The sequence below is a fragment of the Chryseobacterium sp. WLY505 genome (assembly GCF_030846215.1).
Taxonomy (GTDB): domain Bacteria; phylum Bacteroidota; class Bacteroidia; order Flavobacteriales; family Weeksellaceae; genus Chryseobacterium.
The window spans coordinates 57672-115342 of sequence record NZ_JAVCWI010000007.1 but is presented as its reverse complement, the minus strand read 5'-3'; the positions used below and the strand labels follow the sequence as shown (position 1 = coordinate 115342).

Annotated in this window: 49 protein-coding genes and 1 riboswitch (1 of these 50 only partly in view); of the genes, 18 read left to right on the top strand and 31 right to left on the bottom strand. The window is 37.5% G+C overall.

Translation table 11 applies throughout. The features are described from left to right. Nucleotides 1–855 carry the 3' portion of an AI-2E family transporter gene (locus RAH34_RS15295; RefSeq protein WP_114821632.1) on the top strand. It extends 258 nt beyond the left edge of the window, so 855 of the gene's 1113 nt are visible here — the last part of the coding sequence; its start codon lies off the left edge, out of view; the stop codon is at nucleotides 853–855. Between the two features lie 134 nt (nucleotides 856–989). Here the strand turns inward: RAH34_RS15295 and RAH34_RS15290 are convergent, their stop codons facing one another. Continuing rightward, complete coding sequence (locus RAH34_RS15290) at nucleotides 990–1238, bottom strand: hypothetical protein (RefSeq protein ID WP_306596684.1); 249 nt, start codon at nucleotides 1236–1238, stop codon at nucleotides 990–992. Nucleotides 1239–1391: 153 nt separating this feature from the next. Between RAH34_RS15290 and RAH34_RS15285 the strand changes: the two genes are divergently transcribed. Further along, entirely contained in the window at nucleotides 1392–1769 is a 378-nt protein-coding gene (locus RAH34_RS15285; protein ID WP_034692651.1) for a DoxX family protein, read from the top strand. Nucleotides 1770–1836: 67 nt separating this feature from the next. On the opposite strand, the gene RAH34_RS15280 is transcribed toward RAH34_RS15285, so the two are convergent. After that, nucleotides 1837–3195: an acyl-CoA dehydrogenase family protein gene (locus tag RAH34_RS15280; RefSeq protein WP_306596683.1), complete on the bottom strand. Its 1359-nt coding sequence runs from the start codon at nucleotides 3193–3195 to the stop codon at nucleotides 1837–1839. Nucleotides 3196–3403: 208 nt separating this feature from the next. Here RAH34_RS15280 and RAH34_RS15275 point away from each other — a divergent pair, with 208 nt between their 5' ends. The 11 genes from RAH34_RS15275 (at nucleotide 3404) to RAH34_RS15225 (ending at nucleotide 13574) form a co-directional block, all read left to right on the top strand. Further along, complete coding sequence (locus RAH34_RS15275) at nucleotides 3404–4315, top strand: DUF4349 domain-containing protein (protein ID WP_306596682.1); 912 nt, start codon at nucleotides 3404–3406, stop codon at nucleotides 4313–4315. A 159-nt stretch (nucleotides 4316–4474) separates the two neighbouring features. Next, nucleotides 4475–5350, top strand: a complete 876-nt coding sequence (locus RAH34_RS15270) for a TraB/GumN family protein (protein WP_306596681.1) — start codon at nucleotides 4475–4477, stop codon at nucleotides 5348–5350. 99 nt (nucleotides 5351–5449) lie between these two features. After that, a complete protein-coding gene (locus tag RAH34_RS15265) occupies nucleotides 5450–5884 on the top strand; it encodes an RNA polymerase sigma factor (protein WP_373427989.1) in 435 nt (144 codons plus the stop codon). Next, nucleotides 5874–6479, top strand: coding sequence for a hypothetical protein (locus RAH34_RS15260; RefSeq protein ID WP_306596679.1), 606 nt, complete (start codon nucleotides 5874–5876; stop codon nucleotides 6477–6479). The genes RAH34_RS15265 and RAH34_RS15260 overlap by 11 nt, the downstream gene beginning before the upstream one ends. Nucleotides 6480–6684: 205 nt before the next feature. Next, entirely contained in the window at nucleotides 6685–8325 is a 1641-nt protein-coding gene (gene pgi, locus RAH34_RS15255) for a glucose-6-phosphate isomerase (protein WP_306596678.1), read from the top strand. Nucleotides 8326–8372: 47 nt separating this feature from the next. Then, a complete protein-coding gene (locus RAH34_RS15250; RefSeq protein ID WP_034692667.1) occupies nucleotides 8373–9257 on the top strand; it encodes a bifunctional 5,10-methylenetetrahydrofolate dehydrogenase/5,10-methenyltetrahydrofolate cyclohydrolase in 885 nt (294 codons plus the stop codon). Between the two features lie 7 nt (nucleotides 9258–9264). Beyond that, complete coding sequence (locus RAH34_RS15245; RefSeq protein WP_114822109.1) at nucleotides 9265–9894, top strand: 7-carboxy-7-deazaguanine synthase QueE; 630 nt, start codon at nucleotides 9265–9267, stop codon at nucleotides 9892–9894. Between the two features lie 43 nt (nucleotides 9895–9937). Further along, the gene (locus RAH34_RS15240; protein WP_373427988.1) at nucleotides 9938–11308 is read left to right on the top strand and encodes an exopolysaccharide biosynthesis polyprenyl glycosylphosphotransferase; all 1371 of its coding nucleotides are present in this window, start codon (nucleotides 9938–9940) and stop codon (nucleotides 11306–11308) included. 103 nt (nucleotides 11309–11411) lie between these two features. Continuing rightward, the gene (locus RAH34_RS15235) at nucleotides 11412–12164 is read left to right on the top strand and encodes an ABC transporter permease (protein ID WP_062676038.1); all 753 of its coding nucleotides are present in this window, start codon (nucleotides 11412–11414) and stop codon (nucleotides 12162–12164) included. Further along, the gene (locus tag RAH34_RS15230) at nucleotides 12164–12979 is read left to right on the top strand and encodes an ABC transporter ATP-binding protein (protein ID WP_034692677.1); all 816 of its coding nucleotides are present in this window, start codon (nucleotides 12164–12166) and stop codon (nucleotides 12977–12979) included. Before RAH34_RS15235 ends, RAH34_RS15230 begins: the two co-directional genes overlap by 1 nt. After that, on the top strand, nucleotides 12963–13574 hold the full coding sequence (locus tag RAH34_RS15225; protein WP_114822107.1) for an outer membrane beta-barrel protein: 612 nt from the start codon (nucleotides 12963–12965) through the stop codon (nucleotides 13572–13574). The genes RAH34_RS15230 and RAH34_RS15225 overlap by 17 nt, the downstream gene beginning before the upstream one ends. Before the next feature lie 36 nt (nucleotides 13575–13610). On the opposite strand, the gene RAH34_RS15220 is transcribed toward RAH34_RS15225, so the two are convergent. Beyond that, nucleotides 13611–13922 carry a hypothetical protein gene (locus RAH34_RS15220; RefSeq protein WP_114822106.1) on the bottom strand — a complete coding sequence of 104 codons (312 nt, stop codon included), beginning with the start codon at nucleotides 13920–13922 and terminating at the stop codon, nucleotides 13611–13613. A gap of 86 nt (nucleotides 13923–14008) precedes the next feature. After that, nucleotides 14009–14815 (bottom strand): M48 family metallopeptidase, encoded by an 807-nt coding sequence (locus RAH34_RS15215; protein WP_114822105.1) that lies wholly within the window; start codon nucleotides 14813–14815, stop codon nucleotides 14009–14011. A gap of 105 nt (nucleotides 14816–14920) precedes the next feature. Between RAH34_RS15215 and RAH34_RS15210 the strand changes: the two genes are divergently transcribed. Beyond that, nucleotides 14921–15469, top strand: coding sequence for a DUF4251 domain-containing protein (locus tag RAH34_RS15210; protein WP_114822104.1), 549 nt, complete (start codon nucleotides 14921–14923; stop codon nucleotides 15467–15469). On the opposite strand, the gene meaB is transcribed toward RAH34_RS15210, so the two are convergent. Then, a complete protein-coding gene (gene meaB / locus RAH34_RS15205) occupies nucleotides 15466–16458 on the bottom strand; it encodes a methylmalonyl Co-A mutase-associated GTPase MeaB (protein ID WP_114822103.1) in 993 nt (330 codons plus the stop codon). The genes RAH34_RS15210 and meaB overlap by 4 nt on opposite strands. Before the next feature lie 198 nt (nucleotides 16459–16656). On the opposite strand from meaB, the gene RAH34_RS15200 reads away from it, so the two are divergent. Beyond that, nucleotides 16657–16950, top strand: coding sequence for a cytochrome c (locus RAH34_RS15200; RefSeq protein WP_114822102.1), 294 nt, complete (start codon nucleotides 16657–16659; stop codon nucleotides 16948–16950). A 22-nt stretch (nucleotides 16951–16972) separates the two neighbouring features. Then, nucleotides 16973–17260 (top strand): c-type cytochrome, encoded by a 288-nt coding sequence (locus tag RAH34_RS15195; protein ID WP_034692685.1) that lies wholly within the window; start codon nucleotides 16973–16975, stop codon nucleotides 17258–17260. A 57-nt stretch (nucleotides 17261–17317) separates the two neighbouring features. Here RAH34_RS15195 and RAH34_RS15190 read toward each other — a convergent pair whose 3' ends face one another. The 16 genes from RAH34_RS15190 to RAH34_RS15115 form a co-directional block, all read right to left on the bottom strand. Then, nucleotides 17318–19897 carry a T9SS-dependent M36 family metallopeptidase gene (locus tag RAH34_RS15190; RefSeq protein ID WP_306596676.1) on the bottom strand — a complete coding sequence of 860 codons (2580 nt, stop codon included), beginning with the start codon at nucleotides 19895–19897 and terminating at the stop codon, nucleotides 17318–17320. Nucleotides 19898–20113: 216 nt separating this feature from the next. Then, entirely contained in the window at nucleotides 20114–20626 is a 513-nt protein-coding gene (locus RAH34_RS15185) for a hypothetical protein (protein WP_114822099.1), read from the bottom strand. Further along, entirely contained in the window at nucleotides 20613–21311 is a 699-nt protein-coding gene (gene prfH / locus RAH34_RS15180) for a peptide chain release factor H (protein WP_114822098.1), read from the bottom strand. Before prfH ends, RAH34_RS15185 begins: the two co-directional genes overlap by 14 nt. 3 nt (nucleotides 21312–21314) lie before the next feature. Then, nucleotides 21315–21860, bottom strand: a complete 546-nt coding sequence (locus tag RAH34_RS15175) for a nucleotidyltransferase domain-containing protein (protein ID WP_306596675.1) — start codon at nucleotides 21858–21860, stop codon at nucleotides 21315–21317. A 77-nt stretch (nucleotides 21861–21937) separates the two neighbouring features. Next, the gene (locus RAH34_RS15170) at nucleotides 21938–23329 is read right to left on the bottom strand and encodes an RtcB family protein (RefSeq protein WP_114822096.1); all 1392 of its coding nucleotides are present in this window, start codon (nucleotides 23327–23329) and stop codon (nucleotides 21938–21940) included. A 27-nt stretch (nucleotides 23330–23356) separates the two neighbouring features. After that, nucleotides 23357–24091, bottom strand: a complete 735-nt coding sequence (locus RAH34_RS15165) for a hypothetical protein (protein WP_306596674.1) — start codon at nucleotides 24089–24091, stop codon at nucleotides 23357–23359. Nucleotides 24092–24548: 457 nt separating this feature from the next. After that, nucleotides 24549–25049, bottom strand: coding sequence for a hypothetical protein (locus RAH34_RS15160; RefSeq protein ID WP_306596673.1), 501 nt, complete (start codon nucleotides 25047–25049; stop codon nucleotides 24549–24551). Between the two features lie 57 nt (nucleotides 25050–25106). After that, nucleotides 25107–27224 (bottom strand): methylmalonyl-CoA mutase, encoded by a 2118-nt coding sequence (gene scpA / locus RAH34_RS15155; protein ID WP_306596672.1) that lies wholly within the window; start codon nucleotides 27222–27224, stop codon nucleotides 25107–25109. A gap of 138 nt (nucleotides 27225–27362) precedes the next feature. Beyond that, nucleotides 27363–30377 carry a reprolysin-like metallopeptidase gene (locus RAH34_RS15150; RefSeq protein ID WP_306596670.1) on the bottom strand — a complete coding sequence of 1005 codons (3015 nt, stop codon included), beginning with the start codon at nucleotides 30375–30377 and terminating at the stop codon, nucleotides 27363–27365. A gap of 137 nt (nucleotides 30378–30514) precedes the next feature. Next, nucleotides 30515–32617 (bottom strand): prolyl oligopeptidase family protein, encoded by a 2103-nt coding sequence (locus tag RAH34_RS15145; RefSeq protein ID WP_306596669.1) that lies wholly within the window; start codon nucleotides 32615–32617, stop codon nucleotides 30515–30517. Between the two features lie 96 nt (nucleotides 32618–32713). Next, the gene (locus RAH34_RS15140) at nucleotides 32714–33391 is read right to left on the bottom strand and encodes a hypothetical protein (RefSeq protein ID WP_306596668.1); all 678 of its coding nucleotides are present in this window, start codon (nucleotides 33389–33391) and stop codon (nucleotides 32714–32716) included. A gap of 77 nt (nucleotides 33392–33468) precedes the next feature. Further along, nucleotides 33469–34554, bottom strand: a complete 1086-nt coding sequence (gene prfA, locus RAH34_RS15135) for a peptide chain release factor 1 (protein WP_114822089.1) — start codon at nucleotides 34552–34554, stop codon at nucleotides 33469–33471. A gap of 147 nt (nucleotides 34555–34701) precedes the next feature. After that, entirely contained in the window at nucleotides 34702–36012 is a 1311-nt protein-coding gene (locus tag RAH34_RS15130; RefSeq protein ID WP_306596667.1) for an APC family permease, read from the bottom strand. A 7-nt stretch (nucleotides 36013–36019) separates the two neighbouring features. Beyond that, on the bottom strand, nucleotides 36020–38473 hold the full coding sequence (locus tag RAH34_RS15125; protein WP_306596666.1) for a TonB-dependent siderophore receptor: 2454 nt from the start codon (nucleotides 38471–38473) through the stop codon (nucleotides 36020–36022). Nucleotides 38474–38566: 93 nt separating this feature from the next. Next, nucleotides 38567–38672, bottom strand: a riboswitch (SAM riboswitch). Between the two features lie 259 nt (nucleotides 38673–38931). Continuing rightward, entirely contained in the window at nucleotides 38932–41769 is a 2838-nt protein-coding gene (locus RAH34_RS15120; protein WP_306596665.1) for an alpha-amylase family glycosyl hydrolase, read from the bottom strand. 191 nt (nucleotides 41770–41960) lie between these two features. After that, on the bottom strand, nucleotides 41961–44039 hold the full coding sequence (locus RAH34_RS15115; RefSeq protein WP_306596664.1) for a T9SS type A sorting domain-containing protein: 2079 nt from the start codon (nucleotides 44037–44039) through the stop codon (nucleotides 41961–41963). Nucleotides 44040–44193: 154 nt separating this feature from the next. Here RAH34_RS15115 and RAH34_RS15110 point away from each other — a divergent pair, with 154 nt between their 5' ends. Further along, entirely contained in the window at nucleotides 44194–45066 is an 873-nt protein-coding gene (locus tag RAH34_RS15110) for a helix-turn-helix transcriptional regulator (protein WP_306596663.1), read from the top strand. A 92-nt stretch (nucleotides 45067–45158) separates the two neighbouring features. Here the strand turns inward: RAH34_RS15110 and RAH34_RS15105 are convergent, their stop codons facing one another. Both RAH34_RS15105 and RAH34_RS15100 read right to left on the bottom strand, forming a co-directional pair. After that, nucleotides 45159–45443 carry a hypothetical protein gene (locus RAH34_RS15105; protein WP_170872059.1) on the bottom strand — a complete coding sequence of 95 codons (285 nt, stop codon included), beginning with the start codon at nucleotides 45441–45443 and terminating at the stop codon, nucleotides 45159–45161. A 93-nt stretch (nucleotides 45444–45536) separates the two neighbouring features. Next, nucleotides 45537–47144, bottom strand: a complete 1608-nt coding sequence (locus tag RAH34_RS15100) for a fumarate hydratase (protein ID WP_114822084.1) — start codon at nucleotides 47142–47144, stop codon at nucleotides 45537–45539. Nucleotides 47145–47370: 226 nt separating this feature from the next. Between RAH34_RS15100 and fumC the strand changes: the two genes are divergently transcribed. Next, entirely contained in the window at nucleotides 47371–48765 is a 1395-nt protein-coding gene (gene fumC / locus RAH34_RS15095; protein ID WP_306596662.1) for a class II fumarate hydratase, read from the top strand. A 75-nt stretch (nucleotides 48766–48840) separates the two neighbouring features. Here the strand turns inward: fumC and RAH34_RS15090 are convergent, their stop codons facing one another. The 8 genes from RAH34_RS15090 to RAH34_RS15055 form a co-directional block, all read right to left on the bottom strand. Then, nucleotides 48841–49881 carry a porin family protein gene (locus RAH34_RS15090; RefSeq protein ID WP_306596661.1) on the bottom strand — a complete coding sequence of 347 codons (1041 nt, stop codon included), beginning with the start codon at nucleotides 49879–49881 and terminating at the stop codon, nucleotides 48841–48843. A 30-nt stretch (nucleotides 49882–49911) separates the two neighbouring features. Then, entirely contained in the window at nucleotides 49912–50526 is a 615-nt protein-coding gene (locus tag RAH34_RS15085; protein WP_114822082.1) for a hypothetical protein, read from the bottom strand. After that, entirely contained in the window at nucleotides 50513–51073 is a 561-nt protein-coding gene (locus tag RAH34_RS15080) for an RNA polymerase sigma factor (RefSeq protein WP_306596660.1), read from the bottom strand. The genes RAH34_RS15085 and RAH34_RS15080 overlap by 14 nt, the downstream gene beginning before the upstream one ends. 440 nt (nucleotides 51074–51513) lie before the next feature. Further along, entirely contained in the window at nucleotides 51514–52452 is a 939-nt protein-coding gene (locus RAH34_RS15075) for a Dyp-type peroxidase (protein ID WP_306596659.1), read from the bottom strand. A gap of 19 nt (nucleotides 52453–52471) precedes the next feature. Further along, on the bottom strand, nucleotides 52472–53188 hold the full coding sequence (locus RAH34_RS15070; protein ID WP_114822079.1) for an ABC transporter ATP-binding protein: 717 nt from the start codon (nucleotides 53186–53188) through the stop codon (nucleotides 52472–52474). 3 nt (nucleotides 53189–53191) lie between these two features. After that, the gene (locus RAH34_RS15065) at nucleotides 53192–54658 is read right to left on the bottom strand and encodes a DUF5687 family protein (RefSeq protein ID WP_306596658.1); all 1467 of its coding nucleotides are present in this window, start codon (nucleotides 54656–54658) and stop codon (nucleotides 53192–53194) included. A 75-nt stretch (nucleotides 54659–54733) separates the two neighbouring features. Then, nucleotides 54734–56383, bottom strand: a complete 1650-nt coding sequence (locus tag RAH34_RS15060; protein WP_306596657.1) for a DNA repair protein RecN — start codon at nucleotides 56381–56383, stop codon at nucleotides 54734–54736. Nucleotides 56384–56762: 379 nt separating this feature from the next. Beyond that, on the bottom strand, nucleotides 56763–57668 hold the full coding sequence (locus RAH34_RS15055; protein ID WP_114822076.1) for a DUF4835 family protein: 906 nt from the start codon (nucleotides 57666–57668) through the stop codon (nucleotides 56763–56765). Nucleotides 57669–57671 lie beyond the last annotated feature (3 nt).

Below are 57671 nucleotides of genomic sequence, written 5' to 3'. Positions count from 1 at the left end.
CTGTCTGATTTCAGCAAGGATCTTCCACACCTCAAGGAACAGTTTACCACTGTTTTTAACAGCCTTCAGCATTGGGTTTCCAGAACATTCAATGTGAAAGTGGATGAACAGGTGGATTATATTAACCAGGGATTAACCAAACTGTTGTCTTCTTCGGGAGTCATTTTAGGGTTTACATTCGGAATTTTTTCAACGGGCTTCGGCTTCATTATATTTTTCACCCTGTTTTTTATCTTTATTTTAAATTACAGAAGACTTTTAAATAATTTTATTGTTACGGTTTTCAACGAAAGACATAAAGCGAGTGTACAGGAAGCCGTGAACGAGATCCGGATTATGACAAAGAAATACATCTTCGGACTCTTTCTTCAGGTGATTATCGTTTCCATTTTAACATCCACTCTTCTTACCATTCTGGGAGTAAAATATGCTATTCTTCTGGGAGTTCTGACAGGATTGTTAAACGTTATTCCATATCTGGGAATTTTCATTTCCCTTTTGATTTCCTGTTTTATAGCGTTTGCCACTTCTACGCCTTCAACCTGTATTTATGTTGCTTTGGGGTATATTGCCATTCATGCTGTAGATGGAAATATTGTCCTACCATTTGTGGTGGGGTCTAAAGTAAAGATCAACGCTTTATTTTCTTTTATTGGAATCCTTTTAGGAGAACATCTTTGGGGAATTGCGGGAATGTTCCTGTGTATTCCGGCCATTGCAATTATAAAAATCATCTGTGAAAGAGTGGATGATCTCAAACCTTGGGGAAGACTACTCGGAGAAGAGCCCAAACCTCACAAGAAGAAAAAAAGCTACAAAATTTCCAAGAATATCACTTTGAAGGAAATGGACTAGAATATGAGTAATGAGTAATAAGTAATGAGTAATAAGCATTGGGTAATAATGGACATATTTCTAACTTTGAATGCTTACATATTAAACTTTAAATAAAAAGACTGCCTTTTTCGAGACAGTCTTTTTTATTTTATTTATGGAAGAGCACACAAAGGGCTCATTCCATTTGGACAAGTTTCCGTACAAAGAATATAAGACTGGCTGTCAGGACAATATCCATAAGAAGGTCCGCCAGGATCTCCACTCGGACCACCTAAGCAAGGATCACCTGGTGGAATTTTACATGGGCAGCCAATGGGGCCTATATCACATTTTCCAATTCCTCCGCCTCCCTGGATTTCTCTCAAATCCGTACGGTTTAATTTTCTAAGATTTTTCAACATAATAGTATGAGTTTAGTTTGAATTTCAAATATAAAAAATGAAATTATCCAAAACACAACATTAACCTATCATTAACGTTAATTACATATTTTTTATAAAAATACAATCAACGAATCCTATTTTTATTTTACATTTGATATAAAATCATCAATCATGAAAATAGTAAAATTCATTTTATGTTTACTTTTCGGGCTTATGTTTATTAATGCCGGATTAAACAAGTTTTTCAATTATATGCCGATGGAGAAACCTACGCCTGAACAGATGAAACTTTTCGCTGCTTTTGGAGAAATCAGCTGGCTGATGCCTTTAGTGGGCATTGTAGAAGTTATTGGCGGATTATTATTTATTTTTCCAAAAACAAGAGCATTAGGTGCCATTGTTATTTTACCTGTCATGGTAGGAATTGTCACCCATGTTTTCACGATGGATAAATCTCCTATGGGAATGGGTATTGCCGGAGTGATGTTTCTGATCAACCTATGGATGATTATTGACAACAAGGAAAAATATAAACATTTAGTTTCATAAGGCGGCAGATGATAGGTTGCAGGTTGCAGCACCTACAACCTATTACCTGCCATCTGCTACCTGTCACCTATACGAAAGCACTGAAACCTGTAATCGATCGTCCTACGATGAGCGAGTTGATTTCTTTTGTTCCTTCGTAAGAATAAATGGCTTCTGCATCGGCCACAAACCGGGCCACATCGTACTCGAGCAGAATTCCATTCCCTCCCATTACTTCTCTTGCTCTGGAAACAATGTCTCTTGTTCTGAGGGTACAGAAAACTTTGGCTAAAGAAGCGTGTTCATCTTTTAAAATTCCTTCATCCTGCATTTCAGACAGTCTGAAAACCATCGTCTGCATAGCAGTAAGATTGGACAACATTTCCACCAGATGTCCCTGAATCATTTGGAATGAGGCAATAGGTCTTCCAAACTGTTCTCTTTTTCGGGTATAATCTAAAGCACTTTCGTAAGCTCCGCGTGCACAACCTGTGGCCATCCATGCTACTCCAGCTCTTGTCATTCTCAGTACTTTTCCTGTATCTTTAAAGGAATTGGCATTCTGCAGACGGTTTTCTTCGGTAACGAGACAGTCTTTTAAGGTAATCAATCCGTTCTGAACAATTCTTAACGCCATTTTTCCTTTGATCTTTTCTACAGAATATCCCGGATTATCTTTTTCTACAATAAATCCTTTTACTTCTCCGCTATCCAGATCTCTTGCCCAGATAATGATCAGATCAGCGAAAGTAGCATTTCCGATCCATTTTTTCTGGCCATTAAGAATCCAGCCTTCCGGTGTTTTTTTACAGGTTACCGTAAGTCCGCCCGCTGCTCCGGATCCAACTTCCGGCTCCGTAAGCCCAAAGGCACCAATTTTTTCAAATTTCTGCATCTGCGGAAGCCATTTTTGCTTCTGTTCTTCAGATCCGCAAATATAAATAGAACCCATTGCCAATCCGGATTGTACTCCGAAAAAAGTGGCAATAGAAGCATCTACTCTTGCCATCTCCATGGCAATAACACCTTCCATCAGAAAAGGCATTCCCGGACATCCATAGCCTTCATAAGTAACTCCGCAGATATCCAGTTTTTGAAATTTTGGGATCAGCTCAAAAGGGAATTCATCTCTGAGCCAGTAGTGATTGACCAGAGGTTTAACTTCTTTTTCCATGAATGCTCTGACTTTCAGTTGAATTTCACGCTGTTCCGGAGTAAGAGTATGGTAGATATCATAAAAATCTCCGTCAATAGGTGGAAGTTCTTTCTTTTTCTTTTCGGGATCAAGCATTTTCATAAGCCCGGAAAGCTGTTTATCATCCAGTTTTGAGAAATTCTGCATCAGTTTTGGCAAATCTACCTTTTGAGAGATAGAGCTCAACTGATCGAAATCTATGGATCTAAATAATTCTAATGCGTTTCTGATTTTGGAAAAAGTATTTGACATAGTGATAGATTGTAGTTTTGGTTTGTAAAAGATAAGCAAAAATTGCTCCGAAAGCAATGATTAAGACTCTAGCCTATTTTACAAAACACTAAATTTCAACTCATTACAAGTAAAAATTTTATTTACAAGCTTTTTACTTTTGATTTTCAAGTGTTACAAAAGATCCTGCCTGAACTTTGACTCAAGCAAAACAATAAAAATCAACGCTATGAAAACTACTTACATTACATTATCTCTATCTGCTGCTCTTTTATTAGGAATTTATTCGTGTAAAAAGGGAGAAGTTTCCTCTAAAGACCTTGAAGCTTATGCTACTACCGATTCTGCTGCTGTTGTGGTTTCGGACAGTATTTCATCTGTTGCAGATATGAAAGTAAAAGACAAGCAGTTTATCAAGACTGCCGATGTGAATATGGAAGTAAAAGACGTGTATAATGCGACAATTGCTATTGAAAAATCTGTACAGGAGCTTGGTGGTTTTGTTACCAATAGTAATCTTCAAAGTAACGTGATTTCTGAAAACACCTACAACACTTCCAATGAAGAGGCGATGCTGGTTAAAAAATATCAGACAGAAAACAGAATGCAGGTACGTATTCCTACGGAAAAGCTTGGAGAACTGTTGACAGCGATCAATACAAACAAGCTATTTCTTAATTCAAGAGCTATCAATGCAGAAGATGTAACAGCTAACATCAAGTATTCTGAACTGGAAGGAAAGAGAAATCAAAAGACTTCAGAGAACATCAGTAAGCTGAAAACCAATAAAGATAAAGTGACGCTGGATGACGAGAATATGTCTGAAGGAAATCTTCAAAAGCTCTCCAGCATGAACATGACGGATGATCTGAAATACAGCACGATTGACATTTACATCAAAGAGCCTCAGTTGCGTATTGCAGAAATTGCTGTTACCAACACTACAAGTATTGATAATAAGTATAAATACAATTTCATCTATGATGCTAAAGATGGCTTTGTGTATGGATTTTACCTGATTCAGAGAATTATCGTTGCTCTTATCAATGTATGGCCTCTTGTATTAATTGCTGCTGCAATCCTCTATTTTTTAAGAAGAAGAAAAATTTCAAAACCTGAGTATTCAAAAAGCCAGGAATAAAAAAAACTATCCTAACCAATTGGTTATCATCATAATTTTAGATTTTACAGCCTCCTGTTTTCAGGAGGTTTTTATTTTTTTTGAAAAAAAACTGTAACGATTGTAATCCGTGCTTTACCTACTGTTTAAAAGAACAAAAAAATCAAAAAAATTAATACAATGAAAAATTTAATAAAACTTGGATTCGCAGCATTATTATCACTGAATTCCATAACAGCCAACGCACAAAGTAAAAGTAACAACAAAGACAACAGCCTGCTTTGGGAAATATCCGGCAACGGACTTTCGAAGCCTTCTTATATTACCGGAACTTTTCATATCTTATGCAGTAAAGATTTTGAGATCAAACCTAAGGTATTGAAAGCGCTTGAGAAATCTGACAACTTTGTTATGGAAATCAATTATACAGATCCTGCTGAAATGATGTCATTACAGAAAATGTTTAAAGCAGATAAAAAAATATCGGATCAGCTTTCTCCCGAAGAAGCTAAAGAACTGAATACTGTTCTTGCCAATTATGGAACAGATCTGAAAAGTATAGATTCTTCAAGCCCTCAGGCGCTGTATGCACTGCTTTCTACCAAAGCGATCCCCTGCCCACAGACCGAAGTAAAACTTTACGAAATGGAACTTCTTCAGAAAGCAATGAAAGATAAAAAAAACATCAAAGGACTTGAAAAAGTAGAAGATCAAATGAAATCAATCAATGAAGCATATGATCTGAAAAGCACGATCTCTCAGCTTAAAATGGACAAGGAATATCAAATATTGTTCAGACAGATGATTGAAGCTTTTAAAAATGAAAATGTACAATCTTTATACAGTCTTTTTAAGGATGAAAGATTCATGAATGCCCAGCAGGAAAAGGCTATGCTTACCAACAGAAATCGAAACTGGGTACAAATAATGCCGGACATGATGAAAAAAGAAAGTTCTTTATTTGCTGTCGGAGGATCTCATCTTATGGGTGAAAACGGAATTATTCCTCTTCTACAGGCAAAAGGCTACACAGTAAAACCTGTATCAAGCTTATAATAATAACCAAACCATGAAACGATTGTGAGCAATCCAACTGAAACCGCTTTTTTAAAGCTCGTCAACCAGCACAAGGGCATTTTATATAAAGCTTCAAGGATCTATGCAGATTCTGTAGAAGACCGCGAAGACCTGCAGCAGGAGATTCTCATCCAGCTTTGGAAGTCCTACCAGAATTTCAAAGGGAACAGTGAGTTTTCCACGTGGATGTATCGGGTTGCGATCAATACTGCGATTACCTATTTAAAAAAGGAAAAGCAAAGATCCAATAACCATACGGATGCTCCTTCTCATTTTGAAGTACAGCAGGAGGATTACAATCCTGCCAAGGACAGGCAGCTGGAAATTTTCTACAGGGCCGTTCAGGAGCTGAACTCTCTGGAAAAAGCGGTCATATTTTATTTCATGGAAGGGATGTCTCACAAAGAAATAGGAAACAATTTAGGACTTAGTGAAGGCAACGCCCGCGTAAAACTCAATAGAACAAAAGAAAAAATACAGCAAATCATAAAAAAATCAGGTTATGAATTTTGATCAATTAAAAGAACAGTGGAATAAGGAAGACAGCGACGTCCATATTCCTGACACGATAGAACAATTAAGGGAAAGCAAGCATCCTATAGAAAAAATCCAGAAAAACATGAAGAAAGAATTTCCTATGCAGATTCTGGCCATCATTCTGATTGCTTTTTTTCCTCTTCAATTTAAATTTCCCTCTTCACAATACATTATTTATTATGTTTCCTATACCATGATGGTCGTTATCTCATCATACTATCTGCTAGGGTTTTATAAATTCTACAAACAGACGGAACTTTATACCGGAAACACCAAAAATAGTCTTTGGAAAATATACCATGAACTTCGGCTGAATATGGAAAGATACCAGTCTTTCGGATTTCTGTTACTGCCTCATTTCCTTGTAACGATAGGTATGGTGATTTATAATACGATGAAAGAACATGGAAAATCTTTAACCGAACTTACCACTGCTCATCAACAAGGTTTAATCATCGCCGTGCTTATCGGAACTTTAGGACTGATAACGAGCATCGTTCTATGGACAAAATACGTCTATGGAAGAAGTGCCAGACAACTGGAAAACATCCTGAACGAAATGGAAGAATAACAGTAAAATTCCTTTCACAAAATATTTTTTATAAAACCTCAGGCCTGTTCTGAGGTTTTGTTTTTTAAAAAATCGTTATTTATCATCTTCAAATTTATCTGAGGTTTTATTTTTCCGTAAATTTGCAAATCAGAAATAAATCATTATGGATTATGAGCGATTCTCATCCAATACATGATCTTCTGAGCAATAAAAATTCTGTAATATGCTATCAAAAATAAATCCAACACAAACTAGCAGCTGGAAAGCACTTGATGAACACTTCGGTGGAAATGACTTTGATCTTAGAACTCTTTTCCAGTATAACCCGAATCGTTTCAATGAATTTTCTCTACAAAAGGATAACTATCTTTTTGATTATTCTAAAAACCTGATTGATTCAAGAACCAAGGATCTTTTATTGCAATTGGCTGAGGAAAGCCAGTTAAAAGATGCTATTTCCAGAATGTTCTCCGGGGATAAAATCAATGAAACTGAAGGAAGAGCTGTTCTTCATACCGCATTAAGGGATTTCTCCGACCGTGAAATTATCGTAGATGGAGAAAATATCAAACCACAGATCAAGAGAGTTCTTGAACATATGAAATCTTTTTCTGAAAAGATTATTTCAGGAGAACATAAAGGTTTCAGCGGAAAGGAGATCACAGATGTAGTCAACATCGGAATCGGAGGATCAGACTTAGGTCCTGTAATGGTTTGTTCAGCTTTAAAGCATTTTAAAACAAGATTAAACGCTCACTTTGTTTCCAATGTGGACGGAAATCATATTGCAGAAGTAGTAAAAGATTTAAATCCTGAAACCACTTTATTCATTATTGCTTCCAAGACATTTACGACTCAGGAAACAATGACGAATGCCAATTCAGCTAAAGACTGGTTCCTGAAAGCGGGAAAACAGGAAGATGTAGCGAAGCATTTTGTGGCTTTATCTACTAATATTGAAGAAGTTAAGAAGTTCGGAATCGCAGAAGAAAATATTTTTGAGTTCTGGGACTGGGTAGGTGGAAGATATTCTCTTTGGAGCGCAATCGGATTAAGTATTGTACTTTCTGTAGGATATGAAAACTTTGAGCAGCTCTTAAGGGGTGCTTTTGATACAGACCAGCACTTCCAGACAGCAGAATTCTCTGAAAATGTTCCTGTACTAATGGGACTTTTGGGAATCTGGTACCGTAATTTCTATGCAGCAACCACTTATGCGATCTTACCTTATTCTCAATATCTGGACAGATTTGCAGCGTATCTTCAGCAGGGAGATATGGAAAGTAACGGAAAGTGCGTAGACAGAAACGGTGAATTCGTAGAATATGAAACGGGACCGATCATCTGGGGAGAACCTGGAACAAACGGCCAGCACGCATTTTATCAGTTAATCCACCAGGGAACAGAATTGATTCCTGCAGATTTTATTGCCTATGCAAAAAGCCCTAACCATGTTTCTGATCACCAGGATAAATTATTAGCTAACTTTTTCGCTCAGACTGAAGCGCTTGCTTTCGGAAAACTGGAAGAAGAAGTGGAAGAAGAGCTTAGAAATTCCGGAAAATCTGATGAAGAAATAGACAGACTGATCAATTTCAAAGTCTTCCATGGAAACACCCCAACTAACTCTATATTATTTAAGGAATTAACTCCTTTTTCACTAGGTCAGTTGATTGCTCTTTACGAACACAAAATTTTCGTTCAGGGAGTAATCTGGAATATTTTCAGTTTTGACCAGTTTGGAGTGGAATTAGGAAAAGTATTAGCCAATAAAATCCTTCCTGAGCTTGAAAACAATGAAGCAATAAGCTCTCATGACAGCTCTACCAACGGATTGATCAATTACTATAAAGAAAATAAATAGTAAGTAAAAAGAAAGTAAAAGTAAATCTATAAAGTAAAAAAGTAAAAATGGCAGAAATTCTTGACGGACTTAAAGTATCCAAGGAAATTAAAGCAGAGATCAAGGTTGAAGTAGAAAAGATTCTCGCGAGCAAAAGAAGAGCTCCGCATTTGGTGGCTATTCTTGTAGGAAATAATGGAGCTAGCAAGGCCTATGTAAACTCTAAAGTGAAAGACTGTGAGGAAGTAGGATTTCAATCCAGCTTAATTAAATTTCCAAGCACTGTTTCTGAATCTGAACTATTGGAAAAAATTGACGAGCTTAATAAGTCTAAAGCAGTAGACGGATTTATCGTTCAGCTTCCTTTGCCAGATCAGATTGATCAGGAAAAAATCATCAATGCTATTGACCCTAGAAAAGACGTGGATGGTTTCCACCCAGAAAACTTCGGAAAAATGGCTCTTGAAATGGATACTTTCTTACCGGCAACGCCTTTCGGAATTTTAACATTATTGGAAAGATATAATATTGAAACGAAAGGAAAAGACTGTGTAATTATCGGAAGAAGTAAAATTGTAGGAAGACCAATGAGTATTTTGATGGGAAGAAAAGATTTCCCTGGAAACTCTACTGTTACCCTTACACACTCATACACAAAAGACATCGAAGAATACACAAGAAAAGCAGACATCGTTATTACCGCTTTGGGAGATCCTCATTTCTTAAAAGGAGATATGATCAAGGAAGGAGCAGTAATCGTAGACGTGGGTATTACAAGAGTAGATAATGACTCTCCAAAAGGATATTACCTTGCAGGTGATGTAGATTTTGACAGCTGTGCTGCAAAAGCAAGCTGGATCACTCCGGTACCTGGAGGAGTAGGCCCAATGACAAGAGCGATGTTGATGAAAAACACCATCATTGCTTATAAAACTTCGGTCTATAACGACTAATTTTAAAATGAATAAAGAAGAAGATATTTTATTAAAAGAAGGTAAAATGCTCCCTGTGATGGAGCATTTTTACACTTTACAGGGAGAAGGAGCACACACCGGAAAAGCCGCATACTTTATCAGGCTGGGAGGTTGTGATGTAGGGTGTCACTGGTGTGATGTAAAGGAAAGCTGGGATCCGGAACTTCATCCCCTGATGAATGCTGAGGAAATTGCAGAAACTGCAGCCAAACACTGTAAAACAATAGTGCTGACTGGCGGTGAACCTTTAATGTGGAATTTAGATATCCTGACATCCAAACTAAAAGAATTAGGGTGTACAGTACATATCGAAACTTCCGGAGCCTATCCCATGAGCGGTCAACTGGACTGGATAACCCTTTCTCCAAAGAAAACAGGGCTTCCTAAAGAAGAGATTTATCAAAAGGCCAATGAGCTTAAAGTGATTATCTTCAACCAGCATGATTTTACGTTTGCTCAGGAACAGGCAGCAAAAGTTTCTGAAAATTGTAAGCTTTATCTTCAGAGTGAATGGAGCAAAAGAAACGACATGTATCCTAAGATCACGGATTTTATTCTGGAAAACCCTGAGTGGCAGGCATCTGTTCAGACTCACAAATATCTGAATATCCCGTAAAAAAGTGTAAATTAGCCGTGCTTATCCGCTATAATACCGATAGATGCAGAGAATTCGATACTCTAGATACCTGAAATCAATCATTATGTTGCTTGACCTCATGGTTATTGCATCTATCTTCATATTCTTTTTTATAAGCAGAAACGAAAGTTTAAAATACAATAAAGAAACCTGGTATCAGAATAGCTTTTCTCTGGTTCTGTTGTTTTTGTTCTGGGTACTGTTAAGTGGTAGGACAAAAATATACAATATTCCGAGGAACCTTACCTATACTCTGTTTCTTGAACGCCTTCTGATCCATTTCCTGTTTTTTATACTGGGAGTACTGCTTATAGGAAAGGTAAGTAAGAATGTATTTTTCAATTCGGATATTTACTGGCTTTCCCTTTACCTTTTTATTTCTATCTTTCTGGCGAAATCATTGGTATATTTTGCGATTAAGTATTTGCGGTCCCTGGGAGCGAATTACAGAAATGTAATGTTTTTAGGGGACATCCATTCTACAGAAATTCTTAAGAATATCTTTACAGAACGTAAAGACTATGGATACAGGATATTTGAATATGAAAATACCGAAGTAAAGATCAATGAACTGGTGGCTTTCTGGAAAAAAAACGGAATTCACACCTTGTTTTTATCGATGGAAAACTCTTATGATGAGGCCATGAAAAATGAAATTTTCAGCCTGGCCGAAGATCATAAGATTCATATTTCACTGATTCCAAGCATTACCCAAAGTGATTTTTTCCTTTATGACCTTGGATATATACAAACCCAGCCGGTACTTAATCAGGCCAGGTATCCATTAGATTATTATTCTAATTTCCTTATGAAAAGGACATTTGATATTTTCTTTTCTGTCTTTATATTGGTCTTCATCTGTTCATGGGTATTTCCAATCATTGCCATTTTAATCAAAACTACCTCTAAAGGTCCTGTTTTTTTCCTTCAGAAGAGATATGGTTTTCATGAAGAGGTTTTTAGTTGTATTAAATTCAGAACAATGGTGGTGAATGATGAATCCACAACCAAAACAACATCTATAAATGACTCCAGAATTACCAAAGTAGGTAAATTTTTAAGAAAAACAAGCCTTGATGAGCTTCCGCAGTTTATTAATGTACTGAGAGGGGAAATGTCTGTAGTGGGTCCGCGCCCTCATATGCTGTCTGTTGACAATTATTACAAACCAAAGATCGGAAGATACAGCCTGAGAAGTATGGTTAGTCCGGGAATTACCGGATTGGCACAGGTGAATGGACTTCGTGGCGACTTCGGAGATGTGGAAGTAGAAATGAAAAAAAGAGTTCTGGCAGATGCTTTCTATGTAAGAAACTGGAGTTTCGTACTTGATCTGGTTATTATTTTAAAAACCGTTTTATTGGTGATTGGAGGAGATAAAAATGCAAAATAAAGAACGGAATAACATAAATATTGAAATAATTTTAACACAAAACCAGGCTTTGGTCTTATTCTTGACCCTAGCCCAATTAAATAAAAAAGTCTAATTTAGCAGTATGTTAAAAAAGTTTTTCACAGCGATAGGGGAATACATTATCCTCTTGGGAAAATCCCTGCAGAAACCTCAGAAAATGAGAGTGTTCTGGAAGCTGTTCATGAGAGAAATTAATGATTTGGGAGTAAATTCTTTCGGGCTTGTAGTCTTCACATCAATCTTTGTGGGGGCTGTAGTTGCTATTCAGATGTTCAACAACTTTGACGCCTCTTCCTTTCCTATTCCTCCATCATTCGTAGGATACGCTACAAAAGCAGTATTGGTATTGGAATTTGCCCCTACCATCATCAGCCTTATTCTGGCCGGTAAAGTAGGATCATATATTGCTTCCAGTATCGGAACGATGAGGGTGTCAGAACAAATTGATGCATTGGACATTATGGGAGTAAATTCACCCAACTTCCTCATATTTCCGAAAATTATCGCTTGTATGATTTTTAATCCTCTGCTTATCGCCATCAGTATTGTATTTGGTATTCTCGGAGGATATATTGCCGGAATTTTAACAGGAAACTGGACAGAAAACGACTATATTGTTGGTATTCAAATGTATATGCCGAATTTATTCATTTACTATGCATTTACCAAAACAACTGTTTTCGCTTTCATTATTGCTACAGTTCCTTCTTATTTCGGATATAATGTAAAAGGAGGATCATTGGAGGTTGGTAGAGCCAGTACACAGGCCGTGGTATGGACAATGGTGTTCATTATTATCTCCGAATTAATTTTAACCCAATTAATATTAAGCTGATGATTGAGGTAAAAGATCTTAAGAAAAGTTTTGATGATGTTGAAGTGCTTAAGGGAATTTCAACTTCATTTGATAAAGGAAAAGTAAACTTAATCATTGGACAGAGTGGTTCCGGAAAAACCGTTTTTCTAAAAAGTTTATTGAATGTTTATATGCCTTCATCAGGAGAAATTCTGTTTGACGGGAAAGATATCAATACCATGACCAGAGATGAAAAACAGCATCTTCGTTCAGAAATCGGAACTGTTTTCCAGGGAAGTGCCTTATTTGACTCTCTTACTGTGGAAGAAAATATCATGTTCCCTCTTGACATGTTTACCAATCTTACCTACAGAGAAAAAAAGAAAAGGGTTTTTGAAGTAATCGGAAGAGTACATCTTGATAAAGCAGAAAAAAAATATCCTTCCGAAATTTCAGGAGGTATGCAGAAAAGGGTGGCTATTGCAAGAGCCATTGTCAACAATCCAAAGTATCTGTTCTGTGATGAGCCCAATTCCGGACTGGATCCCTATACTTCTAAGATTATTGATGATCTTCTCTACGAAATCACAAAAGAATATAATACGACCACCATCATCAATACCCATGATATGAACTCTGTAATGACGATTGGCGAGAAAATTGTATATCTGAGACTGGGAATTAAAGAATGGGAAGGTAACAAAGACATTCTGATTACAGCAGGCAATAAAAATCTGATTGACTTCGTTTATTCTTCAGAACTGTTTAAAGAGCTCAGAGAATATTTACTTGAGAATAATAAAACGATTGAAACGACAAATACAAAAATAGACGATAATGAAAAAGGCACTTAGTATAGCGTTATTAGGATTTTCAATGTGGGCTTCTGCACAGATTTCACTGGCAGGTAAAGCTAACTTAATTTTTCCGACAGGCTCACCTTCATGGTCCAATATTAAAGGAACAGTGAATGATGCCATTGCAGGAACAGGTAAAAATAATGTAGGTTTCAATGTTGGGCTTTCACTAAAAGTGGGTCTTCCTACTTCTTTGTTTGTGATGCCGGAAATCTATTATACTCACTTCAAAAATGAGTTTACTACAGAGAACACTACTTTTGATGTAAAAAGCAACCGTATTGATGTTCCGGTTCTTTTAGGATATAATCTTTTAGGGAATATGCTGGGCGTTTTTGTAGGTCCTGTAGGAAGTTTTAACTTAAATAAAGACAATACTTACAACGATTTCAAAGAAAATGCGAAAAATGATTTTACAGTAGGATACCAGTTTGGGGCACAGCTTGAAATTAAAAAGCTTATTGTAAATGCAAGATATGAAGGCGCTTTCAGCAAAGACGAAAGAAATTTTATCAACAGGGTTTCCGGCTCGGAAATCAGATATGATAACAGACCTAATCTGTTTATGGTAGGTTTAGGATATAAATTCTAATGAATTATCGAAAATAACAACTTGAAACCCTCAAATTTAAATTTGAGGGTTTTTATTTTGTGCTTCAAGCTCAGCCTGGCGTTTTGCGATTTCTGCTGCCTGTTTTTCAAGATCTTCTTTGTCTTTTTGTAACTGCTTGAATTCTTTTTTCTTCTGTTCTTCCTTTATAGCACTTCCTTTGCTTACATAGCCCACCATTCCTCCAATGATAAGTCCTATTCCAACGCCTGCCATGATTCCCATAATGTGAGAGATTTTTATTTGTTCTACGGCAAAATCGGTTGTTAAATAGAAAAGTAATGCAGATACAGCTAAAAGGATAAGTCCGGTAATTGATAAACTCTTCATAATATTGTGTTTAGGTGATTATATAAAAAAGCCTTACCAAATTTACTAAAAATTTAATAAGGCTATATTCAAGATTAAAATTCTAATTATAATTTTCCTCCCGCAGCCTTATAATATTCTAAAGCTTTCGGAAGATCTTTGTTGATATCTGAAATTCTTGTTTCCGGATTCGGGTGGGTAGATAAGAACTCAGGTTGTCTTGCTCCAGTAGATGCCGCTTCCATTCTGTTCCAGAAAGGAATTGCCGCTCTCGGGTCATATCCTGCCATAGACATCAGGTAAAGTCCCATTTCATCTGCCTCAGATTCCTGACCTCTTCCATATTTCAATAAAGCAACCTGTGAACCGATAGGGTAAACCTTCTGGAAAACACTTGCCCATTGCGAATTTGAGATTGTTCCTCCCAGAATAGCACCTCCATACTGAGCTACCATTGCCTGAGAAATTCTTTCATTTCCATGGCCTGCCAATGCGTGGGAAACTTCATGTCCCATTACAACGGCAAGTCCGTTATCGTCTTTGGTTACCGGCAATATTCCGGTATAGACTGCCACTTTTCCGCCAGGCATACACCATGCGTTCAGCTCATTGCTCTGCAAAAGATTAAATTCCCAGCTGTAGCTTGCAAGATCTGCAGATCTTCCAATACTCTGATAATATCTTTCTGCTGCATTTTTAATTCTGTTTCCTACATTTACCACTCTCTTTGCATCTGCCGTACCGGTAATCACTTTACCTTTAGACAATGTCGTTCTATATTCCTGTGAAGACATTGTTAAAATTTCCGAATTGTTGGCCAGCTGTAAAGAAGACCTCCCCGTAATCGGGTTTGTAGTACAGGCAGCAGCCGACAGAGCAATAGCTCCCATTCCTAATAGATGTGTAACTTTCATAGTTTGAGTGTTAATAATTCAACCTTAACAATTTTTATTCCAAAATATTTCTTAAAGAATATATTTGCATACATTTTGCTATCTAAATTTAATAATTATCCCGTTATGAAAAAGTATATTTCTTTACTGATGATTTTTGGATTCCTGTTCTTCTTTCAGAGTTGCGCATCTCAGGGGTCATCAGATCCTAAAACAGTGAATACTTTGGTAGATTCTCAGGAGTTTACTTTTTATGCCCAAAGAGCTAATCCTACCAATTATGATGTTATTAATGTCATGAATTCTATGCCTAACGCTACTGCCACAAGAATACTTAACCTGAATGGGGATTATACCATTGATGTAAGTAAAAATACACTGGATGTAGTGCTGCCTTATTTTGGAAGACTTTTCAATCCAACATATGGAAATACTAGTGATAACAGCTACAGATTTACTTCAAAAGATTTTACCGTAAATAAAACTCAGAATAAAAAAGGAACCTGGACTTTAAAATTCAAACCTAAAGATGTAAGAAATGTAGACGAAGTGAATATTGAGATTTTTAAAAACGGAAAAGCTTTCGTTTCTATGAGAAGCAATGACAGACAGCCAATTACCTATGACGGATATATTTCTAAAACTGAGGTGAAACAGGAAAAAGAAAAACCTTAGTCCCTGTTTCCATTAGATAAAAATTTTTCAACAAATAATTTTGCTTCAGTACTTGGATTGGAAACCATGGCTGAAGCATTTTTTTTGTGCATATGATAAGCTTCTTCCACAACATTACTCTTTTTCATGAGGGATAAAATATATTCCTGAACCCAATATTCAAATCGTTTTTCGGCCTGCTGAACGCGGATTTCGTCAAAGCGGCCACTTTTCTTTTTCAGATCAATAAATTCGGATATTGAATCATAGACTTCCTGTAATCCTTGATTATGAAGTGCAGAACCTAGTAAAACAGGAATCTTCCATCCTTTTTCTTTAGGTGGAATAAAGTCCAAAGCTCTTTTTAATTCAAGCCTGGTATTTTTTGCTTTCTGAAGGTTATCCTGATCTACTTTATTGATAAAAATAACGTCAACCATTTCCATGATCCCTCTTTTGATACCCTGAAGTTCATCTCCTCCTCCAATGATTTTAAGAAACAAAAAAACATCGGTAATGTCAGCCACAAGAACCTCTGACTGCCCTACTCCTACAGTTTCAATTAAAATATAGTCATAGCCTGCAGCTTCGCAGATCATCATGGTCTCAAAAGTAGTATTGGCTACTCCTCCCAGAAAACCTGAGCTGGGGGAAGGCCGTATGAATGCGTTTTCTTCTTTGGCCAGTTCTTCCATTCTGGTTTTATCCCCTAAAATACTTCCTTTATTGATAGCTGAACTGGGATCAATTGCCAAAACAGCAACCTTTTTTCCCTGAGCAATAACCAGCCGGCCAAAGTTTTCTATAAAAGTGGATTTTCCTGCTCCGGGAACTCCCGTTACTCCTACCCTCACAGAGTTTCCGGTAAGAGGCATAATCTTCTTCAAAAGTTCTTCTGCCTGTACTCTGTGCTCTGCTTTCTTACTTTCAACCAATGTAATAGCTTTTGCAATCAGGCGTTTGTTTCCTGACTGTATTCCCTCTATTAGCTCTTCTGTAGAAAATTTCATTAATCCAAAATTAATAATTAAAATGGGAATGGTCAATAGACAATTTATAAAGGTGAAACAAAAAGCACAATTGATTTCATTTTTGAATACTCAATTTTGCATGAACTTAATTTTATTTCTTCTAAATTAAAACTAGAAAGCCTTGTATCAACGGCTTAAGGAATTTATTACATTTGTTATATTTCAAAAAGAAGAAACATGAAAAAACTCATCGCTGCGGCTTCGTTTACTGCTATTTTGCTGGTATCCTGTACGCCGAAAGCTGCTACATCTACTGCTACTGCAGGAACATCTACTTCTACTGCAGAACAGATTGCTCAGGGGAAAACCATTTTTGAAAACTCTTGCGGAAGATGTCATAAATTACCTGATCCTGCTTCACACAATCCTGTACAATGGGTGGGAATCATGAATTCTATGGCTCCAAAAGCAAAACTGACGGATGAACAGCACCAATGGGTTTATGATTATATTGTTTCTGTGAAGAAGTAATCATCAAACAAAAATATAGGATATGAAAAAATTCATTTTAACAGGTATTGCAGCATCGGCATTTCTGGTATCCTGCGGACCGAAAAGTGTGGCTGTTACCGGGCCAAAGTACACCTCATCTGAGCAGTTGGCGCAGGGAAAAACCATTTTTGAAAATTCCTGTGCAAAATGCCATAAGCTTCCGGAGCCAACCAAGCATGACAATCAGGGATGGATCAATACTTTAAGCAGAATGGCTCCAAAGGCCAAACTTACTGATGACCAGCATCAAATGGTATATGATTATCTGATTTCCGTAAATAAGAAATAAAAGAAGGCCTCATTTCTGAGGCCTTCTTTTTTGACTCAAAAATATTACTTAACCCTTTTATCTTAGAATCAGTTTTTCAACCTGCACTTTATCTCCCTGCTGAATATGAACCATATACACTCCTTTCTGAAGTCCTTTTGTAGAAACAGCCTTCTTCGATCCTGATTCTCTGGAATCAGTCAATACTAATTTACCGGACATGTCAAACATTATAATTTTAACCTCTTTTGGAGATTTATCGATATTTCCTACGAAAAATTCATCATAAGCAGGATTAGGGAAAACAATAAACCTGGACTCTGTTTTTCTATTTTCCTGAGTCGCCAAAGCTGTACTGCACTCCGCAGGTACCGTAAAGTCTTCTACCTGATCCGTAGCAACCGTTTTGGAACCGGCAGATGCGTTCACACCAAGTCCTCTTCTTGCAAACACATTCCAGATCAGACATTTATCAATTCCTCCATTTCCTATTACATCAGCTTGCAGAATGGCATCCCTTCCATCAATAAAAGTAGGGCTGCAGGGCTGCAGTTTCAGTCCGTCAATGACGAGCTGAAAAACTTTTGCATTTCCTGAAGTACTGCTTGCCAGTACATCATTATTATATCCATATTTTTCGATGTACTTCCACGCCAGATCCCAAAGCATTGTTGCCCATATGAAACCTATCTGATGAACTTCTGTATTGGTATTTGTTTTTCCGTAAGTATAATTATTGATGCTGAAGTCAGGGGAGTATTTAGCCAGTCTGTTGCCATTCCCAGTTGTAGGTTCACTTTTCGTATAGGTTGAATGTCCTCTGGGAACATCTGCAGTATCTCCGGGTCTGGCTGTCACCATAAGTCCAAAGAAGTCTGACCAGCCTTCTCCCATCTGTTCTGTACTGTTGGTAGATGATAGACAACTGTATCCCTGCGCGGTAAGCCTGTTGGATATTCCGTGTCCGTACTCATGAGCCATAGTACCATTATCAAAACATGCATTCTTGAAACCACTATAATCAAAATTTAGGGTTGTATTGATTGTATTTCCGCTATTCAATTGTCCAGTCAGAAATAAGCCTTCCGATTGCCCCATACTCATGACAGGAATGGTCACCTGTGCTCCATACGTACCTGCCCCCAATGAGGATGGTATATCGGAAGAAGGTTTATACATAATTACCCCTATAGCTCCTGCATTCTGTGCGTTGAGCGCTTTAAGACTAAATTCACAATTAGCAGTGGTTATGACTGCAATTTTATTAGTCAGGCTTCCAGCTGCAGGTGCGGTACATGCATCGGCTGGCACGGGAACTGCCAGGTCCGCTGTTACAGGAGCTCCATACAACGGTCCAAAAGACGCTCCTGCTGTCATTACTTTTGGTCTGCTAGCAACAGAAGCAGGAGAATTGTACTGATACCTTACTACCGGGTCATCTGCTGTTTGCAGCCTGTCATATAGATACATCTGCATTCTACCCTCCTTCACCTGTGGCTGCCCGTTGACAATTTTTTCATATCCAGGGCTAAAATTGGCATTATTAAGACCGCTTCCGTCAAAAGCTTCTGCATTAACAGCATCTCCTCCCATACCGCCATTTCCAAAATTATTGGTCTGAAGATTTCTGGCAGTTTCTGTAAATCCGAATTTATAAAACAGATCATGCATTTTATTATTCATATAAAATAAACTCGTGATTGCGGCATCTTTATACGAGAAGGGATTATCATATCTTCCGTCGGCAAAAGGAAAATCAAAAATACGTGAGCTTCCGCCATCCGGAGAATATCCCGGTGTATTGGTATTATTCTGATCAGAATAAGCATAAACATTATTTCCCCGTGTTATGGTATAGCTATTGGTTCCATCAGAATGCCAGCCTTCTGGAGATGCAGTAAGATCCCAGGGATTACTGATTATGGAGCGGGATCCAAATGTAGGTGCTTCTACCGGTAACGGAAATACGTTATAGGATGCATTGGCCGGGGTCAGCTTCCCCGGTATATTTATTTTTGTTTTTCTTTCGTCGGGTTTTGCATATGCCAGGCTGGACATTTCCGGTTCTTTAGAATCATTGTTGTCGTATCCGGTATCCTCATAACTACAGCTGATGGTCATATTATCTTTGGTAAGTATTTCACCTGTATCTGCATCAGCTATTACATGCCATATATCAGAAGAATTCCTGTCAGAAACAAATAATTCTTTTGCAAGTCTATATACTTTATTATGCTCAAAGTAAACATCATCAGAATAATTGATTTCAGCAATATCTTTTAGCCCAAGCTTATTTTTGATAAGATCATCTGACAGTTTTGCAGTACTATTTTTATGGTCATCCACAACAATATCTCTTTTAAAATCATTTTTCTCAGAAATAATTTTATTGTCTCTGATAACAACTTTTCCCAGGGCATTATAGACTCTAAGACCATTATAGGTTTGTTGCACATCCACAATTCTGGCTGCAAGACTTCTGGAAAGGTCTTCGTTGAGAATAATAATTCCTGATGCATCATTTTTACTCTTTTGTGCTATCTGCCCGTTCTTGTGATAGTAGTCGTGAATAAGTTCCGCAGAATTTTGAGCACAAACATTTTCGAAAGCAAAAAATGCTGCTATCGAAAACGGCACTAGAAAAAATTTTTTATTCATATTGTTTTTTTAGGTAGATAAATATATAAAAGACTACCTGCTAGCAACTTAAAAAAAAATTAAAATCAAAAAAACCACTGATATCTCTATATTTTTGATTTATTTTAGTCATATTATTTATTCTTTTAAAGTTTTTGTTTTACAATTTTAACTTTCACAGAGGATCATTTTTTGATAAATGTATGCAGAACTGCCTTTTTCAAAAAAAAAGGAGACTTATTGGGTCTCCACTTTCTTTTTAATTCTTGTTACCGGCATTTTACCTTTAATCATTTTTTCTCTGTCTTCAATAATTTCGAGGGCTGCACGGTTGTAAGCAAATTTTTTAGCTTCTTTCAGGGTCGCCAAAGCCTGTTTGTACTCAAAGTTTTTCTCCTGCAGAAGAGAAAGACAGGTGAGGATTTCCGACTTATCAATTCCTTTGAGTTTCAAGGCAAATTCAATCAGTTTTTCTGCTTCTTTGTAATCTTCATTACTCAGTAGACATTCAATATAATATTTGGGAGTATTAATATTCCCGATATTACTCTGCATGGCTTCATCGAAGTATTTTTTTGCGGTTTCATAATCTTTCAGTTCTTCTGAATATATTCTTCCCATGAGACAAAGACTGTCTGCATCTTCCGGTTCATAGGACAGAGCGTAGTTCAATGCATCCATGCACTCGGCAAGGTTGAACGGAAAGTAGTCCAGCGCTTCAAAATAATATTTACTTTTAGTTAAGGTCATTTCTGTAGTTTTTTAAGTCATTTTTCAAGGCATTCCTTTGTTTTTTGAATGTCTTGTCTTCGTAATTCTTTTTAAAATCCGTCCCCGAGAATGTACGAACCGGACTTCCGCGTTCTACCTGCATCTGGAGAGACCAGGTTTCTTTCAATTTTCTTTCCAGTTGTTGGATATAAACTGCCATCACCTTTTCTTTGAGTCTGGTTACAGACAGTTTTTTATTCTCCAGCTGCGAACGGGAATCCTGTACAAAAACAGTTTCATTGGTGGGAATATGAATGGCACGGACAGCTGTATTCACCTTATTTACATTTTGTCCTCCGCTTCCCTGACTTCTTGTAGTCTGAAACCGGATATCTTTTTCGTGGAAATCAATCATTTTTACATTTTCCAATTCGAAAATTCCGATGAACCAATTGCTTCTTTTATGGAGCTTTCTGAATGTACTTTTTCCTATCCAGCAAATACTTCCCAGCCAGCTTTTTAAAAACAAGCTTAGATCTTTTCCTTTCAAAAGCAGGGTTACTGATTTTAATGTCAGGTTTTCATCCCCGTTTTCACGATGAATGATTTCATATTCTATTGTATTGTGTTTTGCCTCTTCAAGAAAGGTCTTCAGAACCTTGGCTACTACCCACTGGCATTCTAAAGGACCTCTTCCCGAAGTGATCTGTATTAATTTTTCCATTTTTTATATTGGCATTTTGCTTAATAAAGGGTTTCCTACCGGATTTATTCCCTTTTGTAATAATTCTTTTGCGGCCATCACTGCCCAGCATTTGTCACTGGAATGAATATTTCTGTAAAAGGAAAGTAAAACATCAGGTTTCACAACAGTAAAACCATTAGTTTCAATTGTTTCAAGATCATCTCTTTCAAAGAAATCTATGGTAACTCTGTGAAATTTTTCATTTTCCAGCTCGACGGTTTTTTCATACCTGCGAAAGTTTTCTTCACTTGGCAGATGGTCATATCGGGTCCAGACTTTCCGGAATCCTTCCTGCTGAAGAATAATAACTACTTCTGCTACATTTTCTTTTTTTACAAAAACATCAATATCCTTGTGGTCATGGGCATGCTTGTATTCGGTATGTCCTGTTTCAGACATGAAATGCCATGCCCAGCCGCCTGATATAATCACTTTATGTTTTAATTTGTCTAAAATTTCGAGTCCTGACTGAATTTTGAATTCCGGCCAGACTTCACCGTATCTTTTTATATTGTGTGGGGCTCCCATTTCTTTAATTTTAAAATAATTCTTTATTAAACCTTATAGGTTTTTGAAACCTATAAGGTTGTAAAGTATGAGATTAATTATTTGTCCATTCTTACAATTCTCGGCTGGAATGTTCCCAGAATATCTACCAGTTCACTCTGTGCATTCATCACCTCATTGATGTCTTTGTAGGCCATTGGTGCTTCTTCTGCATTTCCGCCCATCAATGTGACATTTTTCAGTTTGAGTTCTTTTTTGATATCATGCTGAGTGAAAAGACTTCTGCATTCTCCTCTTGAATGGGCTCTTCCTGCACCATGTGATGCTGAATTCAAAGATTCCGGATTTCCTTTTCCGCGAACGATAAATCCTTTTGCAGTCATGGATCCCGGGATCATCCCCAATTCGTTTTCATTGGCAGGTGTAGCTCCTTTTCGGTGAACAATCACTTCTTTACCGTTATGAATTTCCTTCCATGCAAAGTTGTGATGGTTCTCAATTCTGGCTTTTACCCTTCCACCGACTGCTTTTACCAGCCTTCTGTGAATATCATCGTGACAGGCTGAAGCGTAATCTCCGGCAAGATTCATGGCCGTCCAGTATTCCAGTCCAAGATGGGTACTCAAATCCAGCCATGCGAAGTTTTGTGCTTCTTTCGGTAACGGACACTGTTCTGTGGCCATTCTTGAATAATACTGTGCGATTTCTGCTCCCAACCCTCTGGAACCGCTGTGAGAAAGTATTCCCAGATATTTTCCTTTTGGCAGACCAATTTGTTCGTCTTCTTCAGTGATTTCCACTTCTCCGAATTCTACAAAGTGATTTCCTCCGCCTGAGGATCCCATCTGTTTGATGGCTTTTCCCTTTAATCTTCTTAAGATCGGGATCATATCAAATGTATCTCTGTCAAAAATCTCATGATCTATGTGAGATTTATGCGTTTCATACATTCCAAATTTTGTATGTTCAGCAAGGGCTTTTTCATATTTATCTCTTGCTCCTTCAAGATATGAAACGGGTGTATCCAAAATACTGAGGCTCATTCTACAGCCAATATCCATGCCTACTCCGTAAGGAATTACCGCATTTTCTACTGCCAGAACTCCTCCTATGGGAAGTCCGTACCCGCTGTGGGCATCTGGCATTAATGCTCCCTGAGTAGAAACAGGCAGTTTCAAAGCAGTGTATAACTGATTTTTTGCCTCTTCTGAAATATTGTTTCCAAAAATCTGAAAGGAAGCCCGCTGTGAATTCAGCATTCTTTTTTCTGTTTTTTTGGATGAAAGCAGGGTTTCTGCGATTTGTCCGAAAGTCAGATCTTTTTCAAATTCTTCCGGATTCAGCAGGATTTCCTTTAAAAGAGATTTTACGTGGTGAATATTCTTTGTTGCAAAATTTCTTTTCATGACTTCCAATGCTACGTTTACACTTTGGTTATTGGGATAGCCTAGTTTTAATATATCTTTTCCTTTTAGTTTTAAATTTCCCATTGTTTTTGTTTTAAATAACAGCCGGACTTATTCGTCCAGTAAGCTTTCTGCAATCTCTGTTGCAGACATTGTGCAGGTAACATATTTCCTGCTTTTGATAAGTTTTCTTTCATACTTTTCTTTCCATGGATTCGATTTACATAAAATAGTCTTGTTCATAATCCCTATCACCTTATACTCTCCCAAATAGGAATCCAGTGCTGCATATTCTTTTTCCAGCTCCAAATCCAGGGGTTTGTAATGGGTAATCATATTGGGTTTTACCCTTAGAGCAAATCTCCACGGCTCAGTAAATTGGTAGTAGATTCCGAATATCTTACGGACAGGGCAATAATCTTCTTTCTTTTCAAAGTATTGTCTTTCTCTGTCGGTAAGTTCCCATTTTGGATAATTCCAGGAAAATGACGTAATATACCTGAGCTTCTGCTCTCTTTCTACATATATCTTTCTTCCGAACTTTCTTTTCTTTTTTAAAAATTTTCGGTTATCAGAATACATATAGGTATTTATCTTCTTTAAAATTCCTTCGAAAAAATCTCCGTCTTTGGATTGTTTTACATCCTCTCTTACAACAAAGAATCTTACAAATCCTTTTTGATAGGGTTTATCCAATGGTATCAACGGAAGATTTCTTCTTATTTTCCAGAGTTCTCTACTACATTTGTATTTTGTTCTTATCTGCTTTTCTACATCTTTTCTAATTGCTCTTTTTCTGCTTCTCACACTTCTCAGCCGGGAATGCAGAAGGTTATCATTTTCCATTGTGAACAGAAGTCTGATGTGAGATGTTGAAAACTTTAATGTTTTTTTATCTCACACAGCTTTAATCAACTAAAACACTAGTTGAATGGATTAATAATAGACGAAATAGTTCTGAGGAATATACCTCATCCTATTTGCCCTTGATGACACTAAAAAAGATTTCGGGAAAACTTGAAGTTTGAAATATTGCGCAATAAAAAACCCGAAATCTCTACGACTTCGGGTTCTGATATTTCATTGTACTGTTATTCTAAGAATGTACCAAACCGCGAAGCCTTACCACCATAAGTGGCAATCCAACTGTAGAATTCTGTTTAGTTCTGAACATTGCTTCGTTGTTTTTTATTGGTTAAACTTGATTTTCAGGTGCAAATATATACATTTTTCTGAAAATCAAAATATTTTTTAATAAAAAAGACTGGTAAAAAAAATAACCAGTCTTTTATTTATTGTGAAATTAATCTTTTGAACCCAGACTATCCATTTCGTCATCCATTCCTTTTACCTGATTGGAATGATAGACTCTTTCTGAGCCGAGAAAGTAAAGATTATGTCTTGCTTTGGCGATGATACCATTATATTCATCCTCAGTCATACCCTCCGGAATAGGGTCTCTTTTTTCTGAAGGTTTTCGGTAGACTTCAAGAGCTCCATATTCATTTAATACTTCTTTGGCAGCTTTTGCCTGTTCGAGATTATCGGTATAAACGATAACATTGCTTCTTCCTATGCTGTGTTTGCGGTAAGCATCCAACATTTCTGCATCGTGAGCAAAAACATAGTCGAAAAAATCCTGCGTCTGTTTATCTTCCTGATACTGATCAGCAGACATACCACTTTCTACTCTGGACTTTGAAATAATGATGTTTGCTTCGTCAAAGCCTTTTTCTTTTAATCCTTTTTTAATTTCCTCTGTATTTACAGTCACCGGAAATACTGAAACTACTGTATAAGCCATAATGAAATTTTTTCATTAAACTATACAAAAGCCATGCAAGTTAATCTCTACAAAGAATTAATTTAGAAATTTTTCCAGAATTTCGACGGCACATTTCGGAAGATTGGTTCCGGGTCCGAAAATAAAATCGGCACCGTTGGCATACAGGAATTCATAATCCTGTTGAGGAATTACTCCTCCTACAACGATAGTGATATCATCTGCTCCCAGCTTGGATAATTCTTCCACTACCTGCGGAACTAATGTTTTGTGTCCTGCAGCCAATGAAGAAACTCCTAAGATGTGAATATCATTTTCTACCGCTTGCTTGGCTACTTCTTCCGGTGTCTGGAACAATGGAGCAACGTCTACGTCAAATCCCATATCGGCAAATGCTGTGGCTACTACTTTTGCGCCTCTGTCGTGCCCATCCTGTCCCATTTTAGCAACCATTAGCCTTGGGCGTCGTCCTTCTTCTTCTTCAAATTTCTGAGTCAGATTAAGGGCTTTTTCAAAGTATTCGTTTTTACCGGCATTCATTGCGTATACACCAGAGATTGTTTTAATATTTGCTTTATATCTTCCAAAGGTTTCTTCCATCGCATCACTCATTTCGCCGAGTGTAACTCTTCTTCTTGCTGCTTCAATACATAATGCAAGAAGGTTTCCTTTTCCGGTCTGAGCGCTTTGGCGGATGTCATTCAGGATTTGCTCGACAGCTTCTGTATTTCTTTCTGCTTTGATGGTATTCAGTCTTTCAATCTGTTTTCTACGAACTTCGGTATTGTCAATGTCCAGGATTTCTATCTGATCCTGTTTCAATGAGGATTTGAATGAATTAACTCCGATAATGAATTCCTCACCACTATCGATCTTAGCTTGCTTTTTTGCCGCTGCTTCTTCAATTCTCATCTTTGGAATTCCGGCTTCGATAGCTTTGGTCATTCCTCCTTCCTGCTCTACCTCATCAATATACCTCATCGCTTCTTCAATCATCTGCTGAGTAAGGCTTTCCACAAGATTGCTTCCTCCCATCGGATCTACCACATCACATATTCCGCTTTCCTGCTGAAGGATGATCTGTGTATTTCTTGCAATTTTTGCGGAATAGTCGGTGGGAAGGGCGATGGCTTCATCCAGTGCATTGGTATGAAGGGACTGTGTTCCTCCTAATGCTGAAGATAATGCTTCAATAGCTGTTCTTGTGATATTATTGAAAGGTTCCTGTTCCGTTAAAGACCAACCTGAAGTTTGCGAATGGGTTCTTAGCGCCAGAGATTTTGGATTCTGAGGATTAAACTGTTTTAAAAGGGTTGCCCAGATATATCTTGCGGCACGCATTTTCGCAATTTCCATGAAATGATTCATTCCGATTGCCCAGAAGAAAGAGAGTCTTGGTGCAAAATCGTCTACGTTCATTCCTGCTTTGATTCCTGTTCTTACATATTCAAGACCATCTGCCAGTGTGTAAGCCATTTCAAGTACGGGTGTTGCACCAGCTTCCTGCATATGGTATCCGGAAATGGAAATGGAATTGAATTTCGGAATGTTTTGCGAAGTATATTCAAAAATATCTGCGATAATCTTCATGGAGGGTGCCGGCGGATAGATGTATGTATTTCTAACCATGAACTCTTTCAAAATATCATTCTGAATAGTTCCGGAAAGCAAATCCTGTTTTACACCCTGTTCTTCTGCCGCTACGATGTAGAAAGACAAAATTGGAAGTACCGCTCCGTTCATTGTCATGGAAACTGAAATCTGATCTAATGGAATTTCATTGAAAAGGATTTTCATGTCTTCCACAGAGTCTATGGCAACTCCTGCTTTTCCTACGTCTCCTACTACTCTTGAGTGGTCAGAATCATAACCTCTGTGTGTTGCAAGGTCAAATGCTACGGAAAGTCCTTTCTGACCTGCGGCAAGATTTCTTCTGTAGAAAGCATTGGATTCTTCAGCGGTAGAAAACCCGGCATACTGGCGGATTGTCCACGGTTTCTGAACATACATGGTGGAATACGGTCCTCTCAGATAGGGCGCAATTCCTGGAGAAGTCTGCGTTAATGATTCATCTTTTACATCTTTTTTTTCATAAGATGATTTAAGTTCAAGGCCGTCTTTTTCAAAATTGTAAATCTCTCTTTCCTGAGATGATACACTAAAATCCGGTTTTTTCACAGAAATTGTCTTTCGCATTCCAATTATTTTTGTCCCCGTAAAGTTAATTTTTTTGAGCGAAACATGAAACTTCTGTTAATATTCTGTTTTTCTTGATTTTAGTAAAAGAAAATGACCGGACAAATGTCCGGTCATTCTTATGGGTATATGGTCTGCTTATTTTTTGATAAGCTTCGTATTGTACGTATTTTTATCATCTTTAATAGTGATGACATACATCCCTTTAATCAATGAAGCTACATTGATTCGTTGTCCGTCAATCTGACCTTCCTGAGCTAATCTTCCGTCCGCAGTATAGATTTTGTAATCTGCTTTACCTTTAAGATTTTTCACTTCTACAAAAGTATCTGCAGGGTTAGGATAAATTGAAATTTCAGTTGATTTTACATCTTTGGTTTCATTTACCGCAAGGGTTTCTGAAATTTTCACAGAAAAGTCTTTGAATGAACCTTGTGAAATAACTCCTCCTCCCTGTACCGGAACCGATGGGCTTCCACATGGTCCTGTAGCAGCATTAAAGAATGTATTTGCCACTCTCATTCTCAGGAGTTTATCCCCAGCGTATGCAGTAGCTGGCACAGTGAATACCATAGTTCCTGTATATTGTCCATTAGCAGGAGGAACAGTTGTTTTAGTACCTACTTTTTCTGAAGCTTCAAAAACTCCGTTTCTGTTAAAGTCAATCCACACTTCCATTTTGTCATTATAACCTGCTGTGTTACCAACATTGAAATAAGACAATGTATATTGTGTTCCTTTGGTTAAATTAATTTGTTTAGTTGCATCTTCAGTAAAGTCCTGATAAGTACTGAAAATAGTTTTGTAAGTTAACTGAGAGTAAGCCAGATTCGCTAAGTTTAATTGAGCTAAACCACTGTTAAAGCTAAAGCTTGCAAAGCTGTTTCCACCTGTTGTCATTAAACAGTAATCTGAACCTGTTCTTAATCCTTTTGTTTTGAATGCATACGTAGAAGAGAACGCTCCAGGAACTGTATTCACTACTGCAGCTACCTGAGCTTCATAATTTGTTTCATCTTCAAGGGAGTTCAATACTACAAAATTGGTAGTGCTGGTAGCATTTGTCCAGTTAGATTCTCCCAATTTTCTATATTTAATGGCATATGTCGCTCCCGGAACGGCATTCCACCCAATAGTAGCAGACGTTTTCAAGATTTCTGTAGCTATTGATCCTACCCCTGTAGGAGCATCCGTTGTTGAAGTAGGAGCAGTTCCAACGATAATCTTAGGAGAAACAGCATAAAATACATTTCCGATGGCAGAAATTCTCAATTTGATAGCTCCTGTCAAACCAGAAGGCATTTGAGCGGTATAGCTTCCTGTGTTCGGGGTAGAAGCTACAAGTTCTGTCCATGTTGATCCGTTAACCAGATCAGTGGTATATTCAATTTTAACATTAGCAGCATTATATGGTGCACCGTTGGTATTAGCTACATCCCATGAAATTGTATTGGCTGCGTTATTGTATAATGTTGTATTATCAATAAGACCGGTAAATTTGAAAGGTCCGTCATTGGTAACTGTTACGGTAGTTTCCGCAGATACCAGCATTGGTCTAGAAGCATTCTCATCTCTTACAGTTACCGCATATTTAAGTGTTCTTGGAATATAAGAAACTGTTTCCCATTTCGTTTTATCCGTTAAAGATCCTCCCATTACAATAGGAAGGCTTGGTAAATATCTTCTTCCGCTTGCTACTCCAAAATAAGATCTTGTTATAGCTCCTTGTGCATTGTATCCCCAACCACTGTCTCCTGAGATTGAGTTGTAAGAATCTACACTATCATACTGTTCCCATGTATATTTAATAGGATCACTATCTGTAGCTGTAGCATCCAGATAATATGCGGTTCCTTTTGGAATACTGTAAGCAGGAAGCGCTGAAATTACCGGAGCTGTATTTGTTGTTATATTTTCTGATGTTCCACATCCGGGCTTACTGTCCAAACTGTTAAGAACCTGATTAATGGAAGAATAATGGAAATAAGCATCAGTAAAATTCTGAACATTATCTCCTGTAATTCCTGCATACCCCATAATAGTAGTTCCTCCTCCTGGTTCTATATTTACTCCGGAACCTTCAGAAACATGAGAGAATGTATGGTTACCTCCCAGCTGATGTCCCATTTCATGAGCAACATAGTCTATATCGAAAGAATCTCCTACCGGGTTTGTATTCTGTGTAAATGCGGATCCTTTTGCCAGTGAAGTATTTGTTGCAGGGTCAACGCATGTAGATCCTATAGACCCGGCGTTTCCGTTACCTCCGGAAGCATTGAAGACATGCCCCATATCATAATTAGCATTCCCTACTTGAGCTGTTAAAGTTTGCTGAAGTTGTAAATTTAAATTGCCGGTATAAGGATCTGCTGCAGGATCTGTAAAAATGATATTTGGAAGATCCTGAATAATAAGTTTAATAGCAAAATCTTTCTCGAAAATACCATTTACACGGGTCATCGTAGCATTCATCTGAGTAACCGTATTGGTTATTCCTCCGGAAGGATCAAATTTCTTTGTATATTCTCCTGTTGTTGAAAGTGCTAATCTGTACGTTCTGTATTTTGTACTTGCCGGTCTGTTTGTAATCCCTATATTAGAAAGATTTTTTTTTCCGTTGGATTCCAATACCTTGATATCTTTAAGGTTCTTTTCTTCCGTAGTACATTCAAAACCATGGTCTCCCTCAGCTCTTTTCGTTTTATAGAAAACCCCATAAACCTGCTTATCTGTAGTAATAGGCTCTATAAACTGGAATTTTCCGTCTTTGATAATCATCGACTGCATTTCAGTAGGTGCAGTACTGAATCTTACATATTTGCTAGGATCATCAACCCCTACTCCTACATAAGATCCCAGCTGATATCTTTCTGCCATGGATTTTTCCATCACAGGATCACTATAAACAGCAAATTTTTCAATTTTCCCTTCTGCTGTAGGCAGAGATACGATCACCGCCTGAGCTCCTTTACCTGTTTCTACAGCATCTTTCAGAATATTCCTAAGAGACTGCAAATCAAATTTGTAAGCATACTGAACTTCTACTTCTTTTCTGATCTCTGATGTTCTTTGTGAGGCCGGTTCCCACCTCTGTGCATGAAAGCTGGATAGCCCAGCAGCCAACGCACAAACTAGTAAAATTCTTTTTTTCATAATTACCTAAATAGTTTAGAATTAATAAACTTTAAATATCCGCCCTAAAAATAAGAATTATAAACATAACAACATAAAAAAAACAGTCAATTTTAAATAAAATCGACTGTTTGTTTAAATATTTTGCTTTTTTAGAGTTATTTCTTTATTCCCATCTCAAACAAAGCAAATGATATAAGATCTGCATTTTCACTGATCACCTGATCTGTTGACCTTCCTGCTCCGTGGCCTGCATTCTTCTCAATTCTTAAAAGAATAGGATTTTTACATGCTTGTTTTTCCTGAAGTTCTGCTCCAAATTTGAATGAATGTGCCGGAACCACTCTATCATCATGATCGCTGGTAATGATCATGGTAGATGGGTAGCAAGTTCCTGCTTTTACATTATGTACCGGAGAATAGGATTTCAGGTATTCGAACATTTCTTTGCTGTCTTCGGCAGTCCCATAATCGTAAGACCATCCTGCTCCGGCAGTAAATTTATTATACCTCAGCATATCAAGAACTCCAACTCCAGGGAAAGCTACTCTCGCAAGGTCTGGCCTCATTGTCATTGTTGCTCCTACCAGTAATCCTCCGTTTGATCTTCCTGACAGTGCCATGTATTCTTTTGAAGTATATCCTTTACTTTGAAGGTATTCTCCGGCGGCGATAAAGTCTTCAAAAACATTTTTCTTCTGCTGCTTAGTCCCGGCATCATGCCACTTTTTACCGTACTCACCTCCTCCACGGATATTTGGAACAGCGTAAATACCGCCATTTTCCATCCAGATGGCATTTACTACAGAGAATGATGGCTGCAGGCTGATGTTGAAACCTCCGTAAGAATACAGAATAGTAGGATTTTTACCGTCCAGTTTAGTTCCTTTCTTATAGTTGATCATCATAGGAACTTTTGTGCCGTCTTTTGAAGTATAGAATACCTGTTCCGAAACATAATCATCCGGATTAAACTTCACTTTAGGTTTCTGATAGACTTCAGACCTTCCTGAGTCTACATTGAATTTATACGTAGTTCCCGGCGTAATATAATTGCTGAAAGAGAAGTAAACATCTTTCTCCTTTTCTTTTCCTCCGAATCCTGAGATATTTCCTTTGCCAGGAAGCGTAATTTCTCTTACCAGTTTTCCGGTTTTATCAAACTGTTTTACCTGGTCTATGGCATCAATCATATAGGTTGCAAAGAAATATCCTCCTCCTGAAGAGATTGCCAATACGTTTTCAGTTTGTGGAATAACATCTTTCCATGTTGCAGGAGCCGGATTAGCGATGGTAGTTTTTACAAGACGCATATTCGGGGCATCTTTATCGGTAAAAATGAAAAGATCATCACCTTGTGTATCTACGATGCTGGCATTGATGTCAAATCCGCTCATAATTTGTACAAAGTCTCCTCCTTTTTTAAGGTCTTTTATATACAATTCATTACCATTTGTAGCATTAGCCGCAGAAATGATAAGATATCTCTGATCTTCAGAAACTCCGGCGCTCAGATATCTTCTTGGGGTTTTATCTCCTCCGAAAATCAATTTATCTTCAGACTGCTTTGTCCCCAGTTTATGAAAATATACTTTATGCTTATCCGTCATTCCGGAAAGTACCGTTCCTTCTTTAGGTTTGTCGTAGCTTGAATAATAAAACCCTTCGTCTCCCTGCCATGAAATTCCGCTGAATTTTACATCCAGTAAAGTTTCATCAATCTGTTTTTTAGTCACAGCATCGATGATGATAATCTTATTCCAGTCACTTCCTCCTTCAGAAATAGAGTAAGCAGCAAGGTTTCCTTTTTTATTGAATGAAAGATTGGAAAGAGAAGTCGTTCCTTTCTCTGAAAATTTATTAGGATCTAAAAATACTTCTGTAGCATTGGTCTTGTTGTTGGTTCTGTACAAAACAGACTGTGCCTGCAGACCATCATTTTTATAATAATAGGTATAATCCCCTTCTTTGAAAGGTGCTGAAATTTTCTCATAATTCCAGATATCTTTCAACTGGCTTTTGATTTTATCCCTGAACGGAATTTTAGAAAGGTAATTCTGACTGTAGGCAACTTCTTCATCTACCCATTTTTTAGTTGGTTCAGAGTCATTTTCCAGATCTCTGAAAGGATCAGAAACGGCTGTTCCGAAATAGGTATCTGTCTGGCTGCCTTTTAATGCTTTAGGATAAATCATTTTCTGAGAATAAAAAGATGCTGAAAACAACACTCCAGCGGTTAACAATACAGGTTTAAAATTCATACTGATCGGTTTTTCTCAAAAATACGCAAAGTATATGAAATAAAAAAAGCCCCTTTATATTGGGACTTCTTTATTCTTTATAATCGTACTTTTCGCCTATTCATTTGCTCCGAAGCTTTCAAAATAGAAGTCGGTAAGGTTGGAAACAATCTCATCCGGACTGCCATTCCAATAGTATATTTTATCTCCTTCTTTAAGTTCGTATAGACTAAAGTTCTGATCTGTTGTCACCATTTTATCAGCATTTTTAAAATCCTTAACTGCCTGAACCAAATATTTTTTAAGGTCTTCCGTTTTTATTTTGTTCAGATCTCCTTTTGGTCCGGAAGTCAGTTTTGATGGAACAAGAAAGCTTACGGAATAGCTTACTTCTGCAATCTTTTGTCCTTCAACGTGTTCGTTTGGAACAACTTTTACGTCTTTAACGGTAAGTTTTCCCGTTTTAAAGTTTCCAAACATAGCTCTGAAATAATCTTCAGCTTCTTTTTTACATGCCGCTGCCGTAGCTTTAGGAAAAGCAGCAAGAAAGTTCTCTACACTGCCATTGATCATTTCCTGTGATGTTTCTTTAAAATCCACCTGATACGCAGTCTGTCCGTCTACAGTAGGTTTTAAATAATCATTAAGCTTATTCAAAGCTGTATCATCATTACTCACGAAAGTACCAAAGAAGAGTTCAAAGGCTTCTTTTGGTTTCTTTACTTCTGTCTGAGCCATCAGTTGTTGTCCCATCATGGTCAATAACATCAGGAAAATAATTTTGTAGTTTTTCATAGTTGATATTTTGTTTTGTTATTGGGAAAAACAAAGCCCCTGAACAGTCAGAGGCTTTGTTTTTATTTATTTTTATTTTAATAATTCTCTTCTTCCCCTTTCATCTTCTCTGCATTTTCTGCCATGATTACAGCATCAATCATTTCAGAAATATCACCATTCATATAAGCATCAAGATTGTACATAGACTTATTGATTCTGTGATCTGTAACTCTACCCTGTGGATAGTTGTACGTTTTAATTTTTGCAGAACGGTCTCCTGTAGATACCATAGATTTACGTTGTGCCGCGATATCTCCCTGTACTTTCTGTAATTCAATATCGTATAGTTTTGTTCTTAGCATTTCCATTGCCAACTCACGGTTAGCCAGCTGAGAACGAGCCTGTTGACAAACTACAACAAGTCCTGAAGGTTTGTGGGTAAGCTGAACTTTAGTTTCAACCTTGTTTACGTTCTGACCACCGGCACCTCCTGAACGGGAAGTCTGCATTTCGATATCTGCAGGATTCAGTTCAAAATCTACTTCTTCAGCTTCCGGAAGAACAGCAATCGTGATGGCAGAAGTATGCACTCTTCCCTGAGATTCAGTTTCAGGTACACGTTGTACACGGTGAACTCCGGATTCGAACTTCATGATTCCGTAAACACCTTCTCCTTCCACTTTCATGATCAGTTCCTTGTATCCTTTTGCGGCTTCGTTAGAATCTGTTACTTCATGTCTCCATCCTTTTGTTTTGAAATACATGGTATACATTCTGTACACATCTTCCACAAAGATCGCTGCTTCATCACCACCTGTACCGGCACGTAATTCCACGATAACGTTTTTGTCATCTGCAGGATCTTTAGGGATCAGTAATACTTTCAGCTCTTCTTCAAGACCAGGAATTCTGGATTGCGCTTCCAGTTTTTCTTCTTTAGCCAGATCTACCAGATCTCTGTCTGAACCATCAGCTATGATTTCGTCAGATTCTGCAATACTATCCAAAGCGCCTTTATACTGATCGTAAACTCTTACAATTTTTCCCAAATCACTATATTCTTTGTTCAAAGAAGAATATCTTTTTTGGTCTGAAATGACATCAGGCTGTATAATAAGGTCTGCAACCTCATTATATCTTTGTTTTATAGCTTCTAATTTTGGAATTAATGATTTAGACATTGTAGAAATTTTGTGGGTGCAAAGATAAGGATTATTAATTCAAAATTAAAATTCCGAATCATCATAAATTTTTGAGCATTAGGGATAAAGGGTGCAAAAGCACAAAAAGGCTTATTTGAGAATTTGTTTATTCACCTTTCCGCGTCGTTAAGACTTGGTCTGAGATCCTTTAGAAAGTCTTTTGTCTATCAGATATAAAATAATTCCTACCGCGATAATTCCCAATCCTATCAAGCTTTCTTTAGGGTTATGAATGAATGTAAAATAGAGAATATAAAAACTAAATAGTAAAAAAACAGCCGGAAAAATATGGAATGCATTCGACTTAAAGATTTTTCTGTCTTTTTTCTTCAGGAAGAATACAGTAGAAATCGCCAAACTTGCAAAAAGCTGTAAAATAAAGGCTGTGTAGACAAAAATTTCTTTAAAACTTCCTGTCAGAATAATAACAGCTGCAATGATCGCATGAGCGAAAATAGCTCTTACCGGAATTCCTTTTTTATTACCCACAGATAATGGTCTCCAAATGGAGGTATGCTTTGCAAAAGCCTGCGTTAATCTTGATCCTACCCACAGATAACCACTGATGGTTGCAATAAGCTGCAGGGCAATAAAAATATTGACGATCTTTCCAAAAGCAGGTCCCAGCATATTGACAGCCGCTTCTCCCATCACATCTTCTTTTCCTGCCAATTGACTTACCGGAGCATGTTTCAACATAATATAGTTCACCAGAATATAACTTGCCGTTACGAAAACAGTTCCGATGATGAGCGATTTGGGAAGGTTTTTCTGAACATCTTTTATTTCTCCTGCAATATAAGATGCTGAATTCCAGCCTGTATAGGAATACGTTACAAATACCAGAGAGGTAGCAAATGCAGGAAGCATGATCTCATTCTGCCAGCTGTTACTGAAATTGAGACTGTTGCCTATCTGCGGTGAATCTGAAATTCCTACTCCCAGAATGACCAGTACAATAATAAAGGTTATTTTAATGAATGTGAAAAAGTTATGAAACCTACTGGATGTTTTCAGACTGAACGATAACGCAATGGCAACCAGAAAAATAGCAGCAATCGCAAATCCGTTTCCAAAAGAATACTCAAATACAGAAAGATATTTCGACATGGCTAAAGCAGCCAAAGCTACCGGAGAGGAAAATCCGATAATGAGTGAGATCCAGCTTATGAGATATCCGAAAATCGGATGATAGGTTTCTTTAAGATAAATAAAATCACCTCCGTTTCCTTTAAAATGTGAACCTAATTCTGCGTAGCAAAATGCCCCGAATAACGCAAGAACTCCTCCGATACTCCATAGCAGGAAAATACTGTAGGTGTTGGTAATATCGGAAAGCTGAAATCCCAGGGTGGTAAAAATCCCTGTTCCGATCATATTGGAAACTACGATGGCTGCGGCTGTTTTCCAGCCAATCTGATGTGAGGAAGTACTCATTTACTGATTAAAAATTAAAATTAAGCCTTCCGAAGAAATAATTCCCCAGCGTTCCCATCTGAACCGGTGCATATTTGAATACTCCATAATACGAATTCTTATAAATCTGGCGATCCGGGAAAACATCAAATACATTGTTGGCTCCTACTGTAAAATTGATACTTTTGGTGATATCATACCCAACACTGATGTCGGTTACTACTTTTGGGGAAAACTCCTGCACATCTCCAAACGGATATCCATCTCTTATTACCTTACCAAAATAGGTATTTCTTACGAGAAAACTGAACTTCCCGATTCCATAATTTAATCCTAATGAAGCTTTTGTTTTTGGAGACAGGGTTTCAATGATATTGATCTGATCCGGACCAAAAAACTGTTCCTGAGGTGTTCCTAAGTTTTCCGGAAAGTGGAAATCTGTGATTTTAGTTTCCGTATAGTTTCCGGCAAGATTGATATTTAATTTTCCCTTGCCAAGAATCCAGTCATAGGTTACTACGACATCAACTCCTTTGGTTTCGGTATCGATAGCATTTGCAAAAAATCTTCCGCTCTCTACCTCATTTCCCTGTCCTACTACCGCTGGATCTGACAATCTTGGATCTGTTATATTACCCGTAATAACGATTCTGTCTTTTACTTTAATGATATATCCATCTACGGTTATCAACAGTCCTTTTACAGGTTTTAAAGTAAATCCGGCACTTCCGTTTACAGAGGTTTCCTGTTTGAGTTTATCAAATCCAAGAATTTCAGCGGCTTTGCTGTCATTGCTAAAAATTCCCTTGGTGACAATCTTCTCGCCTGAAGTAGAAATATCGGCATAAGAGTTATTAAAATACTGCTGTTGCAATGATGGTGCTCTGAATCCTGTTCCCACCGCAGCTCTTACCGCATAGTTTTTTACAAATTCATACCGTACCGCAAGTTTTCCGTTCAGTGTATTTCCGAAATCTGAATAGTTTTCAAATCTTGCTGCTGCATCAATATTCAATTTTTTATCTAAATCATAGGAAACATCTGCATACACTGCGGTGGAATGTCTGTCTTTCTTCAATGCATTGTTGGGAGAAAATCCGATAAAGGATTGGGATCCACCCGCACCAAGCACTGTTGATCCTTCAGTGGCTACATTTCCATTGATGTCATATTGGGTATAAGAAGCTTCATCACCAGCTTTGATCTGGTATTGTTCAAACCTGAACTCACCACCGAAAGCAATATTGAAACGGTTTATATTTTTGGAAACATCAAGATTAATGGTATTTTGAAGAAAGCTATGCGCTCCGGCATAAAAACGGGTTGGAGATTTTGCTCCCAAAGAAGCATTATTCGTATCGTTTACATTATAATTGAAGGTATTGCTTCCAAAGGTATTGCTAAGGTCAAAAAACCAGTCGTTAACATTATATTTTGCTCCTACAGCATAAGAAACATCGTATACCTGAGAGGCCAGAGTAGCCTGAAATCCATTCGGATAAATGGATAAAACGACATTAGATTTTTCGCTAGGAAGCCTTCTGAAACCAAAGCCATTTCCTTCTTTGATGCTGAATCCTCCAAAAGAATACAGTTTAAAATTGTCATTAAAAGGATATTCTGAATTGAAAAACAGCTGTCCCTGTCTAATCTGGGCATCTCCGATCTGAAAATTAAAGTCATCACGCATTAATCCTCTTTTTGCAATTTCTGCATCATCTGCGGCTCTGGCAGCTTTTACGGCTTCTGCATCACCAGCAAATTCATAGGCAAAATTATCTCCGAAAATATCCAGGTCGTGATTTTGTGTTCTTGTGGTTTTTCCTCTGTGGCTTAGCTGTAATGAAAGATTAATATAGCCTTCTTTCTTTCCTAATGATGCTCCGTAGTTAACTCCTGCCTGGTAAGTATCTCCATCATTTCTTCCACTTAATCCATAAGTAAGGCTTGCTGAAGCTCCGGCATTTTTCTTAAGAATTATATTGATTACTCCTGCAATGGCATCAGAACCATATTGTGCAGCAGCTCCATCTCTTAGCACTTCAATTCTATCAATTGCAATGACGGGAATGGTACTCAAATCTGTTCCTACAGAGCCATTTCCTACGGTATTCTGATAATTTACCAAAGAAGTAGAATGTCTTCTTTTTCCGTTAAGCAGCACCAAAACCTGATCGGGTCCCATACCTCTCAAAGTAACAGGGTCAATATGTTCTGTCCCATCAGAAGCAGACTGTCTCACTGCATTGAACGATGGAATCACATAGTTCAGGAGATCCTGAGCCGTCATTTGCGGAGAACTTCTCTGGATTTTATCGATGTTGATTACATCTACAGGAACAGGGGTCTCAAGCTTTGTTCTTTTGACATTACGGTTTCCGACGATGATAATATCTTCGATCTCTTTTCCTTTTTCCTCACTTTCCTGAGCAGCGACCAGAATTGCTCCAAGCAATAATACAGCTGTGCTTAATTTTTTCATTTTTGTTCTTGCCAATTAATACTACCAATCTGACGGATCTTTCCGCAGATACACAAGACTTCAAGAAATGGAATTCATATAGAGTATTGACTTCACTTATCTCCCCCAAAGGGTTGGAATTAGCACCTTTACACTCTTGGAAACGTGTAGGTTGCTAAGGTTTCAACGGGCCAAATCCCTCCACCTTTCTTGATAAATCTACTGCAAAAGTAGACTATTTTTTTTAATGTACAAAAAATGGCAAACCTGCTCTGCTGCAAATTTGCCTTTTATTATTTTATAGAACTTGTTTACACTTTTATTTTCGAACCATTAAGATGTAATAAGAGTTTAAGAGTATTAAGATTAGCTTCGCTTTAAGCTTAAAAATCAGAATGATCCATCTTAACGGTACTTTACTTCTTAAATAGCCCTTAATGGTTCAAAATATTACAAATCAACAACTTCATAATTTGTTTTTATTGAACCATCATCTTTTGAATAGCAATTCCTGTATCCGATTTCAGCTGCACCAGATAGGTTCCTGCCGGATAACTGACTTTCGCTTCATAGGTACCGTTTTCTTTATCCAGTTTGAAAGAATCCATTCTTTTACCGGTCATATCAAAAATTGAAATCTCACCATTTTTTGCTTTACTGAAAACGAGTTTAGCGATTCCGTTTCGGATTGGATTATCTGCAATCTGAAGAGATAATTTGTTGGCGGCATTGACATCTACTGTTGACAAAGCACCTGCATAATTTCCAAAGATTCTGAATTCTCCAGGTTGTAAAGTGATCGGCGCTGTGGTGGAAGCTATATTCGAAATACTGTTGTCCATCAGATTCTGCCATTGGCCTGTGTAAGGAAAATAAGGAACAACATTCTGCGCGGAAGTCGTATAATTGGCCAACACTACCACATTCTTTATTCCTGTTGTAATAGCCGCATCATATACATAAATTCTTGTGATCAGTCCGGTAGGATCGTTCGTAAGGTTATTGGATTCTATACTGTAGGTTTTAGATTTAAAAACCGGGTAGGTATTTCTGATATTGATGATTTTAGCCCATGTATCATATACTGCCTTTCTGTTCACATTGGTATCATACCCTAAAGTAAATGCAACAGGTTTTTCATCGGTTCTGCATCCGCTGTCTATGGTACCGTTTGCACATCTGTTGATGCTGAATTCATATCCTAATTCACCAAACTGCCAGATCATCTTCGGACCTGGAATGGTAAAGAAAGTTGCCCCGAAAGTTTTCATTCTTTCAAGAGCGGTATTCAGATCTTTTACATTATAACTTCCGTTAACTGCGCCATAGGCAAGGTTTTTAAACATCAGTCTCTCTTCATCATGGCTTTCTCCATAGCCTACGGCACTCATATTGGTGAAGCCGTGAAGGCTGTGATTCATGCGGTCATAATTGCTGTTTTCCTGATAGCCCATCGTATTCTGGTTGTAAGGATCGGTCTGTTTATTCCAAAGCATAACGCCTTTTCCTTCTGTGATTCTGTAGTTCGCCCATTGCTGTTCTTCTGCATCGGTTCCCAAATGTTCGAAGATCATGTAAGAATTGGGATCAATAGCCCATTGTTTATCAGCATAATTTTTCATGATATCCACTCTGTCCTGCTGGTAGGCATTGGTACAGGCCTCATCGTTTTCAGAACAGCTTTGCGTAAATCCTTTGGTTAAATCCCAACGGAAGCCATCTATGTGATATTCTGTAAGCCATTGCTGAAGGCATCTTTCAACGTAATATTGCGTTGAAAGGCTTGTATGGTTAAAATCATTGAATACATTATATGAATGTTTCGGGACCTGATTAAAGTAAGGATTATTCGGTGCAACATCGCCATAGCCATCACCATCCGGATCTACATTCCAAAGTCTTACCAAAGGAGAACGTCCTGTAGCATGATTAAATGCTACATCCAGAATGACTGCAATTCCGTTCTGATGGCATAGATCAACAAATTCTTTGAATTTTTCCGGAGTTCCATACGCTTTATCTAAGGCGTAATGGAAAGAAGTATTATAGCCCCAGGAAAGATTTCCGTCAAATTCCATGATCGGAAGTAATTCTATGGCATTGATCTTTAAGTTCTTTAAATACGAAATTTTATCAATTAATGACTGCCAGTTCTTTTCCTGCGTGAAGTCCCTCAATAATAATTCATAGACTACCAGATCTTGTTTTGCAGGTCTTTGAAAATTGGTAACCTGCCAGTTATAAGCGGTCTGTCCGGTTTTAAATGTTGAAACTTCAAAACCCTGTCCGGCAGGGAATGCTGGTAAGTTCGGGTAGGTAGAAGCTGAAATCCACGGGTCATCGTAAGAAGATAATATTTGTGGTGAATAAGGGTCTGCTACTTTCCTCAAATCATTGGTTCTGTATTGGAAGGTATAGAGCTGCTGAGGAGTAATTCCATTGAGCTCTATCCAGTAGAGGTCAGGATTTGTGGTATCTTTTTTCATTAAATAAGTATCATTCACTGCCCAGTTATTGAAACTTCCGATGACATGGACAAAGCTTTTCCCCGGGGCATATAAAGCCAGCCCTACTTTGGTAGGATCTGTCGGGTGGTAATTGATTCCCTGTCTAATCCAGTTCGGTATTGCTTCAGAAACAACATTTCGAGGAACCTGTAAGATAAATGTTGCCGTTTTAGAATTGGTTCCCTGTGTGGCCACAAGTTCCATGCTGGCATCCTGAGTAACTGTATAACTGTAAGAATAAGACTGTGAAGGCGTTGTTGTTGAATTGACAACAGTTCCGTTGGCTTTTAGCTGAAATGTAGCATTGGCACTTGCCGTCGCCGTAATAGTAATGGAATTTCCCGTAGGAACTGAAGTGAGGCTGTTCGCCAATGGATTTGTAAGCGTCAAGCTTAAAGTACCTACGTTTACAAAAATATCGGGTGAAGTCTGATGCGATCCTGTTTTATCTTTTAATAAAAATCCAAATCTTCCGATTCCTGTTCTTCCGAAAAATGAAGTTGGGGTAAATGTTATTGAATAGCTGTCTGTTGTGGGATTATAATTCAGCTTATTCAGATCATTGGAATTATTCCAGCTGCCATTGGTAGGACAATCCTGGCTGTTCTGATAATTGGTGTCAAACGACCAGGTCCACATATAAATGGCATTATTGGAAACTCCCCAGGCAGATTCATCAATCTGATCCCCAGGAACCGTAAGCGTAATGACATCTGTTTCATTGAATGAATTAGGAGAAATAGTATAATTGATCTGTCCAAAAACACCTATTGTAATCAGCAGAAAAACAACGGAATAAAATTTTCTCATATCTTATTTTTTATCGAATATAGTGTTATTTTTTATTCGTAACCATCATTTTGAATCAGTTTTCGGGAAATATTTCATTTTTTTGGAAAAAATCAAATAAAAAAAGACTCATGAAATTTCATGAGCCTTCCAATAAAAGTAATTGTAATGAACTAATTCTTTTGGGCAAAAATCTTTGTATTGAATTTCGCTTAATTTTTTATAATCTTTTTAGAAATGGATTGTCCATTCTTTAATTTCAATTCTACTATATACAATCCTGAAGGAAGTTCAGCCATGTTGATCTGATTATCCGAGAACTGTACATTCATTCTTTGTCCTACAGCGTTCACAACGTTTACTTTTTCAATCCCTGAATCAGCTTTAACTATAAGAATTCCTTTTGTAGGATTAGGATACATTCCAATGACAGATTGATTCAGTTTGGTATCTGAAGTACCCAAAGAAGAGGTAGGCTTGATGCATCTTACTGATGATCCCTGCCCTCTCATAGCACCAGCAGACGGATTGGCAATCGTAGATCCGATATACAGATATTTCCCTCCTAAACTTGATGTATCTGAGCTCCAGAAATACCCTCTTTGCCCTACAAAAGTAAAGTTCCCGTCACTGGAGCTTCTGTAGCCTCCCGCAGGTAATTTAAGATGGCTGTTATAAGCAGTGGTCGGGTTAGAAATACTTTCAGCTCCTATTAAAGTTGTCCACTCTGCCTGAGAAGGCATTTTCCAGTCTGCTCCTATTGCTTTACAAGGATCTATCCCTACAGAGGCATTTACATCTGCAAGGGATGTCCCATTCCATGTATCTCCACTTGCAAAATTTGCCCACCATGCCGGAGATCCTGCAACATAAGCTCCCACAGTGGTACTTGCTCCTTCCGGATTATTAGGAGATGGCGCTGGTACAATCTGAGAATTTCTAAGCTGATGTCCGTCATCCCATCTTCCCCATTGGAAAAGATCTCCATAAGAATTCGCATCCGCTACTGACGAAGCCACCTGTGTACTTCCCAGGTTCTGCTGAAGCCAGATTTTTCCGTCTGCTCCTCTTACGGTAGTATAAGCAACCTGTTGTCCACGATACATAAAACTTACGCAGCCAACATCACCTACATTTGCTCCAGGGTCTGTGTTGCTGCATGTTTGTGGATTAAGGTTCAGAGAAATTCTTTTCACCTTTGTTGTATTGTCGGAATAAGCCAGCACCAAATAATTCTGTGCCTTATCTATCGCTAAATCATTGTATTTTGCTTCCCCATCTGAAACAAAATCTCCTCCAAATGGAACCCAATTCTGAGTGTCATCTAGTTTATAAACTGTATTTCTCAGAAAGTCATCATTTTCAAAACGGCTGGCCACCACGTAAGGTTTTCCGGATTCTGTTACGGCTAACGCAACATGCTGTACTCTTCCCTCTGAGAAGTTGGCATTTCCAACCTGTACCCAGGAGTTGCCGTCAAATTTCCTGACGTTCACTTTTTTTCCTCCTGAAGAGTTGGATACATATGCTACATAGATTGTATTCGCGCCGTCTAAAGCAATATCAGCATTGTACTGTTCCCCTGACGAAGAAGCATCAGCTGCCGCTCCTCCTACCAAACTCCAGTTTTGTGCTGAACTGGCATCTGTACTGTTCTGATATACTTTTATCCCTCCGGAAACATTGCAGGTATACACCATATTATTGGTTCCTATGACCATTTCAGCAAATTCCGCACCTCCGGAAAAACCAGCATTTCCTACCTGTTCCCACACACCTCCGGAATATTTTTTTACAGTTCCGGAACCGTAAGATCCATAAGTAAATATAATATTATCGGAGGATACTGCAGAAGCCTGATAATTTACCGGGCTGTCCGTAGCATTCGGAAGCTGGGACCATAAAGAGCCTGTAAATAAACGTACTTCCATCCCGGAGCCCGGATAACCAAGCTGATTGGTATAATAAATACTGTTTCCGTTTGGACTTATAGACAATGAGTTGTAAGTGGCAGTTCCTGTAGTAACTCCGGGTGTTCCCCCTAAGTAAGACCATGAGTTCCCGTTAAATTTCTGAACGGAGCCTTTAGCTACTGAAACATCATAATAGGATAGATAATAGTTTCCCGAGTTATCAATAACAACATTATTAAAACTGCTTCCTCCTGCAGATACATCCTGAACGCCTCCTACATTTTCCCATTGCTGGGCATACATATAGCTTCCAGCAACGGTTAGCAATGCTAATCCTGTTCTGATTTTCCGTATTGCAAAATGTAAATCTTTAAACATATGAAATATTATTTTTAATTATTCTAAATTTAATTTAATTTTGCGCAAAAGTACTTCACATCATCAACCCCGAGTTATCATTTCCGAACTTTTGGTTATCCTGCGAAGGACTTTTACCTTAAGAAGTTGTACCATGGCTGTAAAAATGTGTTGTATGAGGAGTCAATCAAAAAGTGGACATTTGTTCATATCCGAAGACATCAAAATCATCATGCAGGAAGACCTGTGTCCTGATCAATCCTTCAAGTCTCATATACTGGAGGGGAAGTCAAGTTTTAATCTGATTTTTCTGTTGAGTGAGGGCATTAATTTAGAAGGTCATGATTGTGGCACCCAGTTTTTATTCAAGAAAAATCAATATATACTTCATTATTCTCCTAAAGAAAGTGTTGCGGAACTATGGACAGAAAATCAGGAAATTCTGAGGTATCTGCAGATTCAGATCAATTATCAATATATTTTTAACCTTATCAATCCGGAACTTAATCGTGAGAATGCTGAGATTCTGGAAAATATGATTCATAATAATTTTATATTCCTTCATAAAGAAACTCCGCCGGATATGACAGTTGAAATGCATATGATTGTAAAAGAGATTCTGGATTATAATAAGAAAGGAATCATGCAGAAGTTATTTATAGAAGCAAAGATCATCAAGCTTCTTATCCTGATCTTTGAGCAATTTAATGAGAAAAACATTCTCGAGGATACTCCAAAGACTCCCGAAATGATCAGGAAATTCATTGATGAAAATTATCACAGGAATATAAAAGCGGAAGAAATAGGAAAATATTTTGGGCTGAACCAGAATATCATCAGAAAGGAATTTAAAACTCAGTACCATACAACGATTGCTCATTATATTTCAGAACTCAGAATGCTGAAAGCCAGGAAACTGATCACTAATAAAGAAATTATGATCAAAGAGATTGCTATTGAATGCGGGTATGAGTACCTCCAGAACTTTACACGGGCTTTTAAAAAGAAATTTGGGGTATCTCCTGAAAGTCTGAGGAATAATAAATAGAAAAACCGCTTAATTGCTTAAGCGGTTTATATATGTTGTTTTGCTTTGATATTACTTTTTCAGAATTCAGGTGAAAAAGCAATGACAATCAATTAATGATGATGTCCGTGATCGTGAAGGAAAGGTCCGTTTCCTTTAGGCTCGCTATAGATAACTTCTACACCTTCCTGCTCAGAAATAAGCTTTCTTCTGATATCTTCAGGATCGAAAGGCTTTACTTTTCCGAAATACTCTTTCAAACCTTCAGTTAGCCACATTGGGATTACTAATCCGAAGAACATAAAAATACACCAGAATCCTACTAAGAACATAGTAATGAAGAATATAGTCCAAAGGAACTGGTAGAACGGCCAAAATGCTGATAATATCGTTATCATTCTCTTAAAGATTTTAGGCAAAAATAGAACTTTTTTCCTTTTTACACAAAAGATCAGCGTTCTATTTTCTTATTTATTTTAATTTTAAACTAATTAGTGAGCCAGATTTGCGAAGAAATCATTGCCTTTATCATCGGAAATGATGAATGCAGGGAAGTCTTTTACTTCAATTTTTCTTACCGCTTCCATTCCTAATTCCGGGAAGTCTACTACATCTACAGACACAATATTGTCTTTCGCAAGAATAGCAGCCGGTCCTCCGATAGACCCAAGATAGAAACCTCCGTATTTATGACAAGCATTGGTAACATCTTTACTTCTGTTTCCTTTTGCCAGCATAATCATACTTCCACCATGGCTCTGGAACTCGTCTACGTAAACATCCATTCTTCCGGCAGTAGTAGGTCCGAAACTTCCTGAAGCCATTCCTTCCGGAGTTTTTGCAGGTCCAGCGTAATAGATTGGGTGATTTTTGAAATATTCAGGCATTGGTTTCCCGCTGTCGATAATTTCTTTGATTTTTGCGTGAGCAATATCTCTTGCTACGATTAATGTTCCGTTCAGTTTTAATCTTGTTTTGATCGGATATTTGGAAAGCTCGGCAAGAATTTCCGGCATTGGCTTGTTCAGGTTAACCTCAACAGCTTCTTCCAGATGTGGAGGAGTATCAGGTAAGAATCTTTTCGGATCCTGCTCTAATTGCTCCAGGAAGATTCCTTCTTTTGTAATTTTTCCTTTGATATTTCTGTCTGCAGAACAAGATACACCCATTCCTACCGGGCAAGATGCAGCATGTCTCGGAAGTCTGATCACTCTTACGTCGTGTGTAAGGTATTTCCCTCCAAACTGAGCTCCAATGGCACTTTCCTGACAGATTTTCTGAACTTTAGCTTCCCATTCAAGGTCTCTGAAAGCCTGTCCGGCCTCATTTCCTTCTGTCGGAAGATTATCGTAATATTTTGCAGATGCTTTTTTTACTGCGGCAAGATTCGCTTCTGCTGAAGTTCCTCCGATTACCAATGCTAAGTGGTAAGGTGGGCAGGCAGCTGTTCCAAGGTCTGAAATCTTTTCTTTAATGAATTCTTCAAGAGATTTTTCGTTCAATAAAGATTTCGTCTTTTGATATAAGAATGTTTTGTTGGCAGAACCACCTCCTTTTGTTAAGAATAAGAATTCATAATAATCTCCTTTTTTAGCATAGATATCAATCTGTGCTGGAAGGTTAGACCCGGAATTCTTCTCATCAAACATCGTTAAAGGAACTACCTGAGAATATCTTAGGTTTCTTTTCTGATAGGTATTGTAAATTCCTTTGCTCAGGTATTCTCCATCTTCTACTCCCGTGTACACATTTTCCCCTTTCTTCCCCATTACGATAGCTGTTCCCGTATCCTGGCATGAAGGAAGAGCTCCCTCAACTGCTACGGCAGCATTCTGTAAAAGGTTATATGCAACAAATCTGTCATTATCTGTAGCTTCAGGATCATCAATAATTCTTCTAAGGCTTTCTAAGTGTGAAGAACGAAGCATGAAAGACACATCTGCCATCGCTTCTTCAGCTAACAGTTCCAATCCTTTAGGATCTATTGTTAAAATTTCTCTGTCACCCAGTTTTTCAACCTTTACATAGTCTGATGTAAGCTTCTTGTACACCGTATCATCTTTCTGAATAGGATACGGATCCTGATATCTAAAATCCATTCAATTTTTGTTTCTACAAAAATACGCCTCCTTTAAAAAAATATGAGTAAAATCAGTCATTTAAATTGATATTTATAATGATTATAAATTGGAGGTTTCTGAGTTTATAAGTACCTTTATAGAAGCAAAATAAACAAAGCCAAAACATTATTTTTTTCATTAAACATAAATAATGTTTACAATTTTTATGGCTTGCAGTAAAAAGATCATACAAATTACAACTACTATGAATTACAGAATTGAAAAAGACACCATGGGAGAAGTACAGGTACCTGCAGATAAGCTTTGGGGTGCACAGACGGAACGTTCCAGAAACAATTTTAAAATAGGACCTGAAGGTTCAATGCCACATGAAATTATCGAAGCTTTTGCTTATCTGAAAAAGGCTGCGGCTTACACTAACACTGATCTGGGAGTCCTTTCTGCAGAAAAAAGAGATATGATTGCCAAGGTATGTGATGAAATTCTGGAAGGAAAATTGAATGACCAGTTTCCGTTGGTGATCTGGCAGACAGGTTCCGGAACGCAGTCGAACATGAATGTGAATGAAGTAGTTTCCAACAGAGCTCATGTGAATAACGGAGGGACATTAGGCGAAAAATCTGAAATTCACCCGAATGATGATGTAAATAAATCTCAATCTTCCAATGACACCTATCCTACTGCAATGCACATTGCTGCCTATACGAAAGTAGTAGAAGTAACCATTCCCGCTGTAGAAAAACTAAAAAATACATTGGCTGAAAAGTCAAAAGCTTTCAAAGATGTGGTAAAAATTGGTAGAACCCATTTAATGGATGCTACTCCGCTTACTCTCGGACAGGAATTTTCAGGATATGTGGCTCAGTTAGAATTCGGATTGAGAGCTTTGAAAAATACATTACCTCACCTTTCTGAACTGGCTTTGGGAGGAACTGCTGTAGGTACAGGTTTGAATACTCCGAAAGGTTATGATGTAAAAGTAGCAGAATATATTGCTCAATTTACAAATCATCCTTTCGTTACTGCAGAAAATAAATTTGAAGCCCTTGCTGCACATGATGCGATTGTAGAATCTCACGGAGCATTAAAGCAACTGGCAGTTTCTTTATATAAAATTGCTCAGGACGTAAGATTACTAGCGTCTGGTCCACGTTCCGGAATCGGAGAAATTCATATTCCTGAAAATGAGCCGGGATCTTCTATTATGCCGGGGAAAGTAAATCCTACTCAGAATGAAGCGATGACCATGGTTTGTGCACAGGTTTTAGGAAACGATACGACTATTTCATTTGCAGGAACTCAGGGGAATTATGAACTGAATGTCTTCAAACCGGTGATGGCTTATAATTTCTTACAGTCTGCCCAACTGATTGCTGATGCATGTATTTCCTTCAACGATCATTGTGCGGTAGGTATTGAACCAAATCATGAGAGAATTAAAGAACTGGTAGATAAATCTTTAATGCTTGTAACGGCTTTAAATACTCATATCGGATATGAAAATGCGGCTAAGATTGCAAAAACAGCCCATAAAAACGGGACAACATTAAAAGAAGAAGCTATTAATCTTGGCTTGTTGACTGCTGAACAGTTTGACGAATGGGTAAAACCTGAAGATATGGTAGGAAGTTTAAAATAATGATTCTATAACTGATACAACGCAAAAACTCCGGGAATAGTTCCCGGAGTTTTTCATTTTACTGTCAAAATGTATTTAATCTAATCCAATGGCCAAGCCAAATATCAGTGCTTTATCATTTTTGAAATAACTGTCTTTAAAGAAATTGCTGAAATCTTTTTTAACAAACACGCTGAAACTGTTGTACGAAAATGTAATCTGTGCTCCATATACAAAAGGATTCACCTGATAGTTTCCGCGGTCTCTGGTTTCACCGTCATTTCCTTTTACAATATTGTTGGTAGACATTTTTACCCCTCCATACACATTGGCTCCAATTTTAAAGCCTGTATAATAACTTCTGTACTGGATATCCATTCCGGCATTTTTAAGTTTGGAGAAATTATACTGCATCCCAAGGGGAACCATGATATATCCGGTTCTCAGTTTGCTTTTATCAAGGTTTCCGTTGTATTGTGCCAAAGCGACTCCCTGATCTGCACTTCTTGTAAACAGCATATTATTATCTGCCCGTACCGTTCTCCAGGAGAATCCTAGTCCTGAAGTAATTGCCCACGGACTTGTTCTGCTAAGCTGATAGTTCAGTTTCAGGCCAAACTCCAGATTATTGGCGTATCCAATGTTTTTATCCAGGACATTATCGGGTTCACTGTTTGTAAGTGTCATGATTCCATAAGAGAAATATCCTGTAAAACTTCTGCTGGGACGGAATTTTTTCAATAGTTTTTCTTTAAGCTCTTCTTTTGAGGTCACATCGGTATTCAAAAGAGAATATCTTACCTGCTTTTGAATAACATCATCCAGATCAAATCCAAGTTCCTCAATTCTTTTATCCATTTTCTCCGAATAACGGTCTGCAATCTGAGCTTTTTCTCTGTCGAAATCTGCTTTATCAAGGTTTCTGGCCTGTAAAACGACCAATTCATCTTCCATCAGCTTTTTTTCTTCCTGAATGATGGTATTGATCTTTGCAGCATATTCTTCTACTTTTTCTTTTACAATAGGGCTTACCTCTGTATCTTTTTTAGAAGACAGGTTAATATTGAATGTCTTTTGTGCATAGAATGATGCTGAAAAAGAGCACAGCAATCCCATTACGATTAATTTCTTGATCATATTATTAATTTTTAAATTTTTACGGATAAATTATCTGGCATTCAAATCAATAGTAGTAGCCACATTACTTCCATCCTTTGTTTTTTCGATAACATCTTTATGCTCTACTGAGAAAAGAAGTGTGGATGGGTCTACATATTTTTTCTTTTTAACCGGAGTTTTTATAGAATCGGCTTTTGCCATGAGTTTAGGATTAGAAATCTGAGGAAATTCCGGTTTTTTCAGGGGAAGAGTTTCTTTAGGAATTAATGTATTCTGATGTGCAGCCATTGGAGAAATAACTTCTGTTTTATCCTGAGAAAGAGTTTGCCTTACTTCCTTTTTATCAATATTTTCAACGGCCAGCGGAATTGTATTCTGTACCGGACCTTTTACAATTTCTTTTTCCGCAGCTTTTTTTTCTGTTTGTTTTACCATTTTCGGTTGAGCCTCCGAAGACTGGTTAAGAAAGTACAGAACACTTCCCAAGCTGAATGTCAACATCAAACATGCTGCTACTAAAAACCAGTTCCTCTTTGATTTGGAACGGTGATCATTGTTATTCTTAAGCTCAATTTCGGACCACAGATCCCGTGATGGAACAATTTCTCTTTCCTCAATCTGCTTTTTGATCTGAAATTCAATAGTATCTTTAGACGTTTTCATTTTTCACTTTTTTTTGTCGTTGAAAGTAGATCTTTCTTAATTTTTCTTTTGCTCTGAACAGCTGTGTTTTGCTGACAGCCACTGAAATCTGCAAAGTATCCGCAATTTCCTGATGAGAATATTCTTCCAGCACATACAGGTTAAAAACCATTCTATAGGCATCAGGAAGCTGATCCAAAAGCTCTTGTGCATTAAAATCACAATCAATCTCTGCCTCATGGATATCTTCATGAAAAGATGGATTAATTTCGTCCAGATAGAAAACAGTTTTATGACTCTTGATAAAATTCAGGCATTCATTTACAACAATTCTTCTTGCCCAGCTTTCCAGGTTCGACTCTCCTCTGAAGCTTTCTATGTGCTTAAAAATTTTACAAAATGCTTTAATGAGACAATCTTCGGCCTGATACAAATCGCTCACATAGCTTTTACTTACACTCAGAAATTTCCTGACATTCTGTTCATAGAAAATCTTCTGTGCAGCGGGATCCTGTTTCTTCAGGAGGCTTAACAAATCATTTTTTTTATTTCCGAAGAGGAGTTTCATGTTTATGCTGTTTCTATACTAAAGACAATCAAAACAAAAAAAGGTTACAACATTTAAAAAAAATTTATTTTTTGTGCTTGACTAGTCCTAAATAATCGTTACAGATTAATAATATAAAAATATTAATATTTACGCTATGAATTAACAGGTCGCTCCTCCGGAGCTCTAATTTTAAAAAAAATACATTCCATTAACAGTCAGCTCCCATTAGAGCTAAATTTGATCCCGTCGGGATCAACTGTTAGTAGAAAAAATGAAATCCCCATAAAATAAAGCTCCGGAGGAGCGACCTGTTAATTCTATTTAAATTTTATCAAACAAGAATGGTTTTTTATATAAAGTGTCAGATCTAAAGTTGATTCAAGATATTTATATGACTCTCAAACTCATCTAATCGGACGCATAAAAAAAGACTGCCTTGAATGAGGCAGCCTTACATTTTATCCTGAGAATTCATCAAGCATATTTCTGGTAGGAACAAAGAAAAGTGTTCCGGTAACTGCTGTACTGAAATCTAAAATTCTGTCATAATTTCCCGGAGGATCACCAATAAACATATTCGTCAACATTTTTTTTGTGGTGGAAAATGTACTTGAATAGGCAATAAAGTAAGTTCCAAACTCATTGGTAGAAGGATTCCCAAAAGGCATGTTATCTCTGACGATTTTCAATTCTTCTCCATTCTCGCCTTCGATATTGGCTAAGGCAATGTGTGAATTTGAAGGTTTCACATCATCAGACATTTCAATATCACTTTCTTTTGATCTTCCAATTACTTTCTCCTGATCTTCTGTTGACAAACTCTTCCAGGCATCCATATTGTGAAGGTATTTCTGAACAAAAAGGTAACTTCCTCCTTTATACTGAGGGTCTTCATCACCTATTTTACCAAAATAATCACGGTCGTCTCCATGAGGATTTTCCGTTCCGTCTACAAAACCAAGAATAGAGCGTGCATCCCAATATTTAAATCCATGAACCTCCAGAATACTTACGGCCACTGAACTTAATAATCGGGAGATCTCGACAGCCATATCAAAAATCAGGCTTTTATTATCTGCTCTCAGATGAAAATGAAGATCTCCGGTAGTAGCAACAGCGGTATGCTTTATTCCCTTTATTTCTTCAAAATTGACTAATTCTTTAGGCGGAGGCTTTGGCAGCTCCAGTTTAAGCCATGCCTCTGCTCCAATTCCCATGACACAACTTGCTCTGCTGTCCGGAAAACGGTTAAACACCGAATTATTAAGATTTAACACCAATGCGCATAATTCCTGAAAAACATTTTTCAGCTGTGGACTGTCATTAAGCTTCCAGACCATAAAAATAGTATTGCTATTTGGATAATCTGTTACATTCTGTGATTCTGTCGTATTCATACCTCTGTTTTTTGAGGTATTAAATATCCGAAACAGAAACCTGATCTGCAAAATATTGTTCCAGATCTTTCAATGTTTCCGGATTGGTCTGAATATCTTTTACCAGAAGTCCTTTGTTTACCACCACGATTCTGTTGCAGACTTCTGTGGTATGGGAAAGATCGTGGCTGGAAATAAGGAAAGTAACACCATCCTGTTTTGATAATTCCTTGATCAGGTTTTTAAGTTTGATCTGGGTAGAGGGATCGAGGTTGGCAAAAGGCTCATCCAGAATAATAATTTCGGGATTCCCGATGATAGCTCCCACAATTCCCACTTTTTTCTGATTTCCTTTTGAAAGATCACGGACATACTTTCCGGATTTTAGGATTTCACCATTGAAAAAATCATGAAAGGGTTTCAGGAATTCATCAACTGACGATTTGTTCTGACCTCTTAACTCGCCTAAGAAATAAAAATATTCCTCCGGAGTAAGATATCCAATGAGAAAGGTATCATCTACAAATGCTGATACTTTATTTTTCCAGGCTTCAGATTCATTGACTTTAATACCATCAATGCTTACAAATCCCGTTGTCGCCTGAATTAAATCCAGCATCAGGCTGAAAAGGGTTGTTTTTCCTGCTCCGTTATTTCCTACAAGGCCAAATGTTTCCCCTTTAGGAATGTCAAGATGTTCGATATTAAGAACCGTTGCTGTACCGTATGTTTTTGATAGATTATGTATATTGATCATGGCTTAATTAATTTTTTTAAATGCATCCAATGTGCTGTATTTCTCTCTTTTATATTGTTTTACAATGATATCGAAGATTTTCTCTCTCAGAAAAAAGCCGATAATTCCTATAATTGCAATACTTATCACTCCACCGGTAATTCCCCATAGATATTTTGTCAGGGCAAATACTCCCATTGGAAGAAGCATTTTAGGAATCAACAGAAGCATTGACGCTAAACTGAAACTTCCTTTTTGTCCCATTCTTTTCTCTTTTGAATTCAGGTCAATCTGATTTTTATTGAAAGCTCCGGACCACAGCGTAAATTGAGAGTTAACCCCTATATTGTATAATCCTGCTGCAAAGAATGTGATGTAGATCTCCCAGCCAAAATAGGCATAACAGAGAGCAATAATCACAGAAGCAGCTGTTACAATATTCATCAGCCACCATTTCGCTTTCAGATATTCTTTGTAAGGAACGTTCAGGGTCATCATCAATGGAAAATAGGAACTGTCAAATGCAGGTACCCGCTGCCCAAACAGAAACTGAAAACCTCCTGTTACAAAAAGTCCCATAATCATCATCATTGCAGGAGTTTTGTAGAGAGACGAGCTAAACATCAGCAATCCATAGAACAGAAACATAAAGCTTCCAAACAAAATTCCTTTGGTTACTTTATTTCGTCTCAGCATTCTGATATCATTATTGATAAATGCTCCGATAACACCGTATCTATTCAGGAAAGCAATATTTTCTGTTTTCCCGACTGTTTTCTTGGCTTCAAGCCCCTGATCAAGATAAAATTCATTGCGAAGGTAGCGGAAACATACCCACCAAAGTATTACAAACAGTAGAACAGGAATCAGTGCAAAGTAAGGTTTTTCATAAAAGCTGAAGAAAACCGACTCAGAATAAGATAAAACCGGAACAATATTATAATACGCCAGCGCTCCTATACCCAAAAAGCATACTCCTATGATAACTGCCAGGGTTTCTTTCCCGTTGAAGAAAATATTGATAAAATTATTCATGTAAAGCAGTGAAACCGCCCCTGTAAGCCATAACAATACTCCTGGAATGCTGTATCCATTGAATAACGCAATGAGTGAAAATGTAATAAAGAATAAAGAACTCAGCCAACTGAATGCTGAAAGAAATGTCTTAGCCAGCATATAATTGACCAATGTATTCTTCCTGATATTCATGGTAAGAAACGGCTTAATATTCTGTGTAGGAATTTCCTGCCAGAGATATTTAATAACAAGATCAATAATCCAGGCAACGATCATAAATTTTGAAACCACCTTTAAAGGATCCTGGCGCATTTCCTCCTGAATGTAGAAAAAGGCGATAAATGCTCCTCCTAAAAGGGATCCAATAAAGTAAAGGATTCCTATAAAACGGAGGATTTTCATGGTCAGATTGATCCCTAAAGATGTACCACGGAAAAAGCTTTTGATTTCAAGCCTAAGGAACTTTAGAAACATATGTTAGTTTTTTACATTAGTCAATATAATGTAAAATATGTTACAAGTTTTTAAGAAAAAAGTGGATTTATTTAATTATCCAATAAGCTCTTTTGCCTGCGCCAAGGCTGCTTCCGTAATTTTACTTCCGGAAAGTAACTGAGCGATTTCGTTCAGTTTTTCCTCACTGCTTAATGGAATAATGGTAGATTGTGTTCTGCCGGAAATGTCTTGTTTTACAACCTTATAATTATCATTTCCTTTAGCTGCCACCTGTGCAAGGTGGGAAATCACGATCAACTGCATGTCTTCAGACATTTCTCTCATCAGGTTTCCTATTTCTTCAGCTACTTTTCCTGAAACTCCGGTATCAATTTCGTCCAGAATAAGGGTTGGCAGTTCATCGCTTTCTGCAATAATTTTCTTTACAGCAAGCATTACTCTTGATCTTTCTCCTCCGGAAATAGCAGTCTGAATCGGTTTTAAAGGGAAGCCTGAATTGGCCTGAAACAACAATTGGATATTTTCTTTTCCAAAATGGTTAAACTCATCAGCATCCTGTAATTCTATATCTACCTTTGCTTTTTCAAGTCCTAGTTTCTTGAGAAGACTTTCTGCTTTTTTGATGAAAACAGGAACATTCTTATGTCTGTTCTTTGAAAGTTTTGAAGCAAGGCTCAGAAGTGTTTTTTCTTTTTGAGAGATATTCTCTTCTGTTTCCTCAATCTGTAATTCGAGATCTGAAGCTCCTTTTTGATCTCCGGCCAGCTGATTTCTGATCTCAATCAGTTCATCAAGATCTGAAACATTATGTTTAAGGAATAAAGCGTTGATTTTATTGTTAAGATCGGTAAGGTATATCAGATTTTCAGGATTGATTTCAACTCTTTCCGCTTCATGTTCCAGCTCAGAGATGATGTCTTTAAGCTCTACAAAAGAGGTTTCCAGCCTTGAATCAAGTTCAGCAAAACTGGTAGAAACTTCGGAGATTTTCGAAAGTTTACTGGTCGCTTCATTAAAGAACGACAGAATTCCTATTTCCTCCTGATGAAACCTAGATAGAATCTGGCCTACATTTTCGGAAATCATTCCTGCATTTTCCTGAATGGAAAGTTGGTTCTGAACATCCTCAAAATCAACATCGTCAAGCTTCAGCTCTTCCAGTTCGTTGAGTAAAAATTCTTTATAATCGCTTTCTTTATTAGATTCCGAAAGTTGGGTTTTTAATTTTTTCAACAATAACTTCAGCGTTTGAAATTCAGAAAACTCCTGCTGATAATCTTCAATGATTTTTTTATTCTCAGAAAGGCCGTCAATAATTTTAAACTGATATTCTGAGGTAAAAAGATTAGATGTTTCAAATTGGGAATGGATATCAATCAGTTGTGAGGAAAGCTCTCTAAGGACATCTAATGTTACCGGCACATCGTTGATAAATGCACGGGATTTCCCTGAGGGAAGTATTTCTCTTCGGATAATAGTCTGAAGTTCATAGTCCAGATCATTCTCAATAAAGAATTTCTTAAACTGATTGTTGAGCGAAAACTCGGTTTCCACCACACTTTTCTCTTCAGCTTTGGCGATTGATTTTACATCTGCTCTTTCGCCTAAAATAAGCCGAAGAGCGCCTAGGATAATAGATTTCCCTGCCCCCGTTTCACCGGTAATAACCTGTAAACCATTTTTCAACGATACTTCAAGGGTATCAATCAGGGCAAAGTTTTTAATGTAAATTCTCGAAAGCATTGATAATCCGGGTTATAATCCAATTTGAGTTTGAACTGTAAAAATAAGTTTTTTTTTCATTCTTGTCCGACTAAATTAAAGCATAATTACCACATCGCTCCTCTGAGCTTTTTTATGGGGATTTCATTTTCTCCTGCTAACAGCAGATCCCGATGGGATCAAATCCAGCTCCTGTGGGAGCTGACTGTTAATAGGACGTATTTGTTTTAAAAGTATAGCTCCGTAGGAGCAACCTGTTAATTCATGTAATCAGACCTTGATATTTTCAAATGTATGAATACTTTTTATCGGACAGTAATGCTTCTTATTGAAGCAAGAAAATGTTTTTTGATAATCCTTTAATAATCAGACGGCCATCTCTCAGCTTATCCACCAATTTTTAGACTTTCCATTTATTCCATTTATTCTCTATATTCTTTGGTGAGAGGATGATCATTGTTTGTTTAAGATCATTAAGAATCAGCCCTCCATTATTTCCGGAATTGAAAATATTAAAAATCTCATCGCTTTTAGTATCCATGAAGAGGTTAAAGAAAAATGCCTGCTGGAAATTATTTTCGTACATTTTTAATTGCATCAGGGCATCAAAAATAACTTTTTTCCCGGCAGTCTGATCCTGGTTGAAAAGGTTGTCTAATCCTGCTCTATGATAAGTATAAATGGTAGAACGTAACTGGCTCCAGTTAGGATTCATAATCTCGTTAATCAAAATAGATCGGCTTCTTGGTTCATTGATGGTATTCCAGCCCTCATAGTTTCTGTTTTGGGAATTCTGGGCAATCTGCTGCGCTTTTGCATACCACTGTGATCCTCCCAGAGACTGGAAACTATCCGCATCCAGACCCAAAACAACATAAATATAGAAACTGATCACATCGGTAAGATTCTTTCCGGAGAATTGTCTTTCATTAAAAATAAGACTCTCATTTTCAATATATTCAAAAGCAAACCTTTGATCCTGAAGATTAATTAAAGGAGATTCGTAGGTCGTATTGTACACAGGTCGTACTGCCTGAATCACAATAGATCCCTTGAATTTATTAACATCTCTTTCCGCAATAACAATAGAAAAAGCACATTTTATTTTTTCAAAATTCTGAAGTCTTTTACCTGTCCAGCTGGTATTATTGATAAAATCCCTGAGACTTTTCTCCAACGCTTTATAGGCCTGCTGGTTACTTCCTCCCAGCTGATTGGAGTTTACCTGCACTGTTGCCAGCAGCTCCTGAGAAAAACTTTGGGTATATAGAAAAAACAGAAAAAATAAACTTATAATTTTTTTCATTGT

Bases quoted from the DNA above. Each gene is read 5' to 3' on its own strand.
- RAH34_RS15125 (WP_306596666.1), bottom strand. From the start codon at position 38,473: ATGAAAAAATTAAGCACAGCTGTATTATTGCTTGGAGCAATTCTGGTC.
- RAH34_RS15060 (WP_306596657.1), bottom strand. From the start codon at position 56,383: ATGCTTTCGAGAATTTACATTAAAAACTTTGCCCTGATTGATACCCTT.
- RAH34_RS15225 (WP_114822107.1), top strand. From the start codon at position 12,963: ATGAAAAAGGCACTTAGTATAGCGTTATTAGGATTTTCAATGTGGGCT.
- RAH34_RS15160 (WP_306596673.1), bottom strand. From the start codon at position 25,049: ATGGCTTATACAGTAGTTTCAGTATTTCCGGTGACTGTAAATACAGAG.
- RAH34_RS15085 (WP_114822082.1), bottom strand. From the start codon at position 50,526: ATGAAAACGTCTAAAGATACTATTGAATTTCAGATCAAAAAGCAGATT.
- RAH34_RS15245 (WP_114822109.1), top strand. From the start codon at position 9,265: ATGAATAAAGAAGAAGATATTTTATTAAAAGAAGGTAAAATGCTCCCT.
- RAH34_RS15065 (WP_306596658.1), bottom strand. From the start codon at position 54,658: ATGTTTCTAAAGTTCCTTAGGCTTGAAATCAAAAGCTTTTTCCGTGGT.
- RAH34_RS15120 (WP_306596665.1), bottom strand. From the start codon at position 41,769: ATGAGAAAATTTTATTCCGTTGTTTTTCTGCTGATTACAATAGGTGTT.
- RAH34_RS15210 (WP_114822104.1), top strand. From the start codon at position 14,921: ATGAAAAAGTATATTTCTTTACTGATGATTTTTGGATTCCTGTTCTTC.
- RAH34_RS15115 (WP_306596664.1), bottom strand. From the start codon at position 44,039: ATGTTTAAAGATTTACATTTTGCAATACGGAAAATCAGAACAGGATTA.
- RAH34_RS15270 (WP_306596681.1), top strand. From the start codon at position 4,475: ATGAAAAATTTAATAAAACTTGGATTCGCAGCATTATTATCACTGAAT.
- pgi (WP_306596678.1), top strand. From the start codon at position 6,685: ATGCTATCAAAAATAAATCCAACACAAACTAGCAGCTGGAAAGCACTT.
- RAH34_RS15110 (WP_306596663.1), top strand. From the start codon at position 44,194: ATGAGGAGTCAATCAAAAAGTGGACATTTGTTCATATCCGAAGACATC.
- RAH34_RS15215 (WP_114822105.1), bottom strand. From the start codon at position 14,815: ATGAAAGTTACACATCTATTAGGAATGGGAGCTATTGCTCTGTCGGCT.
- RAH34_RS15130 (WP_306596667.1), bottom strand. From the start codon at position 36,012: ATGAGTACTTCCTCACATCAGATTGGCTGGAAAACAGCCGCAGCCATC.
- meaB (WP_114822103.1), bottom strand. From the start codon at position 16,458: ATGAAATTTTCTACAGAAGAGCTAATAGAGGGAATACAGTCAGGAAAC.
- RAH34_RS15170 (WP_114822096.1), bottom strand. From the start codon at position 23,329: ATGGGAAATTTAAAACTAAAAGGAAAAGATATATTAAAACTAGGCTAT.
- RAH34_RS15185 (WP_114822099.1), bottom strand. From the start codon at position 20,626: ATGACCTTAACTAAAAGTAAATATTATTTTGAAGCGCTGGACTACTTT.
- RAH34_RS15235 (WP_062676038.1), top strand. From the start codon at position 11,412: ATGTTAAAAAAGTTTTTCACAGCGATAGGGGAATACATTATCCTCTTG.
- scpA (WP_306596672.1), bottom strand. From the start codon at position 27,224: ATGCGAAAGACAATTTCTGTGAAAAAACCGGATTTTAGTGTATCATCT.
- RAH34_RS15090 (WP_306596661.1), bottom strand. From the start codon at position 49,881: ATGATCAAGAAATTAATCGTAATGGGATTGCTGTGCTCTTTTTCAGCA.
- RAH34_RS15290 (WP_306596684.1), bottom strand. From the start codon at position 1,238: ATGTTGAAAAATCTTAGAAAATTAAACCGTACGGATTTGAGAGAAATC.
- RAH34_RS15055 (WP_114822076.1), bottom strand. From the start codon at position 57,668: ATGAAAAAAATTATAAGTTTATTTTTTCTGTTTTTTCTATATACCCAA.
- RAH34_RS15145 (WP_306596669.1), bottom strand. From the start codon at position 32,617: ATGAATTTTAAACCTGTATTGTTAACCGCTGGAGTGTTGTTTTCAGCA.
- RAH34_RS15195 (WP_034692685.1), top strand. From the start codon at position 16,973: ATGAAAAAATTCATTTTAACAGGTATTGCAGCATCGGCATTTCTGGTA.
- RAH34_RS15280 (WP_306596683.1), bottom strand. From the start codon at position 3,195: ATGTCAAATACTTTTTCCAAAATCAGAAACGCATTAGAATTATTTAGA.
- RAH34_RS15230 (WP_034692677.1), top strand. From the start codon at position 12,164: ATGATTGAGGTAAAAGATCTTAAGAAAAGTTTTGATGATGTTGAAGTG.
- fumC (WP_306596662.1), top strand. From the start codon at position 47,371: ATGAATTACAGAATTGAAAAAGACACCATGGGAGAAGTACAGGTACCT.
- RAH34_RS15100 (WP_114822084.1), bottom strand. From the start codon at position 47,144: ATGGATTTTAGATATCAGGATCCGTATCCTATTCAGAAAGATGATACG.
- prfH (WP_114822098.1), bottom strand. From the start codon at position 21,311: ATGGAAAAATTAATACAGATCACTTCGGGAAGAGGTCCTTTAGAATGC.
- RAH34_RS15165 (WP_306596674.1), bottom strand. From the start codon at position 24,091: ATGGAAAATGATAACCTTCTGCATTCCCGGCTGAGAAGTGTGAGAAGC.
- RAH34_RS15175 (WP_306596675.1), bottom strand. From the start codon at position 21,860: ATGGGAGCCCCACACAATATAAAAAGATACGGTGAAGTCTGGCCGGAA.
- RAH34_RS15150 (WP_306596670.1), bottom strand. From the start codon at position 30,377: ATGAAAAAAAGAATTTTACTAGTTTGTGCGTTGGCTGCTGGGCTATCC.
- RAH34_RS15070 (WP_114822079.1), bottom strand. From the start codon at position 53,188: ATGATCAATATACATAATCTATCAAAAACATACGGTACAGCAACGGTT.
- RAH34_RS15190 (WP_306596676.1), bottom strand. From the start codon at position 19,897: ATGAATAAAAAATTTTTTCTAGTGCCGTTTTCGATAGCAGCATTTTTT.
- RAH34_RS15220 (WP_114822106.1), bottom strand. From the start codon at position 13,922: ATGAAGAGTTTATCAATTACCGGACTTATCCTTTTAGCTGTATCTGCA.
- RAH34_RS15250 (WP_034692667.1), top strand. From the start codon at position 8,373: ATGGCAGAAATTCTTGACGGACTTAAAGTATCCAAGGAAATTAAAGCA.
- RAH34_RS15200 (WP_114822102.1), top strand. From the start codon at position 16,657: ATGAAAAAACTCATCGCTGCGGCTTCGTTTACTGCTATTTTGCTGGTA.
- prfA (WP_114822089.1), bottom strand. From the start codon at position 34,554: ATGTCTAAATCATTAATTCCAAAATTAGAAGCTATAAAACAAAGATAT.
- RAH34_RS15105 (WP_170872059.1), bottom strand. From the start codon at position 45,443: ATGATAACGATATTATCAGCATTTTGGCCGTTCTACCAGTTCCTTTGG.
- RAH34_RS15080 (WP_306596660.1), bottom strand. From the start codon at position 51,073: ATGAAACTCCTCTTCGGAAATAAAAAAAATGATTTGTTAAGCCTCCTG.
- RAH34_RS15240 (WP_373427988.1), top strand. From the start codon at position 9,938: ATGCAGAGAATTCGATACTCTAGATACCTGAAATCAATCATTATGTTG.
- RAH34_RS15260 (WP_306596679.1), top strand. From the start codon at position 5,874: ATGAATTTTGATCAATTAAAAGAACAGTGGAATAAGGAAGACAGCGAC.
- RAH34_RS15285 (WP_034692651.1), top strand. From the start codon at position 1,392: ATGAAAATAGTAAAATTCATTTTATGTTTACTTTTCGGGCTTATGTTT.
- RAH34_RS15275 (WP_306596682.1), top strand. From the start codon at position 3,404: ATGAAAACTACTTACATTACATTATCTCTATCTGCTGCTCTTTTATTA.
- RAH34_RS15140 (WP_306596668.1), bottom strand. From the start codon at position 33,391: ATGAAAAACTACAAAATTATTTTCCTGATGTTATTGACCATGATGGGA.
- RAH34_RS15075 (WP_306596659.1), bottom strand. From the start codon at position 52,452: ATGAATACGACAGAATCACAGAATGTAACAGATTATCCAAATAGCAAT.